The following is a 53,319-nucleotide window of genomic DNA, read 5'->3' as shown; positions in this document are numbered from 1 at the left end:
ACGTTCCCGGACCTCAGGCGAAAATCTCTGGCTCATCATGTTCATCATGGCTCCTTCTCACAGATAGGAGCCTCCGGGAAACCCGGGACGCTTCAACCCAGCACGTCCTGGGTATCCTGCTGCACGTCTTGATCTACTTCCGATAATTTGATGGCGGCCCATGCGCCGGATGCGGTCTGATAAGTGGCCAGTCCATTTCCGGAACTGTCCATCAGGTACAAGACGCCGTTTATGTCAGCGGTATTAACGCTGCTCCCATTAACCACAATCGTTTCCGGGGTGTCGCTCCCGTCCACACCACCGGCAGGATCGCCATCGCCATCGCCATCGCCATCGCCATCGCCATCATCCTCTGCCTCGAGTTTGACTGCCAACATTGTAGTATGGTCGGTTTGTGCGGGGAGTGGTGAGGAAGTATCCTCTTTCTTGCTGTCCGCCAGTCCTGCCGTGAGTGCCGCGTGCTTGTCGTTCGCGTTTGAGATCGACGCCGCATCGCTACCTTTGACAAAAATGGCATCCTGTGGAGAGAGAAATTTTAGACCTGAATTACTTGCGGAAGGAATCGAAATCGATGTCTCGTGGGGATTTATACCCCCGTCCCCTGAAATGGGTGTTATTGTTTTTGCGGGCAATATGTCGGAAAAATCTTGCTTTTCAAATACTGTATTTAGATAATAGTCATGTGCGGAGCCATATGACGAATTCGTGACATATGAGGTGGATTGAGAAAAAACATTAAATTCATCCATTGAAGAAGTCGCATGCACATAGCTTGAGGTGTCTTGTCTATCCGATTGCAGCGCGCCGCCGCTGGATGACATCCCGGTGTGCGTGGGCGCACTCATCTGATGTTGATTATCGGATGGAAACAGAATCCCAGAACCCGACATTGGCAAGCTACCTGTGACGATTCATATCTATTTGCGACAGAATGTGACTTCCGGCGTTTACAGGCAGGTTTTTTCGTTGATTTCTGAGCGGGCAATTTAGGGTATTGTTCTGAGGGCGTCTTCACCGGCTCGGATGGGTCCGTTCGGGTCGGAACATGGTCCGGGGCGCGCCGGGAAAGCGGGAGTGATGGCGAGCGCGGACATACTGGGCGTGACGATCATGGCGCTGGGCGGTCTCTGGGGGCTGTTCGGCGGATTCTGGTCGATCGTATTGGGCTTCGCCGCCTGGGTCGGAGCGGGATGGGTCGCGGCCTGCTGGGGCGAGGTGCCGGCCGCGCTGCTGCGCTCCCACGGGGTGCAGGCGACCCTTGCCATGGTGCTGGGGATCGCCATCTGTTTCGTCGTGGCGATGCTGGCGTTCTCGCTGGTCGCGCGCATGGTGGTGGGGGTCGTGCGCGGGCTCGGGCTGGGCGGCGTGGATCGGCTGCTGGGGGCCGCGCTGGGGGCGGTGCTGGGATTCAGCGTGCTGGTGGCGATTTTCATGCTGGCGCGGATGGTGTTCGGGTCTGCTGCCATGCTGGAATTGCATGGCAGCAGGCTCGGCCCTTATATCGTGGCGGCGGCGACCCATCTGGAGAGTATTCTGCCCGATCCGGCGTGGTCAGGGCTTGCGCCGCTGCGTGCGGCAGGCCATGACGCGGCTTTCTGATCGCCCGCATCTTTTCGTCCGGTTCCGGCAGGCCGGCTTTGCCCGTGGAGTGACCCGTCCATGATTCCTTCCTCCGCTCCTGTTGCCGCCCCGGATTCGTCCGCGCCGTTCCGGGATGGGCGTCCTCATGAGGAATGCGGCGTCGTGGGAATCTGGGGCGCGGACGAGGCGGCGGCCCTGGCGGCGCTCGGGCTGCATGCGCTCCAGCATCGCGGGCAGGAGGCGGCGGGAATCGTCAGCCATTCCGTGGAAGGGTTCCGCCAGCACAAGGGGCTGGGGCTGGTGGGGGACGTGTTCAACGATCCGCGCGTGATCGCCTCGTTGCCGGGGCGTTCGGCGATCGGGCACAACCGCTACGCCACGACGGGTGCTACGCTGTTGCGGAATGTGCAGCCGCTTTTCGCGGAATTCGAGTTCGGTGGCCTCGCAGTCGCGCATAACGGCAACCTGACCAATGCCGAGACGCTGCGGAAGGTGCTGGTGCGGCGCGGCTGCATCTTCCAGTCCACCACGGATTCGGAGGTGTTCGTCCATCTCATCGCCATTTCCCTCTACGAGACGGTGATGGACCGGCTGATCGACGCGGTGAAGCAGGTGAAGGGCGCCTATTCGCTGGTGGCGTTGACCTCGGACATGATGATCGGCCTGCGCGATCCGCTGGGCGTGCGTCCGCTGATCCTCGGGCGGCTGCCCCATTCCGGCGCGTGGGTGCTGGCGAGCGAGACCTGCGCGCTGGACATCATGGGCGCGGAGTTCGTGCGTGATGTGGAGCCGGGCGAGATCGTGGTGATCGACGATGCGGGCGTGCGGTCCATCAAGCCGTTCAGCCCCGTGTCGCCGCGTTTCTGCGTGTTCGAGTATATCTATTTCGCCCGGCCGGATTCCGTGCTGGAGGGCCATCCCGTCTATACGGCGCGACAGAAGATCGGGGTCGAACTGGCGCGGGAAAGCGCGGTCGATGCCGATGTGATCGTGCCCGTCCCCGATTCCGGCGTTCCCGCGGCGATGGGTTTCGCCATGGAGAGCGGCATTCCCTTCGAGATGGGGATCATCCGCAACCACTATGTCGGTCGCACCTTCATCGAGCCTACGGATCATATCCGTCACCTCGGCGTGCGGATGAAGCACTCCGCCAATCGCGTCGTGCTGGAGGGCAAGCGCGTGGTGCTGGTGGATGATTCGATCGTGCGCGGGACCACGTCGCGCAAGATCGTGGACATGGTGCGGGCGGCGGGCGCAACAGAGGTGCATATGCGCATTTCCAGCCCGCCGACGCGGCACCCTTGTTTTTACGGAATCGACACGCCGGAGGAGAGCAAGCTCCTCGCGGCGACGCATGATCTTGCCTCGATGGCCGAGGTGATCGGGGTGGATAGTCTGGCGTTCATTTCCTTTGACGGGCTTTATCGCGCGCTGGGCCATGAAGGGCGTGATGCGATGGCTGCCGGTTATTGCGACGCCTGCTTCACCGGGGATTACCCGATCGAACTGGTGGACAAGGAAGGACGGCTCGTCGCCTGACCGGACGCCGCCTGTCGCGGGCGGGGCCGTCCGCTCCTGATAGAGTGATCAGTTTCAGGAGGCGGCTGGCAGATCCGGCGTGTCTTCCATGAGCGAGGAGGCGGCGGCGCTCGGCCGCCCCACCGGCGGCGGCAGCGTGGTCCCCACCTTCCGCTCGCGGAGCAGCGTGATGAGCCCGGAGGCCACGATCAGCACCATGCCGATGATGGTCGGCGTGTCGACGACGTCGCCGAACACGACATAGCCGATCAGGATTGCCCAGATCATCTGGCTGTATTGCGTCGGGCCGATCTGCGCGGCCGGGGCGTCACGCGCGGCGCGCATCAGCAGCATGTTCGCCGCCGCCGCCAGCAGCCCGTAGCTCGAAAGATAGAGAAGCTCCTTGCCGGTCGGCAGGCGGAACACGGGGATGCTTGCCAGCCCGCACAGCAGGAGCGCCCCGAGAATGCCCGCCCCGAAGAGCGGGAGTCTTTTCTCCGTCGGTCCCGAGGCGCGGAAACTCACCACCTGGATCGCTCCGCCCAATCCCGCGAGGGCGGCGCCGAAATGCCCTATGGACAAAGGCCGGAGTCCCGGCCGCAGCACCACCAGCACGCCGATGAACCCCAGCAGGACCGCGAGCTTGCGGGGCCAGAAGATCCGCTCCCCAAGAAACGCGACCGACATGAGCGTAACAAAAATCGGCTGGAGGAAGATCAGCGTGAAGGCTTCCGCCATCGTCAGATGCGTGAAGGCGATCACGCTGCCCGCGACACCCATCGGGTAGCCGAGAAACCGCACCGTCCAGAGCAGACGATTATTTGTGGCGAGGATATCGTGCCATGGCTCGCCCGGCTTGCGCAGGAGCGGCAACACCAGCAGCGCGAACACCGCGCCGAAGAACGCCGATTCATAGGGCGGCAATGCGCCGTGAACCAGCTTGACGCTTGCATCGCTGAAGGAAAACGCGGCGAAAGCGGCAAAGGCGAACAGAACGCCGCGCACGGCATGTTCGTGCCCCGCCGCCGATCCTCCTGGCAGGTCTGTACTCACTTCTGCTCCGATGTCGATTGAAAGGCAGCTTTCCGCCTGCCGTCTCGGCCCTGCGGCGTCAAGTTAACTGCTTGTACGGTCGTGTCCTGGGCGGGAGCACGCCCGCGGGATGACGGGAGCGGCTCTCGAAGAGTTTTGGCGGATCGTCACGTATCTGCATCATATTCCACTGGACAGAAACGGGTCAAAACTGCGATCGCTGGGTCATCCGTCGAGGGAAGTCGGCGATTTTCTCTTTTTCTTTGACGAGCAAGGATGCGGCCATGACTGTTGCCCGGTACTCCTCCGTCGCCCGATGGCTGCACTGGCTCATGGCGGCGATCATCATTCCCGTCTGGTGCATCGGCTTTACGGGCGGGGAACTCATTCCCGACACGGAACGTGACGTCAGGAAGTGGGTTATCGGCCTTCACAAGGAACTGGCCACGACGATCATCATCCTGGTCGTGCTGCGCCTTGCCTGGCGCGCCGGTCATGTTCCGCCGCAATTGCCCGGCTTCATCCCCGCATTCCAGCGCAAGGCCGCGCGGGTGACGCAGGCCGTTATGTATCTGCTCCTGCTGGTGACGCCCGTTTCCGGCTGGGCCATGTCGAACGCTTATGACAGCAGCGCCCCCATGCTGTGGCTCGTGACGTTGCCGCGCCTCGTCGCGGCGAACCGCGCGCTGGGGGGTACGTTGATGACCGTTCATCAGATCTGTGCATGGACGCTCGGCCTTCTGCTCGCCGGTCACATCGCCATCGGGCTGCATCATGCCTTGCGGCGCGACGCCGTCTGGCGGTCGATTGTCTGAGCAAAGGGCGCCTGAAAAAACGGACATCTGAAAAAACGGGCGAGGCGTCTGCCGACCGGGCCGTTCACCCTGACGACACGTCGCTTTCGCGGCGATCGAGCCGGATGAGATTGCAGGCGCCGGCGAGCCCCAGGGCCGCCGCAATCGTGCCGACGAGGAAGACGCTGCCATAGCCGTAACGATCGGCGAGCAGCCCGGTCAGCGGGCCGGTCGCGCCATAGGCGAGATCCTGGAAGGCGGAAAAGACGCCCATGGCGGTGCCGCGCAAATGGGCCGGAATGCGGCGGATGACTTCCACGCCCATGGCGGGGAACATCATCGAACATCCCGCCCCGGTGAGAAAGGCGCCGATCAGCGCAAAGCCCGGGGTCGCGGCGAAGAGAATCAGCGCCTGGCCTGTGGTTTCGACCGCGAGGGAGACGGCCGCAACCCTCGCGCCGCCGATCCTGTCGGGCAGGTGGCCGCAAAAGACGCGGACGAGAACGAAGGCCGCGCCGAAGGCGGTCAGGCCGAGGGCGACATGCGGCCAGTGACGCACCAGGAAAAGCAGCGGCATGAACGCGCCGATCACCGCGAAGCCGATTCCTTGCAGGAAGACGACCATGCCCAGATCCCAGATCCGGCCGAGCAGCCGGTGCATCGGCTCCCGTAGGCCGTGATGGGGCACGGCCGCTGCGACAGGCAAGGCCAGCGCCAGGCCGATCAGCGGCAGAATCGCGCAGGCGGCGCTCATTCCCGCGTAACCGGCGCGGTGCATGACATCCAGCCCCAGCAGGCTGCCGACCGCCAGGGCGCCATACATCGCCATGCCGACGACGGTGAGGACCCGTCCGGCCCGATGGCCCCCCATGAGTCCGAAGCCCCAGGAGAGCACGCCGACCACCGTGAAGCTTTCGCCCAGTCCCAGAACGATGCGGCCGGAGAGGAGCAGGGCGAAGGAGATGAAATGCGTGACAGGCAGGAAAGCGGCCGTCGCGCAGATGCCAGCGGCGACGACGTAGAGCAGCATGCCGATGATCACCGCGCGTTTGCCGCCGAACCGGTCCGCGAGTTTTCCGGCCGGCGTCCGGCTGAAAATGGTGGAGAGGAACGCGATGCCGACGGCCAGCCCCGCGAACCCGTTGCTCATATGCAGCTGCTCCCTGACGAAAAGCGAGGTCGTTGGCAGCGACATCCCGACGGCGAGGTAGCTCAGGAACAGCAGCACGCCGATGCGGCGCAGCATCGACGGTCCGGCATCATGTGTGGGGGACTCTGTGGGAGACGGTGTGGCGGGAGGCATCGGGGTTTTTATGGCCAGGCCATCGCGTCCTGATCAAGCAGGGAAATGCGCCCGGCGGGTGAAACCGTGACGGAACGGCGTCGTTCGGTTCTGATGGCGTGACGTTCAACGGGAAAACAGGGGAAGTGGCATGAAGACTCGCGTTCTTGGACAGACGGGGCTGGAGATCGCGCCGATCGTCTTCGGTGGGAACGTCTTCGGCTGGACCATCGATGAGGCGGCCAGTTTCGATGTCCTCGATGCGTTCGTCGATCATGGTTTCGACGCCATCGATACGGCGGATGTCTATTCCGCCTGGGCGCCGGGCAACACGGGCGGGGAATCGGAAACGATCATCGGCCGCTGGCTGCGCGCCCGGCCGGGGATGCGGGGGAAGGTGAAGATCTTCACCAAGGTCGGGTCCGATCTCGGCGCGCCCGGTAAAAAAGGCCTGTCCCGCCGATGGGTCATCGAGGCGGTCGAAGACTCGCTGACCCGTCTCGGGATCGAGCGGATCGACCTCTATTTCTCCCACTGGCCCGATCCGGCCACGCCTTATGAGGAAACGCTGGGCGCTTACGCGACGCTGCTCGAACAGGGAAAAATCCGGTCTGTCGGCGCGTCGAATCTCGATGCGGCACAACTCGGCGAGGCCCTGCATGTGGCGGAAAGAACGGGTTTGCCGCGCTATCAGGTTCTTCAGCCGGAATATAATCTCTATGACCGAGCCGGTTTCGAGGGGGCTTTGCGCGACCTCTGCCTGCGCGAGGGGCTGGGGGTCGTCACCTATTACAGCCTCGCCTCGGGATTCCTGACCGGCAAGTATCGTACGGAGAACGATTTCGGCCAGAGCCGCCGCGGCCAGGGGATCGGAAAATACCTCACGCCCCGAGGCATGCGGTGTCTCGCCGCGCTCGATGAGGTCGCGGGGCGTCATCAGGCGACGGACGCGGAAGTCGCGCTCGCCTGGCTGATCGCGAAGGAGGGCGTGACGGCGCCGATCGCCAGCGCCACGAAGCGCGCGCATGTCGAGAGCTTCGCGCGGGCGGCGACTCTCGGGCTCGCCGCGGAGGATCTCGCGCTTCTCGACGAGGCAAGCCGCCCCTGAGTTCAGCGGCGCTGAGCCGCCCGGACGCGCGATCCGTTGCGGCGGTCAGCCCGCATCGCACACGGTCTGGGCGTTCATGAAGGCGCGTATGCCGTGCGCGCCGAGTTCCCGCCCGTATCCGCTCCGCTTGATCCCGCCGATGGGCAGGCGCGGGTCGGAGGCCGGGATGGCGTTGATGAAGACCCCGCCCGCCTCGATCCGCGCGGCGAGGCGGCGCCCCGTCTCGGGATCGCTCGTCCAGATGCTGGCGTTCAGACCGTATTTCGCTGCGATTGGCGAGGGTGACGGCGTCGTCCCTGTCCGCCGCGACGACGAGCGAGGCGACGGGGCCGAACAACTCCTCGTCGAAGGCTGCCATGCCGGGACGGACATCGGCGAGAATCGTCGGGGCATAGAAGGCGCCGGGACCGTCCAGCCGTTTGCCGCCGGTCAGCAGCCGCGCTCCGGCCGCGATGCTGCGGCGGACCTGATCGTCGAGTCCGCGCAGCAGGTCCTCGCGCGCCATCGGGCCGATGAACGTCTCTTCTTCCATGGGATCGCCGATTTTGAGCGCCGCGACCGCGTCCTCGAAGCGTCGGGTGAACGCGGCGGCGATCGGCGCTTCGAGGATCAGCCGCTTGGCGGCGATGCAGATCTGGCCGGAATTCTGGAACCGCGCCGTAACGGCCGCCGGCACGACCTCGTCGAGATCGGCGTCGGCCAGCACGATGAACGGGTCCGCGCCGCCGAGTTCGAGCACGGTCTTCTTCACTGCGCGTCCGGCCTGCGCGGCGATGGCGCTGCCAGCCGCCACGCTGCCCGTCACCGTGACGCCCGCGATCCGCCGGTCGGCAATGATCGTGGAGGCCTGCTCGTTGGTCACATGGGCGACGGCGAACACGTCCGGCGGCCCGTCCGTCTCCTGCCACAGCCGTTCCAGCATGCGCGCCGATCGATGGTGTGTGTTGATCGCGGGTTTGACGAGAAAGCCGTTCCCGCCCGCGATGATCGGCATGGCGGCGCGCAGGATCTGCCAATGGGGGAAGTTCCAGGGCATGACCGCGAAGATCACGCCCAGCGGACGATAGGCCAGCCATGCCGTGCGCTCCCCCGCGTCGAGGGGATCATCGGCCAGGAGGCGCGGGAGATGGTCCGCATACCAGTCGCAGAGCGCGGCGCATTTTTCGACCTCCGCCCGCGCCTGAGCGATCGGCTTGCCCATTTCGCGTGGCCTCCTCCGCCAGCCCGTCGCGCGCCGTGCGCAGCGCCGCGCCGAAACGTCGCAGGAGGGACTGTCGCTCTACGTGGGAACTGTCCTTCCAGCGCCCGGCGGCCTGCGCCGTGCGGGCGAGCACCCTTTCGAGGTCGGCGTCGCTGAGCGGGTCATGCCGCGCGAAACGCTCTCCCGTCGCGGGGTTGAGCGAGAAACTTGCCGTCCCGGGGTGCAATTCCGTCGATGACATGGGTGCCGCTCCTGCGCCGTGCTGATCTGTTCCGCCCAGTATGGGGCGGGATCGCCGTCAGGCGCAAAGGCGAGGTGAGGGGCGTGATCAGGCGGCTTTCGGCTGGCCCTTTCGGTTATGGCCCGGTCAGTTGATGCGGGCGCCGCCTCCCGCCGCATTGAGGCGCCAATAGCCTGCGGCGCGGATCTGGGCGCGGGGAATGGCTTCGTCGGTGACGAGGTAGTCGCGCAGGCGGCGGGCGGTGTCGATTTCTCCGGCGATCCAGGCATAGGTGTCGGTCGAGGGCAGTGCGACACGGCGCAGGAGGCGGTCGAGTTCATGGGATTCACCGGCCGCCCGGTCGCGGCAGCAACGATGGATGATGGCCTGGGCGCAGGTGTGCAATGGGTAGTCCTCGTTCGCCCGCGCAGTTTCGACGATGACGGTCGTCGGCGTGCCGGGCGCCATTTCCGCGAGGCGGCGGGCGAGGGCGGGCAGGGCGCTGTCGTCGCCGATCAGGAGGTAATGGGCGTAATCGTCCGGCACGATATGGGAGCCTTTGGGGCCGCCCATGCCCAGCGTCTGGCCGGGTCTGGCCCTGGCGGCCCAGCATGTGGCGGGCCCGGTCTCGTGCAGGACGAAATCGATGGTGAGTTCGCGGGTGTCGGGGTCGAAGCGGCGCGGGGTGTAATCGCGGGCGATTACGTCGGGCGCGGGGCGGTCGGCGTTGAGGTCCGGCAGAGTGAGCGTCGTCGTGCCGGGTTGCGGGAAGAACAGCTTGACGTGATCGTCCGCGGCGGCGGTGGCGAAATCGCGCAGGTCTTCGCCGGTGAAGACGATGCGCTGCATGCCATGCGAGAGGGGAATCACGTCCGCGACATGGATGCGGCGCAGGCGGAGCGGGTGTCGGACGCGCAGCGGCGTGCGGGAATGGTAGTTCATCAGTCGGGCTTTCCCAGGATTTCGGCGGTGGCGCGCTTGAGGATGTCGGCGATGCGGCGGGCCTCGGCGGGCGTGCAGCCGCGCAGGCGGTACAGAGCGCTCTTGAGGGCGTGGCGGGCGTCGTGAAGGCTGTCCGCGGCCCGGGGGTCGGCGTCGTGCAGGCCGGCGAAGGCGTCGCGCACGTCGGCCATGCGACTGCCGATCCGGGCGAGAATGTCGAGGATGGTCTCGGCCTGGGCCTCGTTGGCGTGAAGATAGGCGCGGCCTTCGTCCGTCAGGGCGTAGAGCTTGCGGGTGCCTTCCTGGGTGAAGGAGGTCTGGCCGATTTCCTCCAGATAGGTGAGTGCTGGATACACCATGCCGGGGCTGGGCTTGTAGAAGCCGTTCGAGCGCTCCTCGAGGCGGCGGATGATCTCGTAGCCATGGGCGGGGCTCTCGTTCAGAAGGGCGAGGATGACGAGCTGGAGTTCCTCGGCGTTGAGCTTGCGGCCGCCCGGGAAATCGTCGCCGTGGCGTCTGCTGAAGCGGCCGCCGTGACGCCCGAACCCGCCGCCGAATCCGCCATGGCGTCCGATTGCGTGGTGGAAGTGATGATGAAAAGACATGCTTGATCTCCTTCGATATATCTTATGAGTGTACTATCTTACGATATAGCGCAAGATATTTCGGTTGTGTCTCATGAGATGCAAAGGCTCTTTCCCGTATCCGCCGCTGGGTAGGTGTGGAGAACAGCCCCGAAGCCCTCCAGACGATGTTGCGCCGCTTCGCACACGGAGTCGGGCCGATGGATGATTGCGGCGGCAGGCGGACGCCAAAGCGTAAATCCGTCGATTTTTGAAAAATGTCACAAGCCGCTATGCAATCCGTTTCGTCGCGCGCAGTTTCGGGCCTATGGGGCCGTTCCGAACGCCAATGTGGGCTTGTTCAAGGCGGTGAAGGAAACGCCGGACCCTCGTCAGGTCGAGCGGAGAACTCCGCCAGGAGCGTGCGGAAACGCAAGCCCGCGTTCTGAGAGCGACGGCTGGCGCCCGGCGCATGGAACCTCAGGCCGACACGGCGTAGGGGGGAGATGGTCGTGCCCGTTATCGAGCGATCTCGGAGAAATACGGCGATTATGCCGAGCGGGCCAACGCGCGGGCGCGAAAAGTGGCGCGGAACCCGCACAGGGCGATCAGGAGACTGATCTTTCCCGCGGTCAGCCTCATGCTTGGGCCGCTCGGGTTTGTGGCATCAATCATCAGTCTCATACTGCATCCCGCGAATGCGGGTGCGAGCTTCCATGGAGGCGCAATTCCCGCGCTGTCATGCGGCGTTTGCGGAGGGCTTTCAGCGCTCCTGGCCCTCAGGGCGCGTCGCATCCCGTGGCTGGTCAACCCGATCTGAACCGGGGCGTCCATTTCTGATTCTGGCGGCGACCGCCGCTCCATAAAAACGAGTACGGTCCCCGCCTGTCTTACAGGGCGTTGCGGTGGCGCGTGTAGCGGGACAGCGAATTTTGCAGAGCGGGACATGATGCATTGCACCCTTTATGCAACGCATGACGCCTTCTGGGCGGGGTTTAATTCGCGTCTAATTGCTGATTAAAACCTCCCCAAACGTCCCCCTCCCGGAACGCTGTTTCGAGACGGAATACCCCACCTCGATCCCCTCGATGTCGAACGCGGCGAACGTCTGACGCACCTCCGGGCAGTCATTGAGCGACAGCACGAAACGTCCCTGCAGCCGCGCCAGGCGCTCCGCCATCTCTCCGAACATCTCTTGGCCAAACGGCGCGTTATAGTCCCTCTCGCATCCCCAATAGGGCGGATCGAGATAGAACAGCGTCTCCGGCCGGTCGTATCGCTTGATCACCTGCTGCCATGGCAGACACTCGATCGTCACCCGGCTGAGGCGCTGATGCACCTCGGCCAGTGCCGCGCCCAGCTCCTGGACATCGAAACGCGCGCGCCGGAGGCTGACTCCGAAAGTGCGCCCGTTGACCTTGCCGCCGAACGCCGTCCGCTGGAGATAGAGGAACCGCGCGGCACGCTCGAGGTCCGTGAGGCTGTCCGCATTGGACGCCAGCAGGCGCTCAAATTCATCGCGCGAGGTGATCTGCCAGCGGAGCATATCCATGAGGGGCACGTAATGCCGCTGGAGGATGCGAAACAGGTTCGCCACGTCGCGGTTGAGATCGTTGACCACCTCGCATTCGACGAAAAACGGCCTGCGCAGGAACACGCCGCCCATGCCCACGAAGGGCTCGACGTAATGACGGTGCGGGATCTCCGTCAGCCGCTCGATGATACGCGCGGCGAGACGCCGCTTGCCGCCGAGATAGGGGGCGACGGGTTTGACGGCCGGAACCGGCCTGAGAGTCGACTCCATATAGAGAATGTGTCCATCATGACCCCGCCGCTGCAGCGGTGGGCGGGGCGGGTTTACCCGTGGGTGTCTCACCACCCGGCTGAGCGGTGGGAGCCGCATCAGCCCCCCGTCGCGGACGACGCGTGCGCCTCCTGTGACGGGGGTATCTCTCGAAACGGGAAATCGGGGAACAGCGGGAAATCCGTGAGCGGCAGTCCCTGCCGCATCTCCAGATCGTGACAGCGCAACCGGGCCGAGATCGCCTCGACATGCACGACCTGAAGCACGTCGGCCGCGATCCGCGCCCTCGCGCGGGCATCCATCTCGTACGCGAGGGAGCGTTCGCGTTCGGCGATCAGCTGCGCCTCGCGCCGCTGATAGCTGGCCACGAGCTGGAGCGCCTGCGCACCGGCATCGAGATGGTCGCGGCGCATCTGGGCGCGTGCACGCAAGAGCGCGCCACCATATCCGGCCACTACGCCGATCGGACCTGACCAGGCCGCCCAGAGGGTGAGGAGCCCCATGATCAGAACGAACTCAGCGCGACGCGCTTCCACGTGTTCGTAGCCACACAGACGTAGTGATAATTGGCGTCGTCCGTGAACTGCCCGGCGGTGCAGGCTGCGGAGGATGACGAGGGGGTGGTGAGCGTTTCTTGAAAATATCCGCCCGTAGCAATATTACCGGTGGTAGACAAGTTGTATCCCGCATCCAATAAAGCAAGCGGCTGCCAGCCATTTTCAAAAATGTACGGATGACTGTCCGTATTATTCTGAACTATATACCCTGCATCCACGATGCTCGGCAGGGACGTGACATTCATCAGTTTCAACGGCACGTCCAGAGACACATGGCCGTTATTGACAACCATCTGAGCCCGAAACGGCAACGCGCCACTCGTCGGGTCTGGGGCTACGAAATTTAACCCGTATTGATTCGATATAATGTCGCTCTCATTTCCTCCGAACCTGTCATACCCAATGTGAGTCGCAGACCCAGAAACAGAGGACATAGTTTCTAACGACGCCTGGCTGCCTACCCCAATAGTGGTTATTCCCAATACATTCATATTGCCTGAGTCATCGACCGAAAACGCTTTTTGATGATCGGCTCCGACGAAGTATTCCAATGCCCGACTGGCTGACGAGTACCCGAGTAAATGGGTGTTCTGGCCGCTTTGCGTTCCGTCCGCACTGAGATCGAAATACACATCCGGCTGGATGCGTGCGAAAACCTTGACCGGAACCGACGAGTCGAAAACGGCCTTGGACATGTCAATGATCGCGTTATAAATACTATCTGTCTGCTCCGCAAGAACAGACCCTATCCGCTCATTATACCCGGCGCTGGGGTCATTGTCCCCACCGATCAGTAGAACTGCTCCCAGATCGTATGTCCACGGCCCGATATTGGTCCACAGAATAGAGCCATCCGATACTGTATTGCCTTTCGTAAAACTCCAAGTCGGTTCAGACGCCCCAGTTATTCCATAAAATGTGCTGGAGTCGTTTGTATTGTAATTAATTGGCAAGCCTTGAAACATCCACTCGTGACCATTTCCATCTTTTGCGGTAATGATCTGATAGCGAAAGTACGATGTATTCGCCTGCCAGCGAAGGTTTGGGTCAGAAGCATAGTTTACGTTATGGTTCGTAGTGAGCCAGAACATCTTGCGGATGACGTTGGTAGGGTCATAAGAGGACTCAGCCTTTTCCGGACCGATCCCATACATATCCTCCTCGTTCATATATCTCGCAAAACACTGGTTTTCCTCACTTGGCGGGCAGGCGAACGGCACCCAGTCGTAAAGCTCCTGAATGTTGTCCCACAGCCAGTTCGTGCCGTAACTGACTGTGTGACTCCATTTATTGGTATCTTGTCCAGCCCAGCCATTTTTGCCCATAGAATTGAGAGTGAAAACGGCATTGTCCGTGTATCCGGAACTGCCCGTTGTAGAGGTTGACGTAAACGCGAAAGGCGCATCCTGCCGGGTAGCGTTATTCCCATCACTAACGTAATTGAAGCTTGCAACGCTATAACTCGACCTGTCCTGTCCTTTATCCACCCGCGAAAGCATCCAATCCGCCGTGTCATAATCCTCGCCGTGATTGAGCGAAGTTACACCATACCCGAAATTGGGCACCCCTATGTTTAAGCCGTAGTCAGTAATGTTGCGAGCAGGTCGGTTGTGTAAATAGCCATCAATGTTGACAAAGCGTGTATTAGCGGTATTTGTAGGTTGCCAACTAACGTCAGGCCAATATCCGCCCTGAATTTTTACCATCTCGCCGGACGAATTGACGGCAAAAGCTGCACTAATTGCAGCCTGATCGTTAGTCGCAGTGTTCGCCCGCAACAACGCACCGAAATCTGCTACATCGATGACTTCACTCCAGCGGGATGAGATCGTCCGGGGGACTGAGCCGCTATAGGACGCGCGCGCATTGGCCGCGCTCACCACCCCCGTGACGGGAGCCGTCACATTCCCATTCGCGTCCAGCCCCGCAACGCCGGAAACCGCTCCTACCCACGTTTTCGGGACGGCGGACGATGCCTGCGCGGCGAGCGTGTCCGCGCGCACTCCGCTGATCATGGTGGCGCTGTCCAGATTGGCGAAATGCGCGACCCCGTCCTGGCCTATCGCCCATTGCGCCGCCACGGGCGCCTGCCGGATGCCGCCTCCGGATGACATGACTGGCCCGCGCTGCGCATGGGCGCATGTGGCCGTCAGCGCCGCACAGAGGAGGATATTCCGGATGATCATGCGACCTCCATGGGGCCTGAGCCGTTGAGATAGACCTCGCCGCTGCCCGAGACCGGAACATACCCGGTCGTGGTATCCGGGAGCGGCGTGGGCATCGTCAGATTGCCGTCCGCCGACACGCCGAGCCGCGGCTTGCCCCCGAGCATCAGAGCGCCTGCGTCGTCGAGCACGGCGAGCGACGCGCCTCCCAGATATTGCGCCAGCGCAGCGGGCAGCCCCTCGGCCGAGACCTGGGAGCCGTCCGAAAAGGTGAACACGAGCGCGCCTGTCGCTTGATCGAGCACGATAGAGGTGACCGTGGGCGCGCCGGCGCCCGCTTGTCCAGGCGAGATCGTCACGCTGATGGGCGAATTGCCGTTAATCATGTGGTGCTCCCCCATTGTGTGACAGACGGATTGACGATCACCCCGAAAGTTTGCGTCGCTTGCGTGACACCGTCCGCCGTCAGCATGACCACGTCGCAGAAATAGCGCCCCACGGGCCATGCCGCCGTTGAGCCGCTATACGAGATGTTGACGACACCCGGACGATTGGGCGCCGCCGAGGCCGTGAGGATGGCGAGCAGATTACCCAGGCTGTCCCGGATCTGGCTCTGCAATGTGGCGCCCGCGAGCTCAACGGGCGCGCCCTCCGCGTCCTGAAATGTGACGATGACGGCGAATGTGGTGCCTTGTTTGAGGTCGAGGCTCATGGCAGAAACCGATACAGGACGATCCCATCCGCGCCGTTACCGCCCAGCGCGGTGCCCCCCGATGAGGAATCGCTATACGCACCCCCTCCGCCTGCGCCTGGCGCGGTCCCACTCAGGCCGCCCGCATTGTCTGCACGGCCCCCGCCGCCCCAAGGACCATCGGCCCCATAGCCGGAGAATATATAACTATTTGATTGGCCGTCGCCGCCCCAGCCCCCCGTTAAATTCCATTTCGTGCCGCCCGTGGCGGCACCGCCATTCCCTCCGGCCGACCCTTCGGCGGCATAGAACGCGCCTCCCTGGCCGCCGTCCGCCGTCACCAACGTAGCGGAATTATAGCTGACAGAGCTTGCGCCACCATTGCCCTGCAGCGTGCCGCCGGCTCCTACGATCACGACCAGCTCGGATGCGGTGGCCGCGCTGACCGCATATGTCCCCCACGCGTACGCTCCCCCACCGCCTCCCGAGCCGGCAAAAGAGCCAGAGGAGGGTGCGGCGACATTCGAATCACTCCCTGCGCCCCCGCCGCCGATGGCGCGGATTTCGACTCGCGTGGCCCAACTCGGGATCGCAATCGAGGTGGGGCCGACGGCCGTCACGGCCTGCCATTCGAGGGCCGTGCTTAAAAGCCGCACATCGGTGGCGATAAGGCTCGTAATCGCCTGCCCGAGCTGTGTGAGATTGGCGGCCGAACCCGTCAGTCCGGCAAGCCCTTCGATGACGTTCATGGCCTCGCAGACGAGGGCATCGATATCGACGCCCGTAGCACTTGTCCCTGGCACATTATTCGCGAGATCCCGCGCCACGATCCGGCGGCGTCCCTCGGCATCGAGCACATAGCCGGGCGCTGTCGTGTAATCCATGTCGATCTCCTTACCCGTTGTCGTGGAGGTCGTTGTTGTTGGACGATCCGGTCAGGCTGGACTTGTCGGAGACGCCGCCCGCCGTGCAGGCCGAGACCTCGTTGTCATGCACCTTGACGTGGTTGACGTTGGCATCGAGCCAGACGCCGGACTGGTAGAGCCCCACGGGCTGCTCCCCCGAGGCGACGCACATCAGGTTATTGGCAATGATGCCCTGGACGGGCGTAGTCGCGCTGCCGGTGCCCGTGACCTCGATGTTCGGGGCGCCGACCGATCTCTCCGTGTCCGAGAGATTGCCGCTGAAGAACTGCGCGCCCTCGATGACGAACTGCGAGACGCCCATGTTCATGATCGAGCCGCCGGCATTGCCGAAGCGTCCGCCATGGAAGCGGATCGCCTGAGCATAGGAGCCCGCCGCGCCCGATGCCGGATTGCCACCGTAGTTCGTGCTGAAGACGTTGACGACGTGGGTGCTGTTGACGCCGCGCCCGAGGAAGTAGCCGCCGAAGAACTCGGCGTCCTGCGTGTCGGACAGGTTGACGCACGTCGTACAGTCCTCGGCCTCGACGTCGTAGAACCGCGCGAAAGCCGGGCACGCCTCGCCATTGTTGCCGGCGGTCGTGTCGCACCAGGCGTTGATCCCGAAAGCGGCGCTCTCGCAGGTCGAGGTGGTGACGTCCAAAGACTGCGCCAGGCCGTGATAGGCGTAACAGGTGGAGGTGTAGCCCGGCAGGCTGTTCATGTTCACGCGGGTGACGCGGAGGAGGTCGCCGCGCGTATTGCAGGAGGCAAGGTTGCCCGTGCAGGGGCCGCCGCCGAACTCGATCCCCGTCCCGGAGAAGCCGAACAGCTCCACGTCCTCGATGAGGTTCTGCGCGCCCCCGATTTCGCGGAAGAAATTGGTGACGTGATAGGCGACGATGTCGCTGAGTGTCGAATGCTGGAGCCACGAGAAATCGAACACCGTCGCGCTGGCGGCCATGTCGGTCCCATCCACGCCGAGATGCGCGATGCGGATGCCGCCGCCGTAATCCGCCGCGACCATGGAGGGCGCAAAGGCGGCCGTGTTGGCGGGTGTGGTCAGATGGATGACCGTCCCGCGATAGTCGAGCGAGCCCGAATTGACGTTGCCATTGTTGGCGCCCTCGAGCACGACGCCGTTGCACGGGAAGGTCACGGCCGAGATCCGGAACACCCCTGGCGGCATCGTGATTTTGCCCCCCGAGCCGTAAGGCGGCGCGCCGCCTGATCCGGAGCAGATGGCGTTGATCGCCGCTTGAATGGCCTGCGTATCATCGGCGACGCCGTCTCCGGCCGCCCCGAAATCGCGCACGCTGACGATTTCGCGAAATTTATCGGATAACAGCCGCAGCGTTGTCGCGTTGGTCGGCAACGCCATGGCCGCGCTGGCAACCAAGCCCGACGCCGTGCCGCCCTGAATCGTTGGCGCCTCGAGGATGCCGCCCGTCGCGTCTGCCTTGCTCTGGAACGCGGCCCCCCACATCGCCGGCGTCCATTTGACCCCGCTGGCGATGGGCACTGGAGCGCCTTGCGGCCCGATCGGGGCCGGCGACGATTGTCCAAACGCATTTACGCTCGAGGCGGCCACGAGCATCATAAGCAGAAGAAGGTTTCTAATCATCATACTTAGCTTCCGAAGGCGATGCTGGAGAAGTCGTAAGAGCCGAAGCCTGTGCCGCCGACGTAAACAAAAACAACCTGCGTGTCGGGCTGCCGATTTGCGGTGATCATGGGCTCGAGGTCCGTCCCTGGACTCGGCAGCGTCACGACCCACGTGAAGAGATCGATGCGCGGATCGCTGTAGACAGAGCCATCCCCGTAGACGAAATCGCCATAGACCGCCGGATCGGGCTCGTAGATGCTCAGCGTGACGCCCATCGCCGCACCCAGCGCTACGTAATAGGAGATCGACTGACCTCCCCGCGCGATCCAGCGGCTGAAGAGCAGGGCCTGCAGTTGCGCGGTTGTAAGAGCGCCGATATCGCGGCCATAGGCATCCGGTCCCAGCACAGCCTCGTAGTCCGACAGCAGCAAGGTGGAGGTCTGCGGGCTGATCTCGAGTTCGAGCGCCTCGATATCCGCCTCCATTTGCGCGCGCGCGATCGCTCCGGCCATCAGCAACGCCGCCAGATTGCTCTGCATCTGGCGCGGCCACGCTGATCCGTGGGGCAGTAAACTGAGCCATTCGGCGAGGATTTGTCCTGGCGTCCGGCTCATGAGGGCACCTCGAAGGTGATGGTTCCGAGGACCGCCATCTGGTTGGCGGCCAGTGTCTGATCCGCGGTCGGGCTGACGAGCGTGTTCGTGGCACCGGCCGCTTGCGTGATCTGACTGTCGATCGCGGCAACGTAGAGGGTCGGGTTGATCCCTTGAGCCAGATACCAGGCCGTCAACGCCGAGGTCACGGCCGCCTGCGCTGCCTGCGTGTTGGGATTGAGGACAATCGTCAGATCCTGCGGCACGATGATGGCCGAGGCCACGATGACGTTGCCCCGCACGGGACGCCGCGCGTCGATATACGCCTGGATCACGGCGATCTGCGCGGCCGTAGCGGCCACGCCTCCCGACATGGCCACGATGACGCCGACAGTGCCGATCCCCATCCAGGACGGGATAACCCGGACATAGGCCGCTCCCGCGTCGGAAGCCCATCTCTCGTAATCAGAGGCCGATCCTCCCTGCGGAGGGTTGCGGATCGCGGCGATGATCCGCGCGCGCCAGCTTTCGACGGCTTCGATCGCGTTTCCACCCGCCAGGCCATCCTGATCGACCGTCGCGGACAGGACGCCCGCCACGGGCGAGAGGAACGTCAGCGCCGTATTGGCGGCGAGATTGCCGGCTGGACCGGCCACGGTCGCGGTGACAGCGACCTCCGCCGTTGCGCCGGCGGCGATTTCCGTCGCCACATTGACGCTCCATTGCGCCGACCCGTCGACGGTCAGCAGAGCGCCCTGAGGGAGAGGCACGGCGCCGGATGCCGCGATCACCACATTCCCGACAGCAGCGGTCGCCCCCAGACGCGGCACGCCCCAGATCACCGCGTGCTGAGGCAGCAACCCGTTTTCCGTCGCCGTCGTGACCATCAACTCGAGGCCGATATCGCGCAGATAGAGATAGACCTCCTTGTCGGCCATCGCCGACAGGATCGAGAGCGCCTGTTCGAGCGTGGAGGGCGCCGTGGCGTCGAGCGTCACTGTCGTGCCGTCCGACGCCGTGAATGTCTGCTGCGCCAGCCCCGCGGCGAAACGCTGAGCGAGGGCCTGCACGGTGGGGATTGCGGCCGTCACAGCGCCGTCACCCTTTGCGCCACCCGGACAGCGGCGGCCGAGACCGTGATCTGAAGAATGCCCCGCGCGCGGTCATACCAGGACGCGGATGTATCGATCTCCACGCCATGATACTCGGCGATCGGCGAGACGGCCTGGGCGGCATAATCCGCCGCCGCGACGCGCGTCGCCTCCGTGTTGCCCGCGCGCGCGAGCAGCCACCCCTTCCAGCCATAGCGCTGTTCCGCCGGCAGGCAGATGTCGCCCGCCCATCCGCGATACGCGAACAGGCCCGGTCTCGCGCCTGCCGGCGCCGTCATCATTTCGGGCAGCACGTCATCCGCATCCGCGCGGCGGTCGGTCCCCAGCGCGATCAGCAGAGGCGTCGCGGGCGTCCGGTCGATCGCCATGCGCCCGCGACCGTTGCCGATCGGATCGATGACCAGATCGAGCACGCCGAGCGCCGGATTGACGCCGAGCCGCAGAGAGCAGAAGGGGATTTGCGCCATGCCCGCGAGCATGGCCCGGCAGGCGCGGGGCGCGTCATGGTGCGAGAGCGCACCACCCCGTCAGTCCTGCGGCTTGCCCGTCAGATCGCCGCCCTGCTGGACATTTCCATGCACGTGGGATTGCAGGCTGATCTGCCCGGCGACGACATCCTCGGTAGCGGTGATGGTGCCCTGAACCTGCACGCCCGACGCCGTCACCGTCAAGACGGGCTGCCCCGCCACACGCACCACCATCTGCTGCGCCGCATCCACCTGCACGATCGCGCCGGCCTTGAGATAGACAGCCTGCCCGAGCCGGTCGTACAGGACCGTCTCTCCCTCGGCCAGATCGCCCATCCGCGCCACGGAGGGATTATGCGCCACCAGCGCGACCAGGTCGGACGGATCGCCGCCATTGGCGAACACATGCACCACCCCGTCAGTCCTGCGGCTTGCCCGTCAGATCGCCGCCCTGCTGGACATTTCCATGCACGTGGGATTGCAGGCTGATCTGCCCGGCGACGACATCCTCGGTAGCGGTGATGGTGCCCTGAACCTGCACGCCCGACGCCGTCACCGTCAAGACGGGCTGCCCCGCCACACGCACCACCATCTGCTGCGCCGCATCCACCTGCACGATCGCGCCGGCCTTGAGATAGACAGCCTGCCCGAGCCGGTCGTACAGGACCGTCTCTCCCTCGGCCAGATCGCCCATCCGCGCCACGGAGGGATTATGCGCCACCAGCGCGACCAGGTCGGACGGATCGCCGCCATTGGCGAACACATGCACGACGGCGCCATCGAGCGGCACGTGCGAGCCGAACCCGAACGGCTGCGCCCACTCCACCTGCGCACGGACGATCCCGTAATGCGTTCGCACCGTCAGCATCTGCGACGCGCCGGTATCGTCCACCGCCGTCACCACCCCGCGCAGGATCTGCGTGCGGAGGAGCTGATGCAGATGATCGAGGTGATCGTGAATGTCCTCCATCAGCCGCGTCCCAGCATCGAGCGCGCGGTGAGATGGCGTGATTTGCGCGCGCCCGGCTTGCGATGATCCTCGTCTCCCGTCAGATCGTAGACGTCCGGATCGACGACCGAGATCCGCGTCTCGTATCCCTCCGGCGCTGCGGCCCAGGTCACCGCGCCGATCAGCATCGTCTGGTCGATCCCCGAATAGCTGTCCGACACCGCGACGAGCTGATTCGGCAGCCAGAGATCGCCGGACGCGGTGGCGAGAGAGGGCACGACATAGATCCGCGCCGTGGTGTTCGCCCGGCTGGAGCGCATCCGCCATTGCGCCTGATCCTGCAATGTCCACGGGTCCGACGCCTCGCGCGGCTTCGTCCGCTTGCGCCGCATATGCCGCGTGCCGCCATGATAGGCGGCCCATGCCGGGATCTGCACGCCGGAGAGTCCCCGCGTGCCGGCATCGAGCGCGGGATTGCCGCTCTGCTGGGTCGCGACGGAGCCGCCCGACTGCGTGGCGCTCATCCAGGCGCGGGGCCGATACCGTGTCACCGCCGGGTCCACGCAGTGACCATAGCGGCACGACGCCGCCTCCTCGACCGAGGTATTCGACGGGGACGCGCCGGACCGGGACGGGATCGCTTCCAGTGGCGCGGAGCCCGCTTTAAGCGTGGCTTGAGCCGGTCTTAGCTGGCTTCTGAACTGCCCTTTGACATAGACGTCGGAATAGCGCCCGCGTCCCGACATGCGGACATCGATCGCGCGGACATTGCCCGGAAAGCTCAGCGCCTCGGGCGCCTGCGTCGTGCCGCCCTGCGTCAGCACGATGCCGCCCACGCCGTCGCTCGTGACCAGGACCCCGCGCTGGCGGGTGTGTTTCTCGATCGCCCCCATCACGGTGTCACCCTGATCGAGCGCCACCAGCGTGAACGGCGCTCCGGTCTCCACCTGCCGGTCCAGCGTGATCCCGAAGGGCTGCGTCAGCGTGCCCACGAGGCTCTCCAGCCGGATATTGCGATACTCGCCCGGCCCGATCGGATTGACGGAGCAGTCCACGAGATCGCCGGTGACGTCCCTCCCGGTGATGATCGCCGAGGCCGAATGCTCGTCGGCGCGCAGGAGCACGTCGTCCACCCATCCGCGCAGCACCACCTTGCCCGCCACGAGGATTTCCACCGGGTCGCGATCGCGGATCGCCGCCATCTCGCCGAGGCCGTCATCCGCATCCGCCCCGAGCAGCGCGTCCGAGCGCGCCACGTCGAGATATTCGATGCGGAACGAACCGGCGATATCGGCCAGATCGCGGCCGACCTCGCAGTGGGTCCATGTCGTCAGCACGCGCCCGGCGATCCGCACCGTCACCGGCCGGGAGGAGGTCGACGCGGCGCTTTCGCTCACGACGTCAGGTCCAGCACATCGAGCGCGCCTGGTCCCGCCAGCGCCGGGTGAATCAGATCGTTGCGCGTCACCAGATCCTCCATGACCGTCTCGACATCCGACGGCGCATCGCCCGCCACGGCATAGGCGACGAGCCACGCGCTGACCTGCGCGCCGAGCGTCACGGAGATCACCGCCGGCAGGCGTCCGATCCGGTCCGAATAATCGGCGATCACCGCAGTGCGCAGATCGCGCAGCGCACCCCACATCCGGGACATGGCGAAAGCGGCCCCGAGCGCCGCCGCGTTCTCGATATCGGTCCCCAGCGCGTCGATCGCGTCCAGCAGCGCATCGCGCCCGCTCATCGCATCCTGTTGACTGACATAGGTGACGGAAGCAGCGCTCGCCACGGCCTGCGTCACCGCCATGAGCCGCGCGATCACCCCGAGCCCCAGCACCGATGACGGCGCCGTGCTGGTGTCCGACAGCGTGGCGGCCGCATCGCCGAGCTGCACTGCCCCCGAGAGGAGCACCGTGGTGACGGCCTGCGGATCGGCTGTCAGGGTAACGCCGTCGGCCACCTGTGCGCTCGGCGCGATCGCCGCCGTATCGCTGGTGGCCGAGGCATTCGCAAGCGCGGCCGGGACGCCGGCCAGTGCTGCCGACACCGCATCCGCATAGGTCGTATCGCTGTTGGTCGCAGGCGCTGTCACCCCGGCCGCCAGCGTCGCCTGCGCACTCGACGCAGCATCCTGCACGGGTTGCGCGCTGTCGGAGATCAGCGCGTCCCACACCCCGGACGCCTCGGACAGCATCCCTGAAACCGCTCCCGCCAGCGCCACGGGAATCGCCAGCGGGGAGAGGATCGTCTGGCAGGCGAGAATGCCCTGATCAACGAGCGCATCCGCAGCCGTCAGCGCATGCGTGAGACTGTCGGAGATCGCGGCGAACAGGCCGCCGGCGCTGCTCTCCTCCGGGTCGCGGTAAAACGCGGCGGTGAACCGCGCCATGCGGATTTCGCCGTCGGCGAAGGAAAACTCCGCAGGCTCGGCCATCCGGTCGGCAATATCGCGCCGCGACCGCCCGCAGGTGTCGAGCGTCACCGAGATCGCCCGCGCCAGACGTCCAGCCCGGCTGTTCGCCCGGATCAGCACATCATCGTAGGCGACCACCGTGTCCGGTCCCTGCCAGTCGAGGAGATCGAGCTGCTCGCGCGACTGGATCGTCCGGGTCATGGCGTCACCGCCCGCAGAGCGCCATCTGCCTGCAGGAACCCGATCAGCTCGTCAGCGGAGAGATCGAGCGCCCAGATCAGATCGAGAAACGACGTCAGCCGCATGCCGCACTTCCCCCGTTCCCAATCGCCAATGAGTGGAGCGTCCTTCCCCACCAGGCTGCCGAGCTGCCCCTGGGTGAGTCCTCGCTTCCCGCGAATTTCACGAATGAACTCCCCGACCATCAGTGCCGTGGCCCGATTCCGGTGTTCATCCTGCATGACCTCCGTCATGCAACCTCACTCTCCCGGACAAATCCGGGCAGATGCGGCGCAAGGAAATCGACGATCATCTCCCGCTGATACGCGGAGCCCTTCGTCCACGCCGCCTCGAATGCCACGGCAGGCATCTGCCCTGCGGCATGCTCGACGATCGTCTGCTGCTCTTCCGGATCGCATTTGCGGAAGAAGGCGAGGAATTTCTCCAGCTTCCCCGGCTCCGGCGGTACGGGCAGCTTCCTGATCTGCCGGACGATCTCCTTCACCTGCCGAACACCGGGCCACTGCACGACGAAATCCGCGACCTTCCGCTGCATCTCCGGCACCTCCTTGGCCAGCGCATCCAGTTGCGAGCCGCTCTCGGCCAGCCACGTCCCCGCGATTTTTTCGCGCACATCCGGCGAAATGCTGCTAAACCGGGCCAGCGAGCGTCTCAAAGTGCTGGCGTCGACACCGAGCTTCTGGGCAGTCGCCTCGGTGAAGGAGGGGATCAAGTGTGCAAGCGTGCGCGCTTGATCCGACTTCCGATCGCCCCCATGCTTCGCCTCGGGATGCAGCTCCTCGTACACGCGCTTGCGCTCGGCCAGGAATACGGCCCGGTCCAGCGCCGACAATTCGCGGCGGCACAGGTTCTCGTCGATCTCCAGCAGCTTCGCCTGAAGATCGTCGGCCTTCAGCACGATGGCGAAGATGCTGTCCAGGCCTGCCAGGAATACGGCCCGGATGCGATGCGCTCCCGCGATCAGCGCATAGGGCTTCTTCCCGCGCCCCTTCTGCTCGCGCACCTCGATCGGCGTCCGCTGCCCGTGCTCCATAACGGAGGCAGCGATCACCTGCGCCCAATCGACGTCCACGGCGCGCAGCCGGTCGCCGAGCTCGATATCGGCCAGCGATATCTCGATGACGTTCATGCCGCGACCTCTTTTCTACGGTGATCGACAGCGATCGCGGCGGTAGGAGTCCGGTCGACCCGCAACGAGACAGGAGTGCCGTCCGGATGAAAGCGCGCAGGCCAGACCTCATGAGGCGACATGCCCAGTTCCTCGGCAATCGCCAGTTCGACCGGCACGGAATATCCGGGCGTGGAAAGTGTCTGCGTTACCGCGTTCGGATTCCGGCCGAGATGGATGGAAAGCGCCCGGAGCGTGCCCCACTTCTTGCGCAACACGGCGCGGATATCCTCCACATGCATCCCCGGATGCATTTCACGTGGCTTTTGTGCCATAAGTGACCTCCTCAAACGGGCGGTGGCTGCCGCCCTTTTTCTGATCCCCGCGCCGTAGCTTCCGCTAGGCCCACAATTCGATAGGGAACGAACGTGAGAATACAGCACATTTCAGCTGATACAACTTATAAAAGTTGTTTCCCACTTCTTTTGAGAAGAACATCTGTGGATAAGCCGGTTTTTGGTTTATTTAACAATCGATTATATGAGTTGAGTGCGTCCGATGCCTGACTTCCCAGTTCCGGTTCCGAACTGGGAAGAGTTGGGAGGCCCTGAAAGAGTGCGGATTGCGGTCGAAAAAGGTGGTGGCTACACCGCAGTCGTGCGGAACTCCGGCATTTCCCAGAGTTCTCTCAACGAGTATCTGAAGGGGCGCACCCTCCGCGTAGATACAGCTCTCCGATTAGCGGCTGCCTGCGACGTGTCGCCGCAATGGCTGATTTTCGGTGTCGCCGACATCGACAGCCCTCGATTGGGTGACTCCTCTCCCGAAGGAGTTCTTGTCCGTGTCTATGACGAAGCGGAAGCCAGCGCCGGTCACGGTTCTCTGGGACTTGACACGCCTCAGCCGCGTCAAGTCTCGATTTCGCGGCATTTTCTTGAGGATTTGGGGCTACAGCCGAAGCACACGATCATCCTCAAGGTGCGCGGCGACAGTATGGAGCCGACGCTCGCAACGGGCGATCGTGTCCTCGTTGACACCTCTCCCCGCAGAATGCTGGCCGCCGTAACCCTGTTTGTTTCCAATGGGATGCTGATGGTCAAGCGGCTTTCCCCAACCGCTACGGGCACGATCAAGATCATCTCTGACAACAATCGGTATCCGCCCGAGGAAATCCCCATAACAAAATTCCGCTGGGGTCAACCGGATGATGACGACACCATCACAATAATAGGCCGCGTCGCCTACAGATTGCAGGCGCTTTCATGAGCAAGAAGCAAACGTCTGAATTTATTAGGAAATTTTCGGCTATGATGATCGTCGCGCCGTTTGTCGTGATCGGCGCTCCGCTCCTGCTCGCTATATTTTTTCTGTCCGAACACGCGAAGCCTGTCGCAGCCGCGCCGCCACAGCCGCTGCCCTTCTTGCCGCCGCCGCAAGCCACGTCCCAAGGCGCGCCCCGCCACGCGGAAACGCAGCCGCTGTCCGATCCACCTTCAGTAGCGCCAGAACCGCAGAATAAAGATACGGTCGAATACTCTCCACCTATAGTCAATGCCGGCAAAGCCCAGAAATACGCCGAAGAAGCAAAAGCCTTTCTAGGGAGATGCTATACGTGGGGAGGAATGAAGGGATGCATGCAACACCAGGACAGATTTGTTAGGCAATACGTCAACGCGCTCGCAGGAGACTACAAGGCGCAGAATGACATTCTTTTTGATTTTATTGCGGGCCGGCACGATCCTGACGGAGGCAGAGGCGGCGCAGTTGTGTCCAACATGCTTCAAGCGTGTGCGTGGAGCGCGGTGATCGCGGCGAGCGGTTCGCCCTATGTCACCCAAAACGACCTGTCGACGATGGTGCTTTATTGCTCATACCTCAGACCGATAGATCTAGCCGCCGCGAAAGAGCGGGCTAGGGTCATCGCTACTATTATCGCCAGCCGACGTGTCCATCCCATCGCCGTCCCGCAGATCGAATATGACCCTCGGAGCGGCCTGGATGAGCAATCCGCCGACAAATAAAACAGTATTGCTCCGTTTAAGACGTCCCTAAACCATTCTCAGACGGCGCTTCATCTTTCCGCGCATGCTGCAACGCACGTTGTCCCGTTGTCCGCATTCCACTGCAACATCCCTGTCTCGCCCAGGAGGCAGCATGCGATTGCCTTCGGGTCGTTAGGGCACGGAAAATCGCGGAAAACCGCCACTCGCGTCCCACGAAGGCCCGCATCGTCCCGGTCAATCCCGCACTTTCCAGTTCTGCAATTCTCATTGTCCCCATACAGCGCGCTTCGTCGGAGCCGGTTGCGCGCATGTCCACGGCAGGGATGAGCGTCCGGAGCGCCGACCGGCTCGGCTCAGGCGGGGATTGCGTGGACACGGGGCCCGGTGCGAGGAGCGCCGCGCAGGCGCTGCCTCCCGTGCTGGTCGTATGAACGACAGGGGCGGATGTGCCGTTCGACGTCATGGTGACCGTCCGGGTGCAGGAGGCGCCCCGCCCGCCGATGCTTACCGCGCTGAAGGTTTGCCAGGCGACGCCCTCATGGCCCGTGCTTCCGTCGCCGCTCTGGTCTTGCGCCACCGGCATGGCGCGCCGCTCTGCGTTCAATTGCGCCGCCATCTCGTTGTCGGCCGCTTCCATGATCGCCATTTCCCGCGCCATCATGCGGTCGAGCGCAGCGAAAACGGCAAGATCGGTATCGGGGAGGCTGGAGATCGGCGCGGCTTCAGGCGAGGGGATCAGGACGCCGATCTGATGGCCACTGGCGTCGATGACGCGCAAACCCTCCTGTGCCTGTGCCGGAAGCGCGGCTGCGCTGAGAATGAGTGCGGCGATCGCGGCGCCGGACCGGACACTTTGACGAAAACGCATGTGCAGATCCTCCGTATCTGATGATGCAGTGTCGGATGACGGGCAGAACATGGGGTGTGGAAAACAGGGCGACAAGGGATGGAAAACGGCGTCCGGAACAGCCTGCTAGGGAAGCTCGTCCGCCATCAGGATCATCCGCACCAGCGCGACGCGCCAGACTACCTCGGCGCGCGCGGCGCGCATCTGTGCGTCGAGCGCCATGCGGCGGGCGCGGAGTGCCTCGATCAGCGAGGTTTCGCCCACACGCCAGGCATGGTCGAGCTGGTTGGCGCGGTCGTCGAGCGCGCCCTGGCTGGCGCGCGTGCTCTTGAGCAGTTTCAGGGCGGCGACGAGCTGGGCGCGGGTGCTGGCATATTCGAGCCGCACCTTGCGTTCGGCCAGCACGGCGTCGCGTTCCGCCAGGCCAACCAGCTTGGCCTGTTTCATCAGCATCGGCGTGTTGCGCGCGGCGCTGGGCAGCGCGACGGTGAATTGCGCGCCCACCTGCGTGTCCCACGGGCTGCCGTACTGGCCCTGTTTCGTGACCATCAGCCCGACCTCGGGAGCGGGTATGTAGGAATGGGCGGCAACCTCGTAGGACGCGTGCGCCGCGCGGGTCGCGGCGGCGGCGAGAAGGATGCGGGGGTCGTGCTCCGGGTCCAGCTTCACGCCGCGCGCCGTGAGGACATGGCCGTCGAGCGCCATGAGGTCTGGAATGTCCTCGCTGCCCGTCAACGTGCCGAGTTCGGCGCGGGCGGTTTCTATATTCTGCTCCGTATCGGCGATCCGGGCGTCGAGGTCGGCTTTCTCGCCCGCGACGGCTTCCTGGTCCGTGGTGGGACTTTCGCCGACGGCGACGGCATGGCGCGTGTCGTGTTCGATGCGCGCGAGGAGCGTGTCCGCCGTCCGCAGCGAGTCCAGCTCGCGCCTGAGCAGGGTGGCGGTCCCGGTGACGTCCAGCACGCGGATGGCGGTGGCGAGATGAGCGACCTTCTGCGTGGCGCGGGCCATTTCGGCGTCGGCGAGCGCGTTCTTGACGGTCGCCGTTCCCTGTCCCGGCAGCCAGAGCGGGAGCATGATCGTGCCCTGATAGGTGGTGTAGCCGATATTCGTGCCGATGAAATGGTCGTCCTGATACTGGCCGTTCAGGATGGGGCCGCTCGGGAACCAGCTATCCGTGTCGCGCGCCGTGCGGCTGGCCGCCATCTCGTCCACGCGGGCCGAGCGGGCGTTGGGGTCCTGCCCCCAGGCGGTCGTGATGGCGTCGCGCAGGCTTGTCGCCGCGGCGGGCGGGGAAAGAACGCCGCAGACCATGACCATCGCCAGGGCGCCTGTCCAGCCTGTCGCCCGGCCTGTCATGCGACTCGCCGCGACGACGCCGGGGCCCAGCTCAATCATGATGCGGACGAAATTTAGTCATTGAAAAGTCTCGATCATATCGTTCTGTCGCAGAGTTGGGATTATGCGACAGGAGGACGCTGAATGTCCAATTCGGGACCGCTGTGAAAAAGGCGTCAATCAAACGTGGCCTGCGCGTCATCCGGTCTGTATAATGCCGGGGATGGACGGTGTCGAGCACTCTAAGAGTCAGATCATGTTGCGTCCGCCTGAGGCGACACCACGTGTGAACGATCTGGCGCGACTGGAGACGCTCGCACATTACCATGTGCTCGACACGCCGTCGGAGCAGGAATTCGACGATCTCACCGCGCTTGCCGCCATGTTGTGCGACGCGCCCACGGCCCTGATCAGCCTGGTGACGGGGCAGCGGCAATGGTTCAAGGCGCGGCAGGGGTTCGAGAGCGCGGAAACGCCGGTCGCGCATTCCGTCTGCGCCTGGGTGGTGGAGACGCGCGCCGCCGTGGAAATTCCAGATCTGCTTCTGGATGGGCGGACGCGGACCAATCCCTATGTGACCGGGACGCCGAACCTGCGCTTCTATGCCGGGGAACCGCTCGTCGCGCCGGACGGGGAGGTGCTGGGCTCGTTCTGCGTGTTCGACACGGCGCCGCGCCCCGGCGGGCTGCGCAAGGAGCAGCGCGCCGGGCTGGGGATGCTGGCGCGGCAGGCGATGCGGTTGCTGGAAGCGCGACGGCTGATTCTGCATCAGAGGGACTGCCTCGTCCTTCAGGCGCGGGTGAGCGCCGAGGTCGAGGCGCGCGCGGAGGCGCTGGCCGCGGCACAACGTGACATCCTGCATCGCTATCGTGTGGTGGAAGAGGCCAGCGCGGCCGGGCGCGTCGGCACGTTCGAGATCGACGTGTTGCGGAACGTCGCCTATCCCTCGGCCCTGACCTGCCGCCTGTTCGGCCTGCCCGTGGTCGAGTCCTGTTCCGTGCGGACCCTTATCGAGCGGATCGTGCCCGAGGATCGCAACCGGGCGTCCTCTCTGGTGAGCCGCCGGCTGGGGACGGGGGTGCGATCGGCGGAATACCGCGTGAAACGCGCCGATACCGGCGAAACGCGATGGCTGGCGCGGGACAGCGCCTTCGTGCGGGACCGGGACGGGGTCGTCATCCGGATGGTCGGCACGTTTCAGGACGTGACGGCGGAGAAGGAGGCCAATGCCCGGCTCGAGGCGCTGGTGACGCTGGGCGACGTGCTGCGCGAGGCGGAGAATGTCGAGGCTGCCTTGCAGGCGAGCATTCCTTTGCTGGGAACGACGCTCGACGCGATGCGCACCGGGCTCATCACCTTCGATCATCCGCCCGGTGATCATCCGTCGGGGGATCATCCGTCCGGGCAGTTCGTCGTGGCGCATGAATGGGTGCGCGAAGGGGTCAGACCGACGGCCGGGCGTCATGATCTCGCACCGTTCGCCGAGATGACGACGAGTCTGGAGGCGGGGCGAATCCTGGTGGTGGATCGCGCGGACGCCGTCGCGACGGCGACGCAGAGGGAGATTCTGCGCGCCTGCGGAATCGGCGCGTTCGTGGTCGTCCCGGTACTGCTCCATGGCGTGCTGGAAGGCGGGCTCTTCATGCATCACGCCGAGCCCCATGTCTGGAGTATCGACGAGGTCAATTTCATCGAGGCTGTGGCCGATCGTCTGCAGGCCGCGGTGGCCATCGCGCGGGAGCAGGAGCAGCGCGAATTCGTGGCGCGGGAGATCGCGCATCGCTTCAAGAACACGCTCGCCGTCGTGCAGGCTCTCGCGCGGCAGACCCTGCGCGGCGCCAACGAAAAGGCGCTGGTTTCGGTCTTCGAGCGGCGGCTGATGGCGCTCGCGGCGGCGCATGATTTGCTGTTCTCGCAGGAATGGCGCGACGCCGCGCTGAGCGGGCTGGTCAGGCAGGTTATCGGCGCATTGGGGATGGCGGCGCGGGTGGAGATCGACGGGCCGGATCTGGCGTTGGGGGCGGATGCCTGCACGGCGCTGTCACTCGTGCTGCACGAACTCTGCACCAACGCGATCAAATATGGTGCGCTCTCCAACGCCACCGGGCGCGTGCGCGTGTGGTGGGTCGTGCGGGACGGCGAACTTGCCCTGACCTGGGAGGAGCATGGCGGCCCCGTCGTGAGTTGCCCGGAGCGTAGCGGGCTGGGCTCGCGGCTGATCCGCGCGGGCTTCGGCGGGACGAGCCGGGCGGAGGTGGAGTATCCGCCGGAGGGGTTGCGGGCGTGCTTTCATGCGAACATGGCGGAGATCCGCGCGCGCTGAGAAAGTGTTTCACACGCCTCGCAACAGATGCGCGAGATACTCGATCAGCAGACGCAGGGAGAAGCCGCCCAGTCGGCGGCGTCGCGCTTCGCTTACGGCGCGGTCGTGTTCAGTGTCGCTCATGGGAGCAGCCTCCGCTTCGCCCGCAGGAAACAGCCGTCGATTTGGGAAACTGGCGGACCCGACACGATTCGAACGTGCGACCTTCGCCTTCGGAGGGCGACGCTCTATCCAGCTGAGCTACGGGTCCAATGCGCCTCTCTTAGCCAATCCTCGCGGCGGACGCTACCCCCCTTCCGGGCGGGACGACGCCCAAAGGGAAAGTTGGCCCATTCGTTCCTGCGCCGCAGCCGCATAGGACAGAATCGGGTTGTGCGAAGGAGTGTGGATCGCCTTGCCGATTCTTTCCGGAATGACGAGCGCCTTTCCGAATGAAGGACAATCATTCCCTCAAGGTCGGCTCGCCATCCAGGCCGCGGCGGCTGCGTCGCCGCCGGAAGGGAGGAAGGTGTCGGGATGCTCGATCCAGGCGATGACGTCGCGCGTGACGCGTGCGCCGTCGCGGTCGCGGAAGAGCAGGTGATGGCCGCCGCGGATCAGGTCGCGCCGCGCCTGTGTCGGCAGGGCGCGCCAGAAGGCGGCGGTGGCGGCGGGCGGGACGAGCTGGTCGGCGTCGCCATAGACGGCGAGAATCGGCGGGCGGGCATGGGGAGCGTCCGCGAAGGCCGCCGCCATCAGATCGACCAGACCGCGCAGGGAGTGAAGCTCCGCGCCGTGCAGGGTCAGCGGATCGAAATAGAGCCGACGCAGGGCGGCGATATTGTCGGTCGGCACCACATGGACGGGCGAATTCCGCGCATCGAAACGCCAGTGCGGGGCCAGCCCGTCCATCAGAGCCAGCGTGGCGCGTGTGGCGGAGTCGAAGCGCCAGATGGCGGGGGCGAGGAGGATCGTCCCGGCGAGGGGCGGCGCGCCAGGGGTTTCGATCACCCGCAAGGCGATCGCGCCGCCCATGCTTTCCCCCGCCAGATAGAGCCGCAGGGCCGGAAAGCGGGCGTGGAGCCACGCGGCTTCCTCCCGTGCGTCCTGCACCATGCGGCGCGTCCCGGCCCAGCCGCCGCGATCGGGCGCCGCGCCGAAGCCCCGCTGGTCCGGCGCATAGACGGCGAAACCGGCGCGGGCGAGAGACGGCGCGATCCACTCCCAGGCGTCGCGGCTGTCCCCGAAGCCGTGCAGGGCGAGAATCACCGCGCGCGGCTCCGGCCCGGATGACGCGCGCGCAGGCCAGACGCGGACGGGAATATGCGCACCGTCCGACAGGGTGAGCGTCAGGGCCGGCGGGATGAGCGCGTCCTCGCCCGGCTTCGGCGTCGGGGGGGCCGTCGGGGCGCGTGTGCAGGCCGCGAGCAGGGGAAGGACGGCGGACACCAGGCGAAGGAAGGATCGGGTGCGTTTTGAAAGCGGCGGGTTTAGGCCTATCATCCGGGCAGTATCCGCCGGAGACGCGCCGGGGCCAAGGGCCCGCGCGAAAGTCTCCGCCCTGCCATATCGGGAGTCGCCTTTGCCGTTCCGCCTGTTTCCGCCCGTTATCGAAGAGTCCGGGCATGAGTGACGCGCCGCATCTGGTGCTGGTGGACGGGTCGGGCTTCATTTTCCGCGCCTTCCATGCCCTGCCGCCGATGAGCAGCCCGGACGGCACGCCGGTCAATGCGGTGTTCGGCTTCACCAATATGCTGGCGCGGTTGCTGCGCGAACATGTCGGCTCCCATCTGGCGGTGATCTTCGATGCGGGGCGCAAGACCTTCCGTAACGAGATCGACCCCCGTTACAAGGCCAATCGCCCGGAACCGCCGGAGGATCTGATCCCGCAATTCGCGCTGATCCGCGAGGCGACGGCGGCGTTCGGCGTGCCGGGGATCGAACTGGCGGGCTGGGAGGCGGATGATCTCATCGCCTCCTATGCGGCGGTGATGGAGAAGGAAGGTGGCCGCTGCACCATCGTCTCCTCCGACAAGGACCTGATGCAGTTGATCGGGCCGCAGGTGGAGATGCTGGACCCGATCAAGCAGAAGCCGATCCGTGAGGAGGAGGTGCTGGCGAAGTTCGGCGTGACGCCGGGCAAGGTCGTTGACGTTCAGGCACTGATGGGCGACCCGACCGACAACGTGCCCGGCGTGCCGGGCATCGGTCCCAAGGGCGCGGCGCAACTCGTGGCGGAATATGGCGATCTGGACGCGATTCTCGCCGCCGCGCCCACCATGAAGCCGTCGAAACGCCAGCAGGCGCTGATCGAGCATGCCGGGGACGCGCGGCTTTCGCTCAGGCTGGTGACGCTGGTTCGCGACGTGCCGCTGCCGGAGCCGGTCGAGGCGCTGGCGGTGCGGGCGCCGGACCCTGCGGCCTTGTTCGGCTGGTTGCAGCGGATGGGGTTCCACTCCGTCATCCAGCGCATGGGGCTGACGGGAATTCCGGCTCCGGTTCCGGCTGCGCCCGTTTCCGGGGATGGGGCCGGGGATGCGCCCGGGGATGCGGCCACCTTCGGTCCCTATGAGACGATCACCACGCTCGACGCGCTCGATCGCTGGATCGAGGCGGCCGGTCGGGCCGGGCGTTTCGCACTGGATACGGAGACGGACAGTCTGGACGCACGGGTGGCGACACTGGTCGGCCTTTCGCTGGCCACCGCGCCCGGCAAGGCGGCCTATGTCCCCCTGCGGCATGAAGGTACGCTCGAACATCCGGCCGGACGGCAGCTCGATCCGGCGCAGGTGCTGGACCGGCTGAAGCCGCTTCTGGCGGATGAATCGGTGCTGAAGATCTTCCAGAACGCGAAATACGATCTGCTCGTCTTCGCGCATGCGGGGATCGAGACGATCGCGCCGATCGACGACACCATGCTGCTGTCCTACGCCCAGTCCGCCGGGGAACACGGGCAGGGGATGGACGAACTCTCGGAGCTGCATCTCGGGCACAAGCCGATTTCCTATGGCGAGGTGACCGGCACGGGGCGCAATCGCATTCCCTTCGCGCAGGTGCCGGTGGACCGCGCCACCGACTATGCGGCGGAGGACGCGGATGTGACGCTGCGTTTGCGCGATGTGCTGTTGCCGGGCTTGCGGGCGCGGAAATCCGTCGCGGTCTATGAGATGCTGGAACGTCCGCTCGTGCCGGTTCTGGCGGCGATGGAGCAGATCGGCATCAAGGTGGACGGCGTGGAATTGCGGCGGCTTTCCGCCGATTTCGCCGCCCGGATGGGCGAGATGGAGATCGCGATCCATACACTGGCCGGGCGGAGCTTCAATCTCGGCTCGCCCAAGCAGCTCGGCGAGATCCTGTTCGACGAGATGAGTCTGCCCGGCGGCAAGCGCGGCAAGACGGGGGCATGGGGAACGGATTCCTCCGTCCTGCAGGAACTCGCCGATGCGGGGCACGAGCTTCCGGCGCGGATTCTCGAATGGCGGCAACTCGCCAAGCTGAAATCGACCTATGCCGACGCGCTGGTGGAGCAGATGGACCCGAAGACCGGCCGGGTTCACACCTCCTTCCAGATGGCGGCGACCACGACCGGGCGACTCTCCTCCAACGATCCGAATCTCCAGAACATTCCCATCCGCACGGAGGAAGGCGGCCGCATCCGCCGCGCCTTCATCGCCGAGGCCGGATATGTTCTGCTGTCCGCCGATTATTCGCAGATCGAATTGCGGCTTCTGGCGGATGTGGCGCAGATTCCCCAGCTTCGCGAGGCCTTCGCGCTGGGGCAGGACATCCATGCCCGCACCGCGTCGGAGGTGTTCGGCATTCCCATCGAGGGGATGGACCCGCTCATCCGCCGCCGGGCCAAGGCGATCAATTTCGGCATCATCTACGGGATTTCCGCGTTCGGACTGGGGCGGCAACTGGGCATTCCGGCGGGCGAGGCGCGGCGGTATATCGACACCTATTTCGCCCGTTATCCCGGCATCCGCGAGTATATGGAACGCAAGCGCGAGGAGGCGCGGGCGCAGGGTTACGTCACCACGCCCTTCGGGCGGCGCTGCTATGTGCCGGGGATTCGCGAGAAGAACAGCGCCCGCCGCGCCTATGCCGAACGGCAGGCCATCAACGCGCCATTGCAGGGCGGCGCGGCGGATGTCATCAAACGCGCGATGGTCCGTCTGGCGCATGTGCTGCCGGAATCCGGTCTCGACGCGCGGATGTTGCTCCAGGTGCATGACGAACTGCTGTTCGAGGTGCGCGAGGATCAGGCGGATGCGCTGGGGACACTGGTGAAGGCCGAGATGGAAGGGGCGGCCAGCTTCGCGGTGAAGCTGGAGGTCGAGACCGGAATCGGCGCGAACTGGGCCGAGGCGCACTGACGCGGCGCAGTGACGGGGCGCACCGCCGGGGCGCAGTGACGGGACGCGTCGTGGACGCATGTTGAAATCCTGCCTTTCCAGGCGGCGGGAAAAGAAAGAACGGGATGAGATTTTTCAACGGAAACTGGAAGCGCAAGCTGTTCGCCCCATGGACCGGCCGGCGCGTGCTGTTCTTCGCCGTCCTGCTGGCCGTCGCGCTCGGCTGGCTGTCCTTTCGCGCGGTCGATCGTCTCGGGATGCCCGTCCGCACGGGGACTAACGAGATCGGCGGGTCGTATCGCCTCATGACGGTCAGCGACGACACCGTGACGGAGGGAGATTTCCTCGGACGCTGGACGCTGATCTGGTTTTTCGACACGTCCTGCCCGCGTTCGGTCTGTGTGCCGAAGCTGAATGTCATGAGCGAGACGGTGCATGATCTGGCCGCCGCGCATATTTCCGCAGCGGCGCTGGCGGTCACGCTGGACCCGATGCATGATGATTCGGACAGGTTGAAGAGCTACGTGCTGGGAACCGCGCCGGAGGTGCGCCCGCTGACGGCGGCGCCGCGCGTGATCGAGAACATGGCGCGGGAATTCCATGTGCCCGACGAGATGATCACGGCGGCGGACGGCGCGCGCTACCATCGGCCCGCTCCGCGGATCGTCATCATGGACCCGCAGGGACGTTATGCCGGAACGGTGGATGCGGACGTGCAGGCCGCCGCGCTTGAGGAACGGATCCGCACGCTCGCCGGACGACACTGACGCTCCGGCGGCGTGTCATGGGTGATCGCCCGTAAGCGCCGCCCGGCGTGCCCATCGGAGATCGGCGGACATAGCGCCACCGTTACCTTCGGTCGCGCCGGTCCCTGCTGTCAATCGGGTTTCCGGCCCGGTTTCCGGTCGTTGGCATCGGCCCTTTTCTGATGGGCTTCGATGGACTGGCGCAGGTCGCCGATCGGTGCGGCGGGCATCGTGTCCTGATAGCTCGATCCGTTCCAGATCCATTTGTCGTTGTCGCTGATCAGCAGGTCACGCATGCCCTTATGGCTGGTCGGCAGGATGGAGATTCTGCCGCTGACCGAATCCAGAACGGTTTTCCACTGTGTGTCGTGCCGCAGATAGACCGAGGTGGAGCAACCCGCCGAACCGCAGAGGCGGGCGGATTGAAGCTGGACGAAGAGAGCGATGTCGCCGCGTGTGGCGGAGAGCGGCGCCGAGGCGATCAGCACCGTCGGCATGTCATGATGGGCTTTCGCGTCGGCCAGGTCGTCGGCGCTGAGTTCTCGGGCCCGCGCGTCGAGTTCCGTTCCCGGATGTTCCGCGAGGATCACCGGCTGGGCGCGCGAGGCGCCGCCTGCACCGTGCGCATGATGGCGCGTGGCGGCTTGTCCCGCGGATAACAGGGGCGTGGACAACAGGGGGAAGAGGGCGGCGAGAATGGGGAAGCAACGCGCGGGCTGCATCGGCTTGGTGACTCCTGGTCTGCTGGACGGGGCGGGAACGTCGCATTCCCGGTTTGCGTTTCCTATTCGTGCCGAAGAGTGACGACCAGGACGTCGCGATGGGCCGGGCGGGAGGGATCGACCGGCTCGACGGCGGTGACGCCGTGATAGACGCGGTGATCGTCCACGATGGCGGTGTCCATCGGTCGTTCCAGCGTGAAGGAGCCTAGGGTGCGGCGTTGCAGGTCGTGGATGGTGGTTTCGCCCGAGCGGACGTTCTCGCGCGCGACCATGAGGACGAACACCCAGTCCACCCCGTCGCGATGCATTCCCTCGGGCGTGGGGTGGCCCCTGTTGTCCGGGCGGGCCTCGATGCGGAACTGATGCACCTCGGCATGCCAGGATTCGGGGCGCTCCGGCTCTGGCGTGAGATCGGTGGCTACGTCGCGGGCGAGACGAAGGATCGCGCGCAAGGCCGGGTGATCGCCGATCCTGTCTTCGATCGGGCCGAACCAGCGCTCGATTCCGCCATTCAGCAGATTGTAATCGCGACTTTGATAATGGGGCTGGTGGCGCTTGCGGGTGATGTCGCCGTTCTCGCGCAGGGACCATGTGGCGTAGCGGCGGCGGCGATAGCGTCCGCCGTCGGCCATGTAGCGGTCCAGCCCGAGGCGGTTCCAGCTCGCCGCGAAACCGTCCCAGTCGTCCAGGCCGAAACGTTGCAGCAGCGGCCCCATCTCCCCGGCGCGGACGAAGGCGAAACCGTTCTGTTTCAGGGCGTCTTCGAACGACAGGGAGGCGTTCGTCATGGGATCAACTCCGGTAGGAGCCATTGATGTCGATATAACCATGGGTCAGGTCGCAGCTCCAGATGGTGGCGCGCCCGTCGCCGAGGCCCAGATCGACCTCGATGACGATGTCCTGCCCCTTCATATGGGCGATGACCGGCGTTTCGTCATAGCCTTCGACCACTGTGCCCTTCGCCGCGATCACCGTGCCGCCGATGGCGACGGAGAGCCGGTCGCGGTCGGCCGGTTCTCCTGCCTTGCCGACGGCCATGACGATGCGGCCCCAGTTCGCGTCCTCGCCCGCGACGGCCGTCTTGACCAGCGGGGAATTGCCGATCGCCATGGCGACGCGATGGGCGGACCCGTCGCTGACCGCGCCCCTGACGGTGATCGTCATCATCTTGCTCGCGCCTTCGCCGTCGCGCACGACCATGATGGCGAGTTCGGTCAGCACTTCGCCCAGCGCGGCGGCGAAGTCCGCGAGGGCCGGGTCGTGCGCATCGCCGACCGGGGCGTTTCCGGCCTTCCCGGTGGCGAAGAGCATCAGCGTGTCGGAGGTGGAGGTGTCGGAATCGACCGTGATCGCGTTGAAGCTGCCGCGCACGCCGCCCTCAAGCAATGCCTGGAGCACGGGGGCGGGGAGGGCGGCGTCGGTGGCGACATAGGCGAGCATCGTCGCCATGTCCGGGGCGATCATGCCGCTGCCCTTCGCGATGCCCTGGATCAGGACCGTCACGTCGCCGATCCGGGCCTCGCGGCGGGCGGCCTTGGGGAAGGTGTCGGTCGTCATGATGGCGCGAGCGGCGGCTTCCCACCCGTCCATGCGCAAGGCGGACGTCAGCGCGGGCAGGGCGGCCACGATACGGTCCGCCGGGAGTTTTTCGCCGATCACGCCGGTCGAGGCGAGAAAGATTTCGGATGGCGCGCAGCCCAGGGCGCGCGCGGCGGCGGCGGCGGAGGTCTCGACCGTCTCGACCCCCGCGCGGCCCGTGAAGACATTGGCGTTGCCGGAGTTCACGAGCAGGCCGCGCGCCGTACCGCCCGGAAGCCGGGCACGGCACCAGTCGATCGGGGCGCCGGGGCATTTGTTGCGGGTGAACACGCCCGCGACCGTGGTGCCGGGAGCGAATTCCATCAGCATCAGATCCGTCCGCCCCTTGTAGCGGATATTCGCCTCCACCGCGCCGAGGCGGAGCCCCGCGAGCGCCGCAAGCGGCGGCAGGGGAAGGGCGAGGGGCGAGGGGGCGAAAGTCTTGGCCATGCGGGTCTTCCCTGCGTCATTAGGCGGCGATGCGCGCCGGATCGTGCGGGAATGACAATGCATGGCGGGAGGGGAAAATCCAGCCCCTCCCGCGGGTCGTTCCGAAAGCGGCCCGACAGGTGCCTGTTGCAGGCGTCGGGACGGTTACGGCTTGGCTGCCGGGGCTGCCGGGGCCGCCGGAGCGGGCGTGTCGGCCACCGGCTTGCCCTGAGCGTCGTAGTGGACGATCTTCACCTCGGATTTCGCCTGGGCGACGACCTTGCTGACATCCTCGCGCACCAGTTCCTGACGGATCTGGTCCTTGACCTGAGCCAGCGGCGGAACCGGGGCGGGACGCGAGCCGAGCACCTGAATGACATGATAGCCGTACTGCGTCTTCACCGGCGTCTGGCTGATGGTGTTCGGCTTCATGGCGAAGGCGGCGTCGGAGAAGGCGGGGAGCATGTCGCCCTTCTTGAACCAGCCGAGATCGCCGCCGCTGGCGCCCGACCCCTTGTCGGTCGAGAGCTTCTTGGCGAGGGTGGCGAAATCCGCGCCCTTCTTCAGCTGGCTGATGATGTCCTTCGCCTCGGCCTCGGTGGCAACGAGGATATGACGGGCGTGGATTTCCACTTCGCCTTTTTTGGATTCATATTCCGACTTGTACCGCGCCTCGATCGCCGCGTCGGTGATCAGGGGGGTGACTTTCTGCTGAAGATAGGCGTTCTGGAGCGCGGTGTTCGCGGCGTGCTCCATGGCTTCCTTCACCTCGGGCTGGTTCTGGACGCCTTCCTTGCGGGCGACGATCTCGATCGCTTTCTGGTCGATGAGCTGGTTCACCAGCAGCCCGATCAGTGTGTCCTGGGGAATCTGGCGGGCCTGCGGCGGCAGGTTGACGGCGGCCTTGCGCACGTCGTCCAGATGGATGTCCTGTCCATTGACCGAGGCGATCAGCGGATTCATGTTTTCAGGCGCGGCTGGTTTTCCCGGCGCGGCGGCGGCGCTCTTCGCCGTGGGGGCCGAAGCGGGAGCGGCAAGAGCAGGAAGGGACGCGAGGGCGCTGGTGAACAGGGCGGCGCAGGCAAGGGCCGGGCGGGTGAACCGCATGAATTCTACCTCTAGCAAATCGGGAGATGGCGCGCACCATGACGCACCCGGCGCGCCGGAGCAAGGGCGGCCATGCTCAAGAACGGGTGTCGGGCCTGCTTTTTTTGACGCGTTCCGCCGATGTGTTTCGCGGGACGGGGCATGAAGTGCGGGAGTTCAGTTGACCGGACGGGGGCGCGGTCTTATCTCCATCCACGCGCGGAAGCTCTCTGACGGCATATGGCGGGCCGTGTTTGGGAGTGTCGTGGCAGTCCTTCGCCAATCCCGCGCCCGTCAGAAGGTTTGAGATGTTCGCAGCCCTTGCCCGCGCTCTTTTCGGCACCTCCAACGAACGTTCGCTGAAAGCGTATCAGCGGCGCGTGCCCGAGATCAATGCGCTCGAACCCGCCATCCAGGCACTGGACGACGCGGCGCTCGCGGCCAAGACCGTGGAGTTCCGCCAGCGTCTCGAGGCGGGAGAGACGCAGGACAAGCTCTTGCCGGAGGCGTTCGCCGTCTGCCGGGAGGCGTCGCGCCGCGTGCTGGGCATGCGGCATTTCGACGTGCAGCTCATCGGCGGCATGGTGCTGCATGCGGGGCGCATCGCGGAGATGCGGACGGGCGAGGGCAAGACGCTGGTCGCGACTCTGGCGGTCTATCTGAGCGCGCTGGCGGGCAAGGGCGTGCATGTCGTCACGGTGAACGACTATCTGGCGCGCCGCGACGCCGAGGAGATGAGCCAGCTTTACGGATTCCTCGGGCTGACGACCGGGGTGATCGTACCGAACATGATGGATGACGACCGGCGCGCGGCCTATGCGGCGGACATCACCTACGGCACGAACAACGAATTCGGCTTCGACTATCTGCGCGACAACATGAAATACACGCTGGCCGAGATGGTGCAGCGGCCGTTCTATCATGCGATCGTGGATGAGGTGGATTCGATCCTCATCGACGAGGCGCGCACGCCGCTCATCATTTCCGGTCCCGCGGAGGACAGTTCCGATCTCTACCGTTCCGTGGACGAGGCGGTCGCGCGGCTGGTGCGCGAGGAAGGCGTCTATGAGAAGGACGAGAAGCTCCGCACCGTCATCCTGACCGAGATCGGCTCCGAGACGATCGAGGAGATCCTGCGCGAGGCCGGGGTGCTGCATGAGGGCGGGCTCTACGATGTGCACAACATCGCCGTCATGCATCATGTCCAGCAATCCCTGCGCGCACACACGCTCTTCCAGCGCGATGTCGATTACATCGTGCGCGGCGGGAAGGTCATCATCATCGACGAGTTCACCGGCCGCATGATGGACGGGCGGCGCTATTCGGAAGGTCTGCATCAGGCGCTGGAAGCCAAGGAGCATGTGGAGATCCAGCCGGAGAACCAGACTCTCGCCTCCATCACCTTTCAGAACTATTTCCGCCTCTATCCCAAGCTCTCCGGCATGACCGGCACGGCCATGACCGAGGCGGACGAGTTCGCCGAGATCTACAATCTGGACGTGGTGGAGATTCCGACCAACCTGCCGGTGCAGCGCAAGGACGGGGACGACGCCGTCTACATCACCGCGAAGGAGAAGTTCGAGGCGGTGGCGGATCTGATCCAGGAGATCGGCCGGACCGGCCAGCCGATTCTCGTGGGCACCACCTCGATCGAGAAGAGCGAACTGCTGTCCAGCCTGCTGACGTCGCGGGGGGTGAAGCACAGCGTGCTGAACGCCCGGCTCCACGAGATGGAGTCGCAGATCATCGCGCAGGCGGGCGCGCCGGGGGCGATCACCATCGCCACGAACATGGCCGGGCGCGGGACGGACATCAAGCTGGGCGGCAATGCCGAGATGTTGATCCGCCAGCAGCTTGAGGCGATCGAGGAAGAAGCCGCCAAGGAGGCGGCGGTGCTGGAACTGCGCGAGGAGATCGCCCGCAACCATCACGAGGTGAAGGAACTCGGCGGGCTGTTCGTCATCGGCACCGAGCGTCACGAGAGCCGCCGCATCGACAACCAGTTGCGCGGTCGATCAGGGCGTCAGGGCGATCCGGGCGCGTCGCGTTTCTTCCTGTCGCTGGAAGACGATCTGATGCGGATCTACGGCGGCGAGCGCATGGCGTCGCTATGGACGAAGATGGGCGTCAAGGAGGGCGAGGCGATCATCCATCCCTGGCTCAACAAGGGCCTGGCGAACGCGCAGAAGAAGGTCGAGGCCCGCAACTTCGACATGCGCAAGAACGTTCTCAAATATGACGACGTCATGAACGACCAGCGGAAGGAGGTCTACGCCCAGCGCCGCGAATACATGGCGATGGACGATGTCTCCGGCATCATTCAGGAATTGCGCGAGCAGGCGATCGAGGAGGCCGTGCATGCGCGGATTCCCGAGAAGGCCTTCGCCGAGGCCTGGGAGAGCGCGGAGCTTGAGGAAGACCTGTTCCGGCTGCTGAACCTCCGGCTTCCCGTTCAGGACTGGGCCAGCGAGGACGGGATGGACGCCGAGATGGTGATCCAGCGCGCGGAGGAGGCCGCGGCCCAGGCCCAGGCGGCGCGGGCGGCCAATATCGGCCCCGACATCATGCGCCATATCGAGAAACAGGTGCTGCTGACCACCTTCGACGGCGTCTGGAAGGAACATCTGCATGCGCTCGACCAGCTTCGCCAGGGCATCGGCCTGCGCGCCTATGGGCAGCGCGATCCGCTGAACGAGTACAAGCAGGAGGCGTTCCAGTTGTTCAACGTCATGCTGGACGACATGCGCAACCGCGTGACGGTCACGATGTCCCGCTTGCAGGTGATGCACGAGCCGCCGCCCGTCCTCGCGGAAGACGTGGCGGCGGCCACGCCGCGCGGGGAACTGTCGTTCGCGGGGGCGTCCTTCGGGGCCGAGTCTCCGTACGCGACGATTTCGGGGCCGCCCGGATTCGAGCGCGTGACGCCGGCCGAACTGCCGGGCGGCGTGCCTCTGACGCCGGTCACGGGAACGCTTCCCGGCGCGACGACCGAGGCGGAACTGCACGGCATGATGGCGGAAACGCCGCGCAACGCGCCGTGCCCGTGCGGCTCGGGGAAGAAATTCAAGCATTGTCACGGCCGGCTGGCCTGAAACCGGCCCCCGCGGGGGCTTGATCGCAACAGGAGAAGGACGGGCATGGCCGGTCATTCGCAATTCAAGAACATCATGCATCGCAAGGGCGCGCAGGACGCCAGGCGCGCCAGGCAGTTCGCCAAGGTCATCCGGGAGATCACCGTGGCCGCGCGGTCCGGCCTGCCGGAGCCGGCCTCCAATCCCCGTCTGCGGGCGGCCCTCTCGGCGGCGCGCGAGGTGAACATGCCCAAGGATACGGTCGATCGCGCCATCAAGAAGGCGATCGGCGCGGGTGGAGGCGAGGATTACGTGGAGGTCCGCTACGAGGGGTATGGCCCGGCGGGCGTGGCGGTGATCGTCGAGGCGCTGACGGATAACCGCAACCGCACGGCCTCGGACGTCCGCGCGGCCTTCTCCAAGCATGGCGGCTCGCTGGGCGAGACGAACTCCGTCTCGTTCATGTTCCAGCGCCTGGGCGTGATCGTTTTCCCCGCCTCGGCCGGGAGCGAGGACGACATGCTGGAGGCGGCCATCGAGGCGGGGGCGGAGAACGTCGCCTCCGACGCGGAGAGTCACGAGATCACCTGCGCGATGGAATCGTTCTTCACCGTGCGGGATGCGCTGGAGGCGCGGTTCGGCGAGCCGCGATCGGCGCGGATCGAATGGCGGCCGGAGACGACGACGGTGCTGGACGAGGAGAAGGCGCGCGCGGTGCTCAAGCTCATCGACGTTCTGGAAGAGAATGACGACGTGCAGGCGGTCTATGCGAATTTCGACCTGCCCGACGACGTGGCGCAGGCCCTCGCTGCTTGATCCGGCTCCTCGGCATCGATCCCGGCCTGCGCTTCACCGGCTGGGGGGTGATCGAGGTGGACGGCAACAGGCTCCGTCATGTCGCGGACGGCGTTCTCGCGACGGAGGGCGACGCGCCCGTGCCGAATCGTCTGCGCGTGCTGCATGACGGGCTGATCGCCCTGATCGAGACGCATCGGCCCGCGGAGGCGGCGGTCGAGGAGACTTACGTCAACCGGAACGGGGCGTCGACGCTGAAGCTCGGTTATGCGCGCGGCGTGGCGCTGCTGGCGCCCGCGCTGGCGGGGCTGCCGGTGGCCGAATATGGCGCGATGGCGGTCAAGCGCGCGGTGGTCGGAACCGGGGCGGCGACGAAGGATCAGGTCGAGATGATGGTCCGCCGGCTGCTGCCGGGGGCGTCGATTCGTCGGGCGGACGCATCGGATGCTCTGGCGGTGGCGATCTGTCACGCGCATCATCGCGCGACGGCGGCGCATGTGGCGCAGGGGCGGCGGATGGCATGATCGGGCAGTTGACGGGGTTCGTGGGGCAGGTCGAGGCGGATCGGTGTCTGATCGACGTCAACGGCGTCGGTTATGTCGTATCCGCCTCGACCCGTACGCTCTCCGTCCTGCCGACGCCGCCGGAGACGGCGCGCGTGCTGGTCGAGACCGTGGTGCGCGAGGACGCGATCCAGCTTTTCGGTTTCGCGACAGGGGAGGAGCGCGAGTGGTTCCGGCTCCTGACCACGGTGCAGGGGGTGGGGGCGAAGGTCGCGCTGGCGATTCTCTCGGTGTGCAGCCCGGGCGATCTGGTGATGATCCTCAGCGCGGGGGACAAGACGGGGCTGACGCGGGCGCAGGGCGTCGGCGCGCGGCTGGCGGAGCGGATTCTGACGGAACTCAGATCCAAGGTCGCGAAAATGCCGGGCGGCGCGGTTTCGGCGCCGGTTTCCGCTCCGGTGGGCGCGAGTGTGGAGACGGATGCGCTGCTGGCCCTGGCGGGGCTCGGATTCCGCAGGGCGGAAGCATGGCCCGTGCTGAGCCGCGTGCTGGCGGAGCATGACGGCGCGTCGCTCGATGCCGTGATCCGTCTCGCGCTGAAGGATCTGGCGCGATGAGCGGCGTGATGGACGGGGCGCGTCAGTCCGAGGATGCCGCCGAGGCGGGGTTGCGCCCGCAGACGCTCGACGATTTCACCGGGCAGAAGGCGAGCCGGGAAAATCTCGCCATATTCATTCAGGCCGCCCGGGCGCGGGGCGAGGCGCTGGATCATGTGCTGCTGCATGGGCCGCCCGGTCTGGGCAAGACGACGCTGGCGCAGATCGTGGCGCGCGAGCTTGGGGTGGGATTTCGCGCCACATCCGGGCCGGTGATCCAGCGCGCGGGCGATCTGGCGGCGATTTTGACCAATCTCCAGCCGCGCGACGTGCTGTTCATCGACGAGATCCATCGTCTCCAGCCTGCGATCGAGGAGGTGCTCTATCCGGCGATGGAGGATTTCCAGCTCGATCTGATCATCGGCGAAGGTCCCGCGGCGCGCTCGGTACGGATCGACCTCGCGCCGTTCACGCTGGTCGCGGCGACCACGCGGGCCGGGCTGCTGGCGACGCCGCTGCGGGACCGCTTCGGGATTCCCCTGCGACTGGTGTTCTACACGCCGGAGGAATTGCGGTTGATCGTCTCGCGCGGGGCGGTCAAGCTGGGGATGGTCCTGACGCCGGAGGGGGCGGAGGAGATCGCTCGCCGGTCGCGCGGCACGCCGCGCATCGCCGGGCGGCTGTTGCGGCGCGTGCGGGATTTCGCATCGGTCGGCGCGCCCGCTGAGCGCGCGATCTCGCGGGAGATGGCGGACGCGGCCCTGACGCGGCTGGAGGTGGACGCGCTCGGACTGGACGCGATGGACCGGCGCTATCTCCTGCGGATCGCCGAGCATCATCACGGCGGCCCGGTGGGCGTCGAGACGCTGGCCGCCGCCCTGGCGGAGGCGCGGGACACGCTGGAGGATGTGATCGAGCCCTATCTGATTCAGGAGGGGCTGGTTCTGCGGACGTCGCGGGGCCGGATGCTGGGCGAGCGCGGCTGGCGTCACCTCGGCCTCGCGCCGCCCGCCAGCCAGGCGGATCTGCTGTCGCAACTCCGCGACGAGGAGGAATAGCCCATGGGGACGCATCGCATCGTCTTTCGTGTTTATTACGAGGATACGGATGCCGGCGGCGTCGTCTATCACGCGCGCTACCTCGCCTTTGCCGAGCGGGCGCGGACGGAGGCGATCCGGTCGGTCGGGGCGTCGGTGGTCGATCTGGCGCGGGATGAGGGTCTTGCCTTCGTCGTGCGGCATGCGGATATCCGGTATCTCGCGCCCGTTCGGCTCGACGACGAGATCGAGATCGAAACCAGCCTGGTGGACATGTCCCCGATTCGCCTCCGTCTGGCGCAACAGTTCCGGAATATTACGCGGGGTAACGTCGTGTGCACGACGATCGCGATCGAGCTGACCTCCATCGCGATCGACAGCATGAAACCGGCCGCGATTCCGCCGCAATGGCGCGATCTGGTGACAAAACTGGCGTGTCGCACGGCGTGACCATCTTCCCCGGCGCGGCGCGAAATGCGATGGAGTGTCGCGCCGCGGCGTGAGCGGTCGAGAATGTTTGCGATGTGCGGGGAGGCCCGCACCAGGGTTCGGGACAGGAGCGGAGCGTGGATCAAACGGTGAGTTCAAGCGCCCTGGGGGCAGTGGCCGCGGCCGGCCTTTCGCCACTGGGGCTGTTTCTTCATGCGTCGATCGTCGTCAAGTTGGTGATGATCGGACTGGTCGGGTGCAGCATTTTCGTCTGGGCCGTGATCGTGGAGAAATTTTTCCTGTTCCGCCGGGTCAACCGCGAGGCGACGGAATTCGAGGACCGGTTCTGGTCCGGCGGGAGTCTGGACGATCTTTATGATTCGGACGGCGCGAAGCCGCTTCATCCTCTGGCGGCGGTGTTTGGCGCGGCCATGGGCGAGTGGCGCCGCTCGGCGCGGATTCCCGGCGTCGATCTGGCGCGCGGCGGCGTGCGGGATCGCGTGGACCGGGCGATCAACATCACCGTCACGCGCGAGATCGAACGGGTGAACCGCCGCGTCGTGTTCCTCGCGACGGTGGGCCCGGTTGCGCCGTTCGTCGGGCTGTTCGGCACGGTCTGGGGCATCATGCACTCGTTCAGTGCGATCGCCGCCATGCACAACACCAATCTTTCCGTCGTGGCGCCGGGCATCTCCGAGGCGCTGTTCGCCACTGCGATCGGCCTCGTGACGGCGATTCCGGCCTATATCGCCTATAACGTGATTTCCGCGGCGGTGGATCATTTCGCGGAACGGCTGGAGGCTTTCGGCACCGAGTTCGCCGCGATCCTGTCCCGCCAGTCCGAAGAGCGGAGCTGAAGCGCCATGGGCATGTCGGCAGGAGGAGGCTCGCCGCGCGGCCGTCGTCGGCATCGGATGGCGTCGGAGATCAACGTCACGCCGATGGTGGACGTGATGCTCGTGTTGCTCATCATTTTCATGGTCACGGCACCCATGATGACCAGCGGGGTCAATGTCGATCTGCCCAAGACGGATGCGAGCCCGCTGAACGCGGATACGAAGCCGATCACCGTGTCGATGAAGGCGGACGGCTCGCTCTATCTTGGCGACGATCAGGTGTCGGCGGACCAGCTCGTGGACAAGCTCCGGGAGCTGTCGCAGAATGATCCGGCGCACCGGGTCTTCGTGCGGGCGGACGCGCATGTCAATTACGGCGAGGTCATGGAGGTGATGGGGCGTATCACCTCCGGCGGGTTCACCCATGTGGCGCTGCTCGCGCAGCAGCCGCCTTCGGCGCCGCAGTAAGTCCGGGGGCTCGCGCGGTGGTGCGTTCCCGTCCTTCGGATCAACGGCGATTCCGCCGGGCGCTTGGCGCGTCGCTCGCCGCGCATGTGCTGTTCGTGGGATGGCTGCTGATCCGGCTTCCGGCCGTCAAGCCGCCTGAACCGCCCGAATCGCCGCCGATCGAGATGGAATTCGAGAAATCGGGCCCCCCCGCGCATCCGCATAAGGCGGAAAAGCCCGCCCCGACTCCGTCCCCCGCGCCGGCTCAGGTGCCGAAGGAGGCGCCGCCTTCCCCGACGCCTCCCCTGCCGCAGCCGGTGGCGGAACCGCCTCCGCCGCCTCCGCCTCCGCCGCCCGTGCCGCCACCGGCGGAGAGCAAGCCCGTGCCGCTGCCGGAGATGAAGCTGCCGCCCAAGGTGATGGACGAGAACGCCGAGCCGTTGAGGGCCGCGCCGGTGAAACCCGCGCCGCCCTCGCCGTCAAAGGCCGTGACGCCGCCGGAACCGCAGACGCAGAAGACGGATCAACTTCCGGAGACGCCGCAATTCTCGCACATCACGCAGCCGAACAAGACGAAGAACGCAGCGCCTGATTCGCACTCCCTGCTGGCGACGCTGGAGAAGTTCCGCGCCGATCAGAAGCAGACCCATGCGCCGAAGGCCCGCGCCAATCCGGACCAGGGCGGGGCGCCGAAGGGCGGCGGCGTGCCGGACGGCGACATCACGCGCGCCTTGAGCGCCGCGGATCAGAGGATGATCGGCGGCTCCGTGCGGCGGTGCTATTCGGAAGATACGGCGGCGCGGGACTATGCGAGTTTCAGCGCGCATCTCATCGTGACGGTGGATGCGTCCGGCGTGGCGCGCCTGGCGCGCTTCGCGCCGGATACGCAGGCGCGGGCGAGCAGCGATCCCGTCTATCGCGCGCTGGCCGAGCGCGCGCGCGACGCGGTGCTCAGCCCGGCTTGCGCGAAACTGCCGATTCCGGCCCGCTTGTTGGGTCAGACCCATGAGTTGAAGTTCCTATTCCGGCCATAATTGGCTCATACTTGCCTTCATCAGGATGAAAGTGCGTTCGACGATGCGTTCCGAAGATTTGCCGATTCTCGATGATTCGACCGCGCAGGCGTTGCGCGACTCCTTTTCCGGCTTCTCGGGGGCCGGTTTGTCGCGGCGCGGCCTGCTGGGCGGCGCGATGGCGGGCGGTCTGCTGGCCACGCCGCTGAGCGCCCTGGCGCAGACGGCGCCGTCCGATCAGGGACAGGCCGAAATCACGGTCGATCAGGCGCGGAACGCTCCGATTCCGATCGTCGTGCCGAGCTTCGGCGAGGGGTTGGGCGATCAGATCTCCTCGGTGGTCGCGGCCGACCTCGAATCGACGGGGCTCTTCAAGGTTCTGCCGGGTCAGGCCGGTGTGACCGGCGTACCGGATTTCGCGGCACTCAAGGCGCAGGGCGCACGGGCACTCGTCGCCGGCCTGGCGGCCGGGTCGGGGTCCGTACGCGTCGAGATGCGGCTATGGGACGTGCTGACGGGCCAGCAGTTGCAGGGCACGGCCTATACGGCGTCGAGCGCGAACTGGCGTCGTATCGCCCATATCATCGGCGACGTCGTCTATGAGCGGATGCTGGGCGAGAAGGGCTATTTCGACACGCGCATCGCCTATATCGCCCGGACAGGTCCGCGTCATCGGCAGATCACCCGCCTGGCCATCATGGATTATGACGGGGCGAATGAGCGTATCCTGACCTCCGGCCAGTGGCTGACCCTGACGCCGCGTTTCAACCCGGTGCGGGATCAGGTGGCGTTCCTCTCCTATGCCAATGACCGCCCGCGCGTCTATCTGTTCAACCTGGCGTCGGGCGCGCAGCGGATGTTGGGCGAGTTCCAGGGCATTTCCTTTGCGCCCCGTTTCTCGCCGAATGGAAGTCAGGTCGTGCTGTCCGCGACGCGCGGGGCGGGGTCCGACATCTTCATCTTCGATCTTGCGTCAGGCTCGAAGCGGCAGATCACCAATTCGGGTGCGATCGACACCAGTCCCTGCTTCAGTCCGGACGGCAGCCGGATCGTCTTCAACTCCGACCGGGGCGGCAGTCCGCAGCTTTACGTCATGAGCGCTTCTGGCGATGGCGTACAGCGGATTTCCTACGGGAACGGGCGTTACGGCTCGCCGGTGTGGTCGCCGCGCGGTGACCAGATCGCGTTTGTGCGCCTCTCCGGCGGTCAGTTCTCCCTGGGCGTCATGGCGCCTGACGGGAGCGGCGAACGTATCCTGACCCAGGGGTTCACCATCGACAGCCCCAGTTTCTGCCCGAACGGACGCGTGCTCGCCTTCTGCCGTCAGTCCGCGGCGCGGGCCGGCGGCGCGGGGTTCTCGTCGGGACTCGGTATGATCGACATCACCGGCTTCAACGAGCGTCCGCTCCGCACGAGCACAGGCGCATCGGACCCGGCATGGTCGCCGCTCAATACCTGAAAAATGTTGCTTTTTTGTCATGATCACGCCGTGACTGTGGCGCGGAAAGCACTATTTTTGAAATTGAAATGAAAAGCGGGACATTTGGGGCATTCCAGTGATCAATGCGCTTGACCGCTGGTCCTGCGAATGAGTAAGGCGAGACGTGGTCTTCGGCACTTCGCAAGCGTGCTGCGTTCCTTTCATGGAGCGCTCAAGCAAAACGACGACGCGACCAGTAAACAAAAAGGTTCTAGCTTCCTGGCTCCGGATCGGGGCTGTAATCAGGGTTGGCAAAGATGAATTTCAAGCTTATCGGCGCAGTCGGTCTCGCGCTCGTGCTGGCGGCATGCTCGAGCGACAATAATAACACAGGTGCTTCGACGGGCACGGGTGCAACGGCCCAGGAAACGGGTCCGGCTCCGGGCAGCGAAGCCGATCTGGTGGCGAATGTCGGTGATCGCGTGTTCTTCGCGTTCAACGAAAACACGCTTTCCGACGACGCCAAGGCGACGCTGGACAAGCAGGCGGCCTGGCTCGCGAAATACCCGCAGGTCAGCGTGCTGATCGCCGGTAACTGCGATGATCGCGGCACGGAAGAATACAATATCGCTCTCGGCCAGCGTCGCGCCAATGCCGCGCGCGACTATCTGGTCGCGAAGGGTGTGGCTGCCTCCCGTATCAGCACCATTTCTTACGGCAAGGACCGCCCGACCGCCGATGGCGATGACGAGCAGGCCTGGGCGCAGAACCGTAACGCGATCACCTCGGTCAAGTAAGACCGAAGATCGTCACACACGGTTTGATATGAACGAGGCCGGTCGACGCTTATGCGTCGGCCGGTTTTGTTTTATCTGATATCTCGTATCTCACGAAACGTCGTGAAAAGAGGTCGGGCTATGCGTCGAAGGGTGTCCTGTCGTTATCGGAGTCTGGTCGTCGCGGGGGCGATGTCGGTTTTCGCGGCTGGCTGGGGCAGTCAGGCGCGGGCGCAGGTCACGAGCCGCGAAGGGATCGCGTTGCAGAATCAGATTCAGCAGCTCAGTCAGCAACTCAGCCAGTTGCAGGCGGCCGGGGGCGGCAATGCCGTGGCCGCGCCAGCGCCCGCGCCGTCCGGGAGCGGCGGAAACGGTGATCTGACGGCGCAGTTGCTCGACCGCGTCAGCCAGCTCGAATCCCAGGTGCGGGACATGCGCGGCGAGCTGGACCAGTTGACGAACGAAGTCCATACACAGAACGCGGCGCTCTCCAAGAAGATCGACGACATGCAGTTCGCCGCGCAGAATGGCGGCGGCGCTTCCCCCCCGGCGGCCGCAGGTCCCGTGTCTGCGCCCGCGCCGTCGACCGATAAGACGAAAACCGCGCTTGAACTTTTGAAAGACGGGCAGGGAGCCTTGCGCGCCGGGGATTATGCGACGGCGCAGAGCGATGCGCAGCAGGCGCTGAAAACCGCGAAGACACAGCAGGGAAGGATGGATTCCCAGTTTCTTCTGGCCCAGTCTCTTGCGGGGCAGAAGCGTTATCAGGATTCGGCGCTCGCCTATTATGACGCTTACAAGCGTCTGCCGCGCTCCCCGCGCGCGCCGGAGGCGTTGCTCGGGGTTTCGGCTTCGATGCTGGCGCTCGGGGACAAGAAATCCGCCTGCGAGGCGTTGAACCAATTGAAGGCTGATTTTCCCAGCCCCGCCTCGAGAGTGAAGGCGGCCGCGGCCTCGTTCCGGGCGCGTGCCGGCTGTCATTGAGCATCGCCGCGCCAATCGGCGCGGAAGAATTTGCCGCGTTGATGCGGCCATTCGGGCCGTTTCCGCCACCGGATTCGGCATATCCGGTTGCGGTTGCGGTATCGGGCGGAGCGGATAGTCTTTGCCTTGCCTTGCTGGTGTCCAAATGGCGTTCCGGCGGGGTGGCGTTGATCGTCGATCATGGTTTGCGCGCGGAGGCCCCGGACGAGGCGGCCACGACGGCTCGCCTCGTCCGGAGCTTCGGCATGAAGGCGGATGTCCTGACATTGTCGGGGCTGAGGCGGGATGGCGCCATTCAGGAAAGCGCGCGAGAGGCCCGCTATGCCGCCTTGACGACAGCTTGTCAGCGACTCGGGGCGCTCGACCTGTTGCTGGCGCATCATCGTTCCGACCAGATCGAAACTGTGGCGATCCGGCGTCGCGCGGGCAGTGGGCCGCGAGGGCTCGCGGGGATGGCGCGATTCAGCGAGCGGGGCGGCGTGCGTGTGCTGCGGCCGTTGCTGGATATCGAGCCGGACCGATTGCGTGCGACGTTGCGGAAGGCAGGAGTAGACTGGATCGAGGACCCGTCGAATCGGAACCGGCGTTTCGAGCGCGTCAGGTGGCGTGAGGATCTTCCACCTCCCGAACGGAGGACTCTGGCGGCTCTGGGTGCACGATATGGGCGGGAGCGCAATAAGCGGCGGGAGGTGCTTGCGGAGGCGGCGCTTTCAGTGGCGTTCGATCCGGCGGGATTCTTTCGCCTGCCGTCGGCGCTGCCTGAAGCGGATCTCCTGGCGGAGCTTTGGCGTGTGGTCGGGAGCGGGAAACATCCGGTGCCGCTCAATGTGATGGTGCGACTGGTGTCGGCGCCACATCCGGTGACGCTGGGCGGCGCGATGCTGGTCCGAAAGGGAGCGGGGTGGATCTTGTGCCGCGAACCCTCTGCCGTGCAGGAGCCCTGTGTTGCGCGAGACGGGGCATTATGGGACGGGCGCTGGCGTTTGAGCGATCCCGGCGGCCAGGCGCGCGGCTGGATGATCGCCGCGGCGGGATATCGGCTGACGGGACAGGACACGCCTGCCGTGGTGCGGCGGAGCCTGCCGGTACTGGAGTGCGGGGATGAATTCCGGCGACCGTCGGGAAAGGATGACGAGCCGCGCTTCGTTTTTTCACCTCCGG

53 protein-coding genes, 1 tRNA gene and 1 pseudogene (1 of these 55 only partly in view) are annotated in these 53,319 nt (G+C 65.4%); 24 read left to right on the top strand and 31 right to left on the bottom strand.

The window, feature by feature from the left end; all coding sequences use genetic code 11:
* Positions 1 to 92 precede the first annotated feature (92 nt).
* On the bottom strand, positions 93 to 845 hold the full coding sequence (locus EDC31_RS17605) for a hypothetical protein (protein WP_158310348.1): 753 nt from the start codon (positions 843 to 845) through the stop codon (positions 93 to 95).
* A gap of 232 nt (positions 846 to 1,077) precedes the next feature.
* Here EDC31_RS17605 and EDC31_RS01865 point away from each other — a divergent pair, with 232 nt between their 5' ends.
* Positions 1,078 to 1,599, top strand: coding sequence for a CvpA family protein (locus EDC31_RS01865; protein WP_052512077.1), 522 nt, complete (start codon positions 1,078 to 1,080; stop codon positions 1,597 to 1,599).
* A gap of 60 nt (positions 1,600 to 1,659) precedes the next feature.
* The gene (purF, locus tag EDC31_RS01860; protein WP_042060562.1) at positions 1,660 to 3,120 is read left to right on the top strand and encodes an amidophosphoribosyltransferase; all 1,461 of its coding nucleotides are present in this window, start codon (positions 1,660 to 1,662) and stop codon (positions 3,118 to 3,120) included.
* 54 nt (positions 3,121 to 3,174) lie between these two features.
* Here purF and EDC31_RS01855 read toward each other — a convergent pair whose 3' ends face one another.
* Entirely contained in the window at positions 3,175 to 4,152 is a 978-nt protein-coding gene (locus EDC31_RS01855; RefSeq protein WP_239641723.1) for a DMT family transporter, read from the bottom strand.
* A 263-nt stretch (positions 4,153 to 4,415) separates the two neighbouring features.
* Between EDC31_RS01855 and EDC31_RS01850 the strand changes: the two genes are divergently transcribed.
* Positions 4,416 to 4,946 (top strand): cytochrome b, encoded by a 531-nt coding sequence (locus EDC31_RS01850; RefSeq protein ID WP_042060574.1) that lies wholly within the window; start codon positions 4,416 to 4,418, stop codon positions 4,944 to 4,946.
* A 64-nt stretch (positions 4,947 to 5,010) separates the two neighbouring features.
* Here the strand turns inward: EDC31_RS01850 and EDC31_RS01845 are convergent, their stop codons facing one another.
* Entirely contained in the window at positions 5,011 to 6,171 is a 1,161-nt protein-coding gene (locus EDC31_RS01845) for an arabinose transporter (RefSeq protein WP_042060558.1), read from the bottom strand.
* Positions 6,172 to 6,358: 187 nt separating this feature from the next.
* On the opposite strand from EDC31_RS01845, the gene EDC31_RS01840 reads away from it, so the two are divergent.
* The gene (locus EDC31_RS01840; protein WP_042060556.1) at positions 6,359 to 7,315 is read left to right on the top strand and encodes an aldo/keto reductase; all 957 of its coding nucleotides are present in this window, start codon (positions 6,359 to 6,361) and stop codon (positions 7,313 to 7,315) included.
* A gap of 319 nt (positions 7,316 to 7,634) precedes the next feature.
* On the opposite strand, the pseudogene EDC31_RS18335 reads toward EDC31_RS01840, so the two are convergent.
* From EDC31_RS18335 to EDC31_RS01745, 21 genes and pseudogenes are all read right to left on the bottom strand, one after another.
* A pseudogene (locus tag EDC31_RS18335) lies at positions 7,635 to 8,516 on the bottom strand (aldehyde dehydrogenase family protein); the annotation flags it as partial.
* The gene (locus EDC31_RS17900) at positions 8,419 to 8,757 is read right to left on the bottom strand and encodes an aldehyde dehydrogenase family protein (RefSeq protein ID WP_204366688.1); all 339 of its coding nucleotides are present in this window, start codon (positions 8,755 to 8,757) and stop codon (positions 8,419 to 8,421) included. The pseudogene EDC31_RS18335 and the gene EDC31_RS17900, both read right to left, overlap by 98 nt.
* A 126-nt stretch (positions 8,758 to 8,883) precedes the next feature.
* Positions 8,884 to 9,678: a siderophore-interacting protein gene (locus EDC31_RS01830; protein WP_042060554.1), complete on the bottom strand. Its 795-nt coding sequence runs from the start codon at positions 9,676 to 9,678 to the stop codon at positions 8,884 to 8,886.
* Entirely contained in the window at positions 9,678 to 10,283 is a 606-nt protein-coding gene (locus EDC31_RS01825) for a PadR family transcriptional regulator (protein ID WP_042060552.1), read from the bottom strand. The genes EDC31_RS01830 and EDC31_RS01825 overlap by 1 nt, the downstream gene beginning before the upstream one ends.
* Positions 10,284 to 11,247: 964 nt before the next feature.
* Complete coding sequence (locus tag EDC31_RS01820) at positions 11,248 to 12,045, bottom strand: DNA adenine methylase (RefSeq protein WP_042060550.1); 798 nt, start codon at positions 12,043 to 12,045, stop codon at positions 11,248 to 11,250.
* Between the two features lie 98 nt (positions 12,046 to 12,143).
* Entirely contained in the window at positions 12,144 to 12,548 is a 405-nt protein-coding gene (locus EDC31_RS01815; protein ID WP_042060549.1) for a hypothetical protein, read from the bottom strand.
* Positions 12,549 to 12,550: 2 nt separating this feature from the next.
* The gene (locus EDC31_RS01810) at positions 12,551 to 14,788 is read right to left on the bottom strand and encodes a hypothetical protein (protein ID WP_042060545.1); all 2,238 of its coding nucleotides are present in this window, start codon (positions 14,786 to 14,788) and stop codon (positions 12,551 to 12,553) included.
* On the bottom strand, positions 14,785 to 15,153 hold the full coding sequence (locus EDC31_RS01805; protein WP_042060543.1) for a hypothetical protein: 369 nt from the start codon (positions 15,151 to 15,153) through the stop codon (positions 14,785 to 14,787). Before EDC31_RS01805 ends, EDC31_RS01810 begins: the two co-directional genes overlap by 4 nt.
* Positions 15,150 to 15,479, bottom strand: coding sequence for a hypothetical protein (locus EDC31_RS01800; protein WP_042060541.1), 330 nt, complete (start codon positions 15,477 to 15,479; stop codon positions 15,150 to 15,152). The genes EDC31_RS01805 and EDC31_RS01800 overlap by 4 nt, the downstream gene beginning before the upstream one ends.
* Positions 15,476 to 16,342, bottom strand: coding sequence for a glycine-rich domain-containing protein (locus EDC31_RS01795; RefSeq protein ID WP_052512075.1), 867 nt, complete (start codon positions 16,340 to 16,342; stop codon positions 15,476 to 15,478). The genes EDC31_RS01800 and EDC31_RS01795 overlap by 4 nt, the downstream gene beginning before the upstream one ends.
* Positions 16,343 to 16,352: 10 nt before the next feature.
* Positions 16,353 to 17,882: a glycosyl hydrolase family 28-related protein gene (locus EDC31_RS01790; RefSeq protein WP_158310347.1), complete on the bottom strand. Its 1,530-nt coding sequence runs from the start codon at positions 17,880 to 17,882 to the stop codon at positions 16,353 to 16,355.
* Positions 17,883 to 17,989: 107 nt separating this feature from the next.
* Positions 17,990 to 18,580, bottom strand: coding sequence for a putative phage tail protein (locus tag EDC31_RS01785; protein WP_081797767.1), 591 nt, complete (start codon positions 18,578 to 18,580; stop codon positions 17,990 to 17,992).
* Complete coding sequence (locus EDC31_RS01780) at positions 18,577 to 19,650, bottom strand: baseplate J/gp47 family protein (RefSeq protein ID WP_042060539.1); 1,074 nt, start codon at positions 19,648 to 19,650, stop codon at positions 18,577 to 18,579. The genes EDC31_RS01785 and EDC31_RS01780 overlap by 4 nt, the downstream gene beginning before the upstream one ends.
* Complete coding sequence (locus EDC31_RS01775; RefSeq protein WP_158310346.1) at positions 19,647 to 20,138, bottom strand: phage GP46 family protein; 492 nt, start codon at positions 20,136 to 20,138, stop codon at positions 19,647 to 19,649. Before EDC31_RS01775 ends, EDC31_RS01780 begins: the two co-directional genes overlap by 4 nt.
* Before the next feature lie 60 nt (positions 20,139 to 20,198).
* Positions 20,199 to 20,552, bottom strand: coding sequence for a phage baseplate assembly protein (locus EDC31_RS01770; RefSeq protein WP_132126876.1), 354 nt, complete (start codon positions 20,550 to 20,552; stop codon positions 20,199 to 20,201).
* A gap of 4 nt (positions 20,553 to 20,556) precedes the next feature.
* A complete protein-coding gene (locus EDC31_RS17600; RefSeq protein ID WP_165920194.1) occupies positions 20,557 to 21,108 on the bottom strand; it encodes a phage baseplate assembly protein V in 552 nt (183 codons plus the stop codon).
* Entirely contained in the window at positions 21,108 to 22,484 is a 1,377-nt protein-coding gene (locus EDC31_RS17595; RefSeq protein ID WP_042060987.1) for a phage baseplate assembly protein, read from the bottom strand. The genes EDC31_RS17600 and EDC31_RS17595 overlap by 1 nt, the downstream gene beginning before the upstream one ends.
* On the bottom strand, positions 22,481 to 23,698 hold the full coding sequence (locus EDC31_RS01760) for a RodZ family helix-turn-helix domain-containing protein (RefSeq protein ID WP_052512141.1): 1,218 nt from the start codon (positions 23,696 to 23,698) through the stop codon (positions 22,481 to 22,483). The genes EDC31_RS17595 and EDC31_RS01760 overlap by 4 nt, the downstream gene beginning before the upstream one ends.
* Complete coding sequence (locus EDC31_RS01755) at positions 23,695 to 23,970, bottom strand: helix-turn-helix transcriptional regulator (RefSeq protein WP_042060990.1); 276 nt, start codon at positions 23,968 to 23,970, stop codon at positions 23,695 to 23,697. Before EDC31_RS01755 ends, EDC31_RS01760 begins: the two co-directional genes overlap by 4 nt.
* Positions 23,967 to 24,866: a ParB N-terminal domain-containing protein gene (locus EDC31_RS01750; RefSeq protein WP_052512143.1), complete on the bottom strand. Its 900-nt coding sequence runs from the start codon at positions 24,864 to 24,866 to the stop codon at positions 23,967 to 23,969. The genes EDC31_RS01755 and EDC31_RS01750 overlap by 4 nt, the downstream gene beginning before the upstream one ends.
* Positions 24,863 to 25,180 (bottom strand): helix-turn-helix domain-containing protein, encoded by a 318-nt coding sequence (locus EDC31_RS01745; RefSeq protein ID WP_042060993.1) that lies wholly within the window; start codon positions 25,178 to 25,180, stop codon positions 24,863 to 24,865. The genes EDC31_RS01750 and EDC31_RS01745 overlap by 4 nt, the downstream gene beginning before the upstream one ends.
* 280 nt (positions 25,181 to 25,460) lie before the next feature.
* Here EDC31_RS01745 and EDC31_RS01740 point away from each other — a divergent pair, with 280 nt between their 5' ends.
* The 4 genes from EDC31_RS01740 to EDC31_RS01730 all read left to right on the top strand — a co-directional run bounded on the left by EDC31_RS01740 (position 25,461) and on the right by EDC31_RS01730 (position 27,737).
* On the top strand, positions 25,461 to 26,111 hold the full coding sequence (locus EDC31_RS01740; RefSeq protein WP_158310351.1) for an XRE family transcriptional regulator: 651 nt from the start codon (positions 25,461 to 25,463) through the stop codon (positions 26,109 to 26,111).
* Entirely contained in the window at positions 26,108 to 26,866 is a 759-nt protein-coding gene (locus EDC31_RS01735) for a hypothetical protein (protein ID WP_132126874.1), read from the top strand. The genes EDC31_RS01740 and EDC31_RS01735 overlap by 4 nt, the downstream gene beginning before the upstream one ends.
* 290 nt (positions 26,867 to 27,156) lie before the next feature.
* The gene (locus tag EDC31_RS18330) at positions 27,157 to 27,279 is read left to right on the top strand and encodes a hypothetical protein (RefSeq protein ID WP_261753668.1); all 123 of its coding nucleotides are present in this window, start codon (positions 27,157 to 27,159) and stop codon (positions 27,277 to 27,279) included.
* A gap of 107 nt (positions 27,280 to 27,386) precedes the next feature.
* On the top strand, positions 27,387 to 27,737 hold the full coding sequence (locus EDC31_RS01730; protein WP_132126873.1) for a hypothetical protein: 351 nt from the start codon (positions 27,387 to 27,389) through the stop codon (positions 27,735 to 27,737).
* Positions 27,738 to 27,821: 84 nt separating this feature from the next.
* On the opposite strand, the gene EDC31_RS01725 is transcribed toward EDC31_RS01730, so the two are convergent.
* Positions 27,822 to 29,093: a TolC family protein gene (locus tag EDC31_RS01725; RefSeq protein ID WP_243697786.1), complete on the bottom strand. Its 1,272-nt coding sequence runs from the start codon at positions 29,091 to 29,093 to the stop codon at positions 27,822 to 27,824.
* Positions 29,094 to 29,289: 196 nt separating this feature from the next.
* On the opposite strand from EDC31_RS01725, the gene EDC31_RS01720 reads away from it, so the two are divergent.
* The gene (locus tag EDC31_RS01720; protein WP_042061001.1) at positions 29,290 to 31,356 is read left to right on the top strand and encodes a GAF domain-containing protein; all 2,067 of its coding nucleotides are present in this window, start codon (positions 29,290 to 29,292) and stop codon (positions 31,354 to 31,356) included.
* Positions 31,357 to 31,529: 173 nt separating this feature from the next.
* Here EDC31_RS01720 and EDC31_RS01715 read toward each other — a convergent pair.
* Both EDC31_RS01715 and EDC31_RS01710 read right to left on the bottom strand, forming a co-directional pair.
* Positions 31,530 to 31,606 (bottom strand) — tRNA-Arg (locus tag EDC31_RS01715).
* 200 nt (positions 31,607 to 31,806) lie between these two features.
* Positions 31,807 to 32,838 (bottom strand): alpha/beta hydrolase, encoded by a 1,032-nt coding sequence (locus EDC31_RS01710; RefSeq protein WP_042061004.1) that lies wholly within the window; start codon positions 32,836 to 32,838, stop codon positions 31,807 to 31,809.
* A 122-nt stretch (positions 32,839 to 32,960) separates the two neighbouring features.
* On the opposite strand from EDC31_RS01710, the gene polA reads away from it, so the two are divergent.
* Both polA and EDC31_RS01700 read left to right on the top strand, forming a co-directional pair.
* Positions 32,961 to 35,711: a DNA polymerase I gene (polA, locus tag EDC31_RS01705; protein ID WP_042061006.1), complete on the top strand. Its 2,751-nt coding sequence runs from the start codon at positions 32,961 to 32,963 to the stop codon at positions 35,709 to 35,711.
* Positions 35,712 to 35,815: 104 nt separating this feature from the next.
* On the top strand, positions 35,816 to 36,457 hold the full coding sequence (locus tag EDC31_RS01700) for an SCO family protein (RefSeq protein ID WP_042061011.1): 642 nt from the start codon (positions 35,816 to 35,818) through the stop codon (positions 36,455 to 36,457).
* A gap of 110 nt (positions 36,458 to 36,567) precedes the next feature.
* Here EDC31_RS01700 and EDC31_RS01695 read toward each other — a convergent pair whose 3' ends face one another.
* The 4 genes from EDC31_RS01695 to EDC31_RS01680 all read right to left on the bottom strand — a co-directional run bounded on the left by EDC31_RS01695 (position 36,568) and on the right by EDC31_RS01680 (position 40,272).
* Positions 36,568 to 37,158 carry a hypothetical protein gene (locus tag EDC31_RS01695; RefSeq protein ID WP_042061014.1) on the bottom strand — a complete coding sequence of 197 codons (591 nt, stop codon included), beginning with the start codon at positions 37,156 to 37,158 and terminating at the stop codon, positions 36,568 to 36,570.
* Between the two features lie 62 nt (positions 37,159 to 37,220).
* On the bottom strand, positions 37,221 to 37,946 hold the full coding sequence (locus EDC31_RS01690) for a 2OG-Fe dioxygenase family protein (RefSeq protein ID WP_239641734.1): 726 nt from the start codon (positions 37,944 to 37,946) through the stop codon (positions 37,221 to 37,223).
* Between the two features lie 4 nt (positions 37,947 to 37,950).
* Complete coding sequence (gene argJ / locus EDC31_RS01685; RefSeq protein WP_042061018.1) at positions 37,951 to 39,186, bottom strand: bifunctional glutamate N-acetyltransferase/amino-acid acetyltransferase ArgJ; 1,236 nt, start codon at positions 39,184 to 39,186, stop codon at positions 37,951 to 37,953.
* A gap of 144 nt (positions 39,187 to 39,330) precedes the next feature.
* Positions 39,331 to 40,272 (bottom strand): peptidylprolyl isomerase, encoded by a 942-nt coding sequence (locus tag EDC31_RS01680; RefSeq protein ID WP_042055493.1) that lies wholly within the window; start codon positions 40,270 to 40,272, stop codon positions 39,331 to 39,333.
* Positions 40,273 to 40,559: 287 nt separating this feature from the next.
* On the opposite strand from EDC31_RS01680, the gene secA reads away from it, so the two are divergent.
* From secA to tilS, 13 genes are all read left to right on the top strand, one after another.
* Positions 40,560 to 43,343 carry a preprotein translocase subunit SecA gene (gene secA / locus EDC31_RS01675; protein ID WP_042055490.1) on the top strand — a complete coding sequence of 928 codons (2,784 nt, stop codon included), beginning with the start codon at positions 40,560 to 40,562 and terminating at the stop codon, positions 43,341 to 43,343.
* 45 nt (positions 43,344 to 43,388) lie between these two features.
* Complete coding sequence (locus tag EDC31_RS01670; RefSeq protein ID WP_042055487.1) at positions 43,389 to 44,138, top strand: YebC/PmpR family DNA-binding transcriptional regulator; 750 nt, start codon at positions 43,389 to 43,391, stop codon at positions 44,136 to 44,138.
* Positions 44,135 to 44,641, top strand: coding sequence for a crossover junction endodeoxyribonuclease RuvC (gene ruvC / locus EDC31_RS01665; RefSeq protein ID WP_042055484.1), 507 nt, complete (start codon positions 44,135 to 44,137; stop codon positions 44,639 to 44,641). The genes EDC31_RS01670 and ruvC overlap by 4 nt, the downstream gene beginning before the upstream one ends.
* Positions 44,638 to 45,237 (top strand): Holliday junction branch migration protein RuvA, encoded by a 600-nt coding sequence (ruvA, locus tag EDC31_RS01660; RefSeq protein WP_042055481.1) that lies wholly within the window; start codon positions 44,638 to 44,640, stop codon positions 45,235 to 45,237. Before ruvC ends, ruvA begins: the two co-directional genes overlap by 4 nt.
* Positions 45,234 to 46,274 carry a Holliday junction branch migration DNA helicase RuvB gene (gene ruvB / locus EDC31_RS01655; RefSeq protein WP_042055479.1) on the top strand — a complete coding sequence of 347 codons (1,041 nt, stop codon included), beginning with the start codon at positions 45,234 to 45,236 and terminating at the stop codon, positions 46,272 to 46,274. Before ruvA ends, ruvB begins: the two co-directional genes overlap by 4 nt.
* Before the next feature lie 3 nt (positions 46,275 to 46,277).
* Positions 46,278 to 46,703, top strand: coding sequence for a tol-pal system-associated acyl-CoA thioesterase (gene ybgC / locus EDC31_RS01650; RefSeq protein ID WP_042055477.1), 426 nt, complete (start codon positions 46,278 to 46,280; stop codon positions 46,701 to 46,703).
* A 116-nt stretch (positions 46,704 to 46,819) separates the two neighbouring features.
* Positions 46,820 to 47,539: a protein TolQ gene (gene tolQ / locus EDC31_RS01645; protein WP_042055475.1), complete on the top strand. Its 720-nt coding sequence runs from the start codon at positions 46,820 to 46,822 to the stop codon at positions 47,537 to 47,539.
* A gap of 6 nt (positions 47,540 to 47,545) precedes the next feature.
* Positions 47,546 to 47,986: a protein TolR gene (tolR, locus tag EDC31_RS01640; protein ID WP_042055472.1), complete on the top strand. Its 441-nt coding sequence runs from the start codon at positions 47,546 to 47,548 to the stop codon at positions 47,984 to 47,986.
* Between the two features lie 17 nt (positions 47,987 to 48,003).
* On the top strand, positions 48,004 to 48,999 hold the full coding sequence (locus EDC31_RS01635) for a hypothetical protein (protein ID WP_042055469.1): 996 nt from the start codon (positions 48,004 to 48,006) through the stop codon (positions 48,997 to 48,999).
* Positions 49,000 to 49,042: 43 nt separating this feature from the next.
* Positions 49,043 to 50,437, top strand: a complete 1,395-nt coding sequence (gene tolB, locus EDC31_RS01630) for a Tol-Pal system beta propeller repeat protein TolB (protein ID WP_042055467.1) — start codon at positions 49,043 to 49,045, stop codon at positions 50,435 to 50,437.
* Between the two features lie 278 nt (positions 50,438 to 50,715).
* Positions 50,716 to 51,195 (top strand): peptidoglycan-associated lipoprotein Pal, encoded by a 480-nt coding sequence (gene pal, locus EDC31_RS01625; protein ID WP_042055464.1) that lies wholly within the window; start codon positions 50,716 to 50,718, stop codon positions 51,193 to 51,195.
* 132 nt (positions 51,196 to 51,327) lie between these two features.
* Positions 51,328 to 52,158 carry a tol-pal system YbgF family protein gene (locus EDC31_RS01620; RefSeq protein WP_239641516.1) on the top strand — a complete coding sequence of 277 codons (831 nt, stop codon included), beginning with the start codon at positions 51,328 to 51,330 and terminating at the stop codon, positions 52,156 to 52,158.
* A gap of 41 nt (positions 52,159 to 52,199) precedes the next feature.
* Positions 52,200 to 53,319 carry the 5' portion of a tRNA lysidine(34) synthetase TilS gene (gene tilS / locus EDC31_RS01615; RefSeq protein ID WP_081797371.1) on the top strand. 29 nt of this gene lie beyond the right edge of the window, so only the first 1,120 of its 1,149 coding nucleotides appear in the window; its start codon is at positions 52,200 to 52,202; the stop codon falls past the right edge of the window.

Source organism: Acidomonas methanolica, assembly GCF_004346035.1.
Taxonomy (GTDB): Bacteria; Pseudomonadota; Alphaproteobacteria; order Acetobacterales; family Acetobacteraceae; genus Acidomonas; species Acidomonas methanolica.
This window is presented reverse-complemented; position numbering and strand designations above follow the sequence as displayed.

What these genes read in the sequence shown, in the direction of transcription:
- EDC31_RS01710 (WP_042061004.1), bottom strand. Translation starts at nt 32,838, where the DNA reads ATGATAGGCCTAAACCCGCCGCTTTCAAAACGCACCCGATCCTTCCTT.
- EDC31_RS17600 (WP_165920194.1), bottom strand. Translation starts at nt 21,108, where the DNA reads ATGGAGGACATTCACGATCACCTCGATCATCTGCATCAGCTCCTCCGC.
- EDC31_RS01850 (WP_042060574.1), top strand. Translation starts at nt 4,416, where the DNA reads ATGACTGTTGCCCGGTACTCCTCCGTCGCCCGATGGCTGCACTGGCTC.
- EDC31_RS01840 (WP_042060556.1), top strand. Translation starts at nt 6,359, where the DNA reads ATGAAGACTCGCGTTCTTGGACAGACGGGGCTGGAGATCGCGCCGATC.
- EDC31_RS01700 (WP_042061011.1), top strand. Translation starts at nt 35,816, where the DNA reads ATGAGATTTTTCAACGGAAACTGGAAGCGCAAGCTGTTCGCCCCATGG.
- EDC31_RS01795 (WP_052512075.1), bottom strand. Translation starts at nt 16,342, where the DNA reads ATGGATTACACGACAGCGCCCGGCTATGTGCTCGATGCCGAGGGACGC.
- EDC31_RS01825 (WP_042060552.1), bottom strand. Translation starts at nt 10,283, where the DNA reads ATGTCTTTTCATCATCACTTCCACCACGCAATCGGACGCCATGGCGGA.
- EDC31_RS01775 (WP_158310346.1), bottom strand. Translation starts at nt 20,138, where the DNA reads ATGGCGCAAATCCCCTTCTGCTCTCTGCGGCTCGGCGTCAATCCGGCG.
- EDC31_RS18330 (WP_261753668.1), top strand. Translation starts at nt 27,157, where the DNA reads ATGTCCACGGCAGGGATGAGCGTCCGGAGCGCCGACCGGCTCGGCTCA.
- purF (WP_042060562.1), top strand. Translation starts at nt 1,660, where the DNA reads ATGATTCCTTCCTCCGCTCCTGTTGCCGCCCCGGATTCGTCCGCGCCG.
- tolR (WP_042055472.1), top strand. Translation starts at nt 47,546, where the DNA reads ATGGGCATGTCGGCAGGAGGAGGCTCGCCGCGCGGCCGTCGTCGGCAT.
- EDC31_RS01750 (WP_052512143.1), bottom strand. Translation starts at nt 24,866, where the DNA reads ATGAACGTCATCGAGATATCGCTGGCCGATATCGAGCTCGGCGACCGG.
- tolB (WP_042055467.1), top strand. Translation starts at nt 49,043, where the DNA reads ATGCGTTCCGAAGATTTGCCGATTCTCGATGATTCGACCGCGCAGGCG.
- EDC31_RS01735 (WP_132126874.1), top strand. Translation starts at nt 26,108, where the DNA reads ATGAGCAAGAAGCAAACGTCTGAATTTATTAGGAAATTTTCGGCTATG.
- EDC31_RS01755 (WP_042060990.1), bottom strand. Translation starts at nt 23,970, where the DNA reads ATGACGGAGGTCATGCAGGATGAACACCGGAATCGGGCCACGGCACTG.
- ybgC (WP_042055477.1), top strand. Translation starts at nt 46,278, where the DNA reads ATGGGGACGCATCGCATCGTCTTTCGTGTTTATTACGAGGATACGGAT.
- EDC31_RS01830 (WP_042060554.1), bottom strand. Translation starts at nt 9,678, where the DNA reads ATGAACTACCATTCCCGCACGCCGCTGCGCGTCCGACACCCGCTCCGC.
- EDC31_RS01785 (WP_081797767.1), bottom strand. Translation starts at nt 18,580, where the DNA reads ATGAGCCGGACGCCAGGACAAATCCTCGCCGAATGGCTCAGTTTACTG.
- EDC31_RS01695 (WP_042061014.1), bottom strand. Translation starts at nt 37,158, where the DNA reads ATGCAGCCCGCGCGTTGCTTCCCCATTCTCGCCGCCCTCTTCCCCCTG.
- EDC31_RS01810 (WP_042060545.1), bottom strand. Translation starts at nt 14,788, where the DNA reads ATGATCATCCGGAATATCCTCCTCTGTGCGGCGCTGACGGCCACATGC.
- EDC31_RS01815 (WP_042060549.1), bottom strand. Translation starts at nt 12,548, where the DNA reads ATGGGGCTCCTCACCCTCTGGGCGGCCTGGTCAGGTCCGATCGGCGTA.
- EDC31_RS01725 (WP_243697786.1), bottom strand. Translation starts at nt 29,093, where the DNA reads ATGATTGAGCTGGGCCCCGGCGTCGTCGCGGCGAGTCGCATGACAGGC.
- pal (WP_042055464.1), top strand. Translation starts at nt 50,716, where the DNA reads ATGAATTTCAAGCTTATCGGCGCAGTCGGTCTCGCGCTCGTGCTGGCG.
- EDC31_RS17900 (WP_204366688.1), bottom strand. Translation starts at nt 8,757, where the DNA reads ATGTCATCGACGGAATTGCACCCCGGGACGGCAAGTTTCTCGCTCAAC.
- EDC31_RS01745 (WP_042060993.1), bottom strand. Translation starts at nt 25,180, where the DNA reads ATGGCACAAAAGCCACGTGAAATGCATCCGGGGATGCATGTGGAGGAT.
- secA (WP_042055490.1), top strand. Translation starts at nt 40,560, where the DNA reads ATGTTCGCAGCCCTTGCCCGCGCTCTTTTCGGCACCTCCAACGAACGT.
- ruvB (WP_042055479.1), top strand. Translation starts at nt 45,234, where the DNA reads ATGAGCGGCGTGATGGACGGGGCGCGTCAGTCCGAGGATGCCGCCGAG.
- EDC31_RS01865 (WP_052512077.1), top strand. Translation starts at nt 1,078, where the DNA reads ATGGCGAGCGCGGACATACTGGGCGTGACGATCATGGCGCTGGGCGGT.
- EDC31_RS01800 (WP_042060541.1), bottom strand. Translation starts at nt 15,479, where the DNA reads ATGAGCCTCGACCTCAAACAAGGCACCACATTCGCCGTCATCGTCACA.
- EDC31_RS01805 (WP_042060543.1), bottom strand. Translation starts at nt 15,153, where the DNA reads ATGATTAACGGCAATTCGCCCATCAGCGTGACGATCTCGCCTGGACAA.
- EDC31_RS17605 (WP_158310348.1), bottom strand. Translation starts at nt 845, where the DNA reads ATGAGTGCGCCCACGCACACCGGGATGTCATCCAGCGGCGGCGCGCTG.
- EDC31_RS01820 (WP_042060550.1), bottom strand. Translation starts at nt 12,045, where the DNA reads ATGGAGTCGACTCTCAGGCCGGTTCCGGCCGTCAAACCCGTCGCCCCC.
- EDC31_RS01720 (WP_042061001.1), top strand. Translation starts at nt 29,290, where the DNA reads ATGTTGCGTCCGCCTGAGGCGACACCACGTGTGAACGATCTGGCGCGA.
- EDC31_RS01730 (WP_132126873.1), top strand. Translation starts at nt 27,387, where the DNA reads ATGGCCCGTGCTTCCGTCGCCGCTCTGGTCTTGCGCCACCGGCATGGC.
- EDC31_RS01845 (WP_042060558.1), bottom strand. Translation starts at nt 6,171, where the DNA reads ATGCTGCGCCGCATCGGCGTGCTGCTGTTCCTGAGCTACCTCGCCGTC.
- EDC31_RS01690 (WP_239641734.1), bottom strand. Translation starts at nt 37,946, where the DNA reads ATGACGAACGCCTCCCTGTCGTTCGAAGACGCCCTGAAACAGAACGGT.
- argJ (WP_042061018.1), bottom strand. Translation starts at nt 39,186, where the DNA reads ATGGCCAAGACTTTCGCCCCCTCGCCCCTCGCCCTTCCCCTGCCGCCG.
- ruvA (WP_042055481.1), top strand. Translation starts at nt 44,638, where the DNA reads ATGATCGGGCAGTTGACGGGGTTCGTGGGGCAGGTCGAGGCGGATCGG.
- EDC31_RS01670 (WP_042055487.1), top strand. Translation starts at nt 43,389, where the DNA reads ATGGCCGGTCATTCGCAATTCAAGAACATCATGCATCGCAAGGGCGCG.
- EDC31_RS01680 (WP_042055493.1), bottom strand. Translation starts at nt 40,272, where the DNA reads ATGCGGTTCACCCGCCCGGCCCTTGCCTGCGCCGCCCTGTTCACCAGC.
- EDC31_RS01760 (WP_052512141.1), bottom strand. Translation starts at nt 23,698, where the DNA reads ATGACCCGGACGATCCAGTCGCGCGAGCAGCTCGATCTCCTCGACTGG.
- polA (WP_042061006.1), top strand. Translation starts at nt 32,961, where the DNA reads ATGAGTGACGCGCCGCATCTGGTGCTGGTGGACGGGTCGGGCTTCATT.